General features: G+C 72.0%; 57 protein-coding genes and 1 tRNA gene (1 of these 58 cut by a window edge). 24 read left to right on the forward strand and 34 right to left on the reverse strand.

The annotated features are described in order from the left end of the window. Positions 1-126: 126 nt before the first annotated feature. Positions 127-2,424: a beta-L-arabinofuranosidase domain-containing protein gene (locus AOM02_RS10200; RefSeq protein WP_062299055.1), complete on the forward strand. Its 2,298-nt coding sequence runs from the start codon at positions 127-129 to the stop codon at positions 2,422-2,424. A 182-nt stretch (positions 2,425-2,606) separates the two neighbouring features. On the opposite strand, the gene AOM02_RS10205 is transcribed toward AOM02_RS10200, so the two are convergent. The 4 genes from AOM02_RS10205 to AOM02_RS10220 all read right to left on the reverse strand — a co-directional run bounded on the left by AOM02_RS10205 (position 2,607) and on the right by AOM02_RS10220 (position 6,616). Then, positions 2,607-3,413: an ABC transporter permease gene (locus AOM02_RS10205; protein WP_062299056.1), complete on the reverse strand. Its 807-nt coding sequence runs from the start codon at positions 3,411-3,413 to the stop codon at positions 2,607-2,609. Next, on the reverse strand, positions 3,413-4,279 hold the full coding sequence (locus tag AOM02_RS10210) for an ABC transporter permease (protein WP_062299057.1): 867 nt from the start codon (positions 4,277-4,279) through the stop codon (positions 3,413-3,415). Before AOM02_RS10210 ends, AOM02_RS10205 begins: the two co-directional genes overlap by 1 nt. A 106-nt stretch (positions 4,280-4,385) precedes the next feature. Beyond that, positions 4,386-5,549 (reverse strand): extracellular solute-binding protein, encoded by a 1,164-nt coding sequence (locus tag AOM02_RS10215; protein ID WP_082105026.1) that lies wholly within the window; start codon positions 5,547-5,549, stop codon positions 4,386-4,388. 59 nt (positions 5,550-5,608) lie between these two features. After that, positions 5,609-6,616, reverse strand: a complete 1,008-nt coding sequence (locus AOM02_RS10220) for an ABC transporter ATP-binding protein (protein ID WP_062299058.1) — start codon at positions 6,614-6,616, stop codon at positions 5,609-5,611. A 130-nt stretch (positions 6,617-6,746) separates the two neighbouring features. On the opposite strand from AOM02_RS10220, the gene AOM02_RS10225 reads away from it, so the two are divergent. Continuing rightward, on the forward strand, positions 6,747-7,508 hold the full coding sequence (locus AOM02_RS10225; protein ID WP_062299059.1) for a FadR/GntR family transcriptional regulator: 762 nt from the start codon (positions 6,747-6,749) through the stop codon (positions 7,506-7,508). Then, positions 7,505-8,221 carry a cache domain-containing protein gene (locus AOM02_RS10230; protein WP_062299060.1) on the forward strand — a complete coding sequence of 239 codons (717 nt, stop codon included), beginning with the start codon at positions 7,505-7,507 and terminating at the stop codon, positions 8,219-8,221. The genes AOM02_RS10225 and AOM02_RS10230 overlap by 4 nt, the downstream gene beginning before the upstream one ends. A gap of 3 nt (positions 8,222-8,224) precedes the next feature. Here AOM02_RS10230 and AOM02_RS10235 read toward each other — a convergent pair whose 3' ends face one another. Together AOM02_RS10235 and AOM02_RS10240 are read right to left on the reverse strand one after the other, a co-directional pair. After that, positions 8,225-8,617, reverse strand: coding sequence for a heavy-metal-associated domain-containing protein (locus tag AOM02_RS10235; protein ID WP_062299061.1), 393 nt, complete (start codon positions 8,615-8,617; stop codon positions 8,225-8,227). Positions 8,618-8,651: 34 nt separating this feature from the next. Further along, positions 8,652-9,857: a benzoate/H(+) symporter BenE family transporter gene (locus tag AOM02_RS10240; protein ID WP_062299062.1), complete on the reverse strand. Its 1,206-nt coding sequence runs from the start codon at positions 9,855-9,857 to the stop codon at positions 8,652-8,654. 58 nt (positions 9,858-9,915) lie between these two features. Between AOM02_RS10240 and AOM02_RS10245 the strand changes: the two genes are divergently transcribed. Then, complete coding sequence (locus AOM02_RS10245; RefSeq protein WP_062299063.1) at positions 9,916-10,443, forward strand: helix-turn-helix domain-containing protein; 528 nt, start codon at positions 9,916-9,918, stop codon at positions 10,441-10,443. 51 nt (positions 10,444-10,494) lie between these two features. Here AOM02_RS10245 and AOM02_RS10250 read toward each other — a convergent pair whose 3' ends face one another. After that, positions 10,495-11,436 carry a hypothetical protein gene (locus AOM02_RS10250; protein WP_156156176.1) on the reverse strand — a complete coding sequence of 314 codons (942 nt, stop codon included), beginning with the start codon at positions 11,434-11,436 and terminating at the stop codon, positions 10,495-10,497. 79 nt (positions 11,437-11,515) lie between these two features. Between AOM02_RS10250 and AOM02_RS10255 the strand changes: the two genes are divergently transcribed. Both AOM02_RS10255 and AOM02_RS10260 read left to right on the forward strand, forming a co-directional pair. Beyond that, complete coding sequence (locus tag AOM02_RS10255) at positions 11,516-12,055, forward strand: peptidylprolyl isomerase (protein WP_062299153.1); 540 nt, start codon at positions 11,516-11,518, stop codon at positions 12,053-12,055. Positions 12,056-12,062: 7 nt separating this feature from the next. After that, positions 12,063-12,830 carry a rhomboid family intramembrane serine protease gene (locus AOM02_RS10260; RefSeq protein WP_082099442.1) on the forward strand — a complete coding sequence of 256 codons (768 nt, stop codon included), beginning with the start codon at positions 12,063-12,065 and terminating at the stop codon, positions 12,828-12,830. Positions 12,831-13,348: 518 nt separating this feature from the next. Here the strand turns inward: AOM02_RS10260 and AOM02_RS14510 are convergent. Beyond that, positions 13,349-13,597 carry a cell division protein CrgA gene (locus AOM02_RS14510; protein ID WP_062299066.1) on the reverse strand — a complete coding sequence of 83 codons (249 nt, stop codon included), beginning with the start codon at positions 13,595-13,597 and terminating at the stop codon, positions 13,349-13,351. A 118-nt stretch (positions 13,598-13,715) separates the two neighbouring features. On the opposite strand from AOM02_RS14510, the gene AOM02_RS10270 reads away from it, so the two are divergent. The 3 genes from AOM02_RS10270 to AOM02_RS10275 are packed head-to-tail and all read left to right on the forward strand — an operon-like array spanning position 13,716 to position 15,306. Then, positions 13,716-14,519, forward strand: a complete 804-nt coding sequence (locus AOM02_RS10270; protein ID WP_062299067.1) for a class E sortase — start codon at positions 13,716-13,718, stop codon at positions 14,517-14,519. Next, positions 14,516-14,683, forward strand: coding sequence for a hypothetical protein (locus AOM02_RS14345; protein ID WP_156156178.1), 168 nt, complete (start codon positions 14,516-14,518; stop codon positions 14,681-14,683). The genes AOM02_RS10270 and AOM02_RS14345 overlap by 4 nt, the downstream gene beginning before the upstream one ends. After that, a complete protein-coding gene (locus AOM02_RS10275; RefSeq protein WP_062299068.1) occupies positions 14,680-15,306 on the forward strand; it encodes an aminodeoxychorismate/anthranilate synthase component II in 627 nt (208 codons plus the stop codon). Before AOM02_RS14345 ends, AOM02_RS10275 begins: the two co-directional genes overlap by 4 nt. Positions 15,307-15,441: 135 nt before the next feature. On the opposite strand, the gene AOM02_RS10280 is transcribed toward AOM02_RS10275, so the two are convergent. Continuing rightward, the gene (locus tag AOM02_RS10280; RefSeq protein WP_062299069.1) at positions 15,442-16,698 is read right to left on the reverse strand and encodes a Bcr/CflA family efflux MFS transporter; all 1,257 of its coding nucleotides are present in this window, start codon (positions 16,696-16,698) and stop codon (positions 15,442-15,444) included. Positions 16,699-16,767: 69 nt separating this feature from the next. Between AOM02_RS10280 and AOM02_RS10285 the strand changes: the two genes are divergently transcribed. Beyond that, positions 16,768-17,208 (forward strand): MarR family winged helix-turn-helix transcriptional regulator, encoded by a 441-nt coding sequence (locus tag AOM02_RS10285; protein WP_062299070.1) that lies wholly within the window; start codon positions 16,768-16,770, stop codon positions 17,206-17,208. A 12-nt stretch (positions 17,209-17,220) separates the two neighbouring features. Here AOM02_RS10285 and AOM02_RS10290 read toward each other — a convergent pair whose 3' ends face one another. The 13 genes from AOM02_RS10290 to AOM02_RS10350 all read right to left on the reverse strand — a co-directional run bounded on the left by AOM02_RS10290 (position 17,221) and on the right by AOM02_RS10350 (position 30,783). Beyond that, positions 17,221-18,150: a prenyltransferase gene (locus AOM02_RS10290; RefSeq protein ID WP_082105027.1), complete on the reverse strand. Its 930-nt coding sequence runs from the start codon at positions 18,148-18,150 to the stop codon at positions 17,221-17,223. Beyond that, on the reverse strand, positions 18,143-18,454 hold the full coding sequence (locus AOM02_RS10295; protein WP_062299071.1) for a lycopene cyclase domain-containing protein: 312 nt from the start codon (positions 18,452-18,454) through the stop codon (positions 18,143-18,145). Before AOM02_RS10295 ends, AOM02_RS10290 begins: the two co-directional genes overlap by 8 nt. After that, positions 18,451-18,780, reverse strand: coding sequence for a lycopene cyclase domain-containing protein (locus AOM02_RS10300; RefSeq protein WP_062299072.1), 330 nt, complete (start codon positions 18,778-18,780; stop codon positions 18,451-18,453). Before AOM02_RS10300 ends, AOM02_RS10295 begins: the two co-directional genes overlap by 4 nt. Then, complete coding sequence (crtI, locus tag AOM02_RS10305; RefSeq protein WP_062299073.1) at positions 18,777-20,393, reverse strand: phytoene desaturase family protein; 1,617 nt, start codon at positions 20,391-20,393, stop codon at positions 18,777-18,779. The genes AOM02_RS10300 and crtI overlap by 4 nt, the downstream gene beginning before the upstream one ends. After that, on the reverse strand, positions 20,390-21,280 hold the full coding sequence (locus AOM02_RS10310) for a phytoene/squalene synthase family protein (RefSeq protein ID WP_062299074.1): 891 nt from the start codon (positions 21,278-21,280) through the stop codon (positions 20,390-20,392). Before AOM02_RS10310 ends, crtI begins: the two co-directional genes overlap by 4 nt. Continuing rightward, positions 21,277-22,359 carry a polyprenyl synthetase family protein gene (locus tag AOM02_RS10315; protein ID WP_062299075.1) on the reverse strand — a complete coding sequence of 361 codons (1,083 nt, stop codon included), beginning with the start codon at positions 22,357-22,359 and terminating at the stop codon, positions 21,277-21,279. Before AOM02_RS10315 ends, AOM02_RS10310 begins: the two co-directional genes overlap by 4 nt. Before the next feature lie 67 nt (positions 22,360-22,426). Continuing rightward, positions 22,427-24,550, reverse strand: coding sequence for a Stk1 family PASTA domain-containing Ser/Thr kinase (gene pknB, locus AOM02_RS10320; RefSeq protein WP_062299076.1), 2,124 nt, complete (start codon positions 24,548-24,550; stop codon positions 22,427-22,429). Between the two features lie 44 nt (positions 24,551-24,594). Continuing rightward, complete coding sequence (locus AOM02_RS10325) at positions 24,595-25,551, reverse strand: serine/threonine-protein kinase (RefSeq protein ID WP_062299077.1); 957 nt, start codon at positions 25,549-25,551, stop codon at positions 24,595-24,597. Beyond that, complete coding sequence (locus AOM02_RS10330; protein WP_062299078.1) at positions 25,551-27,014, reverse strand: peptidoglycan D,D-transpeptidase FtsI family protein; 1,464 nt, start codon at positions 27,012-27,014, stop codon at positions 25,551-25,553. The genes AOM02_RS10325 and AOM02_RS10330 overlap by 1 nt, the downstream gene beginning before the upstream one ends. Next, the gene (locus AOM02_RS10335) at positions 27,011-28,354 is read right to left on the reverse strand and encodes an FtsW/RodA/SpoVE family cell cycle protein (protein ID WP_062467450.1); all 1,344 of its coding nucleotides are present in this window, start codon (positions 28,352-28,354) and stop codon (positions 27,011-27,013) included. Before AOM02_RS10335 ends, AOM02_RS10330 begins: the two co-directional genes overlap by 4 nt. After that, a complete protein-coding gene (locus tag AOM02_RS10340) occupies positions 28,354-29,553 on the reverse strand; it encodes a PP2C family protein-serine/threonine phosphatase (RefSeq protein WP_062467449.1) in 1,200 nt (399 codons plus the stop codon). The genes AOM02_RS10335 and AOM02_RS10340 overlap by 1 nt, the downstream gene beginning before the upstream one ends. Beyond that, complete coding sequence (locus tag AOM02_RS10345) at positions 29,553-30,074, reverse strand: FHA domain-containing protein FhaB/FipA (protein WP_062299079.1); 522 nt, start codon at positions 30,072-30,074, stop codon at positions 29,553-29,555. Before AOM02_RS10345 ends, AOM02_RS10340 begins: the two co-directional genes overlap by 1 nt. 1 nt (position 30,075) lies before the next feature. Continuing rightward, entirely contained in the window at positions 30,076-30,783 is a 708-nt protein-coding gene (locus AOM02_RS10350) for an FHA domain-containing protein (RefSeq protein ID WP_062299155.1), read from the reverse strand. Between the two features lie 48 nt (positions 30,784-30,831). On the opposite strand from AOM02_RS10350, the gene AOM02_RS10355 reads away from it, so the two are divergent. Continuing rightward, positions 30,832-30,918: transfer RNA gene (locus AOM02_RS10355), tRNA-Leu, on the forward strand. Between the two features lie 246 nt (positions 30,919-31,164). Here the strand turns inward: AOM02_RS10355 and AOM02_RS10360 are convergent. Both AOM02_RS10360 and AOM02_RS14515 read right to left on the reverse strand, forming a co-directional pair. Next, on the reverse strand, positions 31,165-33,204 hold the full coding sequence (locus tag AOM02_RS10360) for a hypothetical protein (protein ID WP_062299080.1): 2,040 nt from the start codon (positions 33,202-33,204) through the stop codon (positions 31,165-31,167). After that, the gene (locus AOM02_RS14515) at positions 33,201-33,839 is read right to left on the reverse strand and encodes a site-specific integrase (RefSeq protein WP_169746620.1); all 639 of its coding nucleotides are present in this window, start codon (positions 33,837-33,839) and stop codon (positions 33,201-33,203) included. Before AOM02_RS14515 ends, AOM02_RS10360 begins: the two co-directional genes overlap by 4 nt. On the opposite strand from AOM02_RS14515, the gene AOM02_RS14520 reads away from it, so the two are divergent. The 4 genes from AOM02_RS14520 to AOM02_RS10385 all read left to right on the forward strand — a co-directional run bounded on the left by AOM02_RS14520 (position 33,825) and on the right by AOM02_RS10385 (position 35,867). Further along, positions 33,825-34,181 carry an integrase core domain-containing protein gene (locus AOM02_RS14520; protein ID WP_169746621.1) on the forward strand — a complete coding sequence of 119 codons (357 nt, stop codon included), beginning with the start codon at positions 33,825-33,827 and terminating at the stop codon, positions 34,179-34,181. The two genes, AOM02_RS14515 and AOM02_RS14520, sit on opposite strands and share 15 nt — an antisense overlap. Positions 34,182-34,334: 153 nt before the next feature. After that, the gene (locus AOM02_RS14740) at positions 34,335-34,592 is read left to right on the forward strand and encodes a TNT domain-containing protein (RefSeq protein WP_369344762.1); all 258 of its coding nucleotides are present in this window, start codon (positions 34,335-34,337) and stop codon (positions 34,590-34,592) included. Further along, positions 34,589-34,891 carry a hypothetical protein gene (locus tag AOM02_RS10375; protein WP_062299082.1) on the forward strand — a complete coding sequence of 101 codons (303 nt, stop codon included), beginning with the start codon at positions 34,589-34,591 and terminating at the stop codon, positions 34,889-34,891. The genes AOM02_RS14740 and AOM02_RS10375 overlap by 4 nt, the downstream gene beginning before the upstream one ends. A gap of 691 nt (positions 34,892-35,582) precedes the next feature. After that, complete coding sequence (locus AOM02_RS10385; protein WP_156156181.1) at positions 35,583-35,867, forward strand: hypothetical protein; 285 nt, start codon at positions 35,583-35,585, stop codon at positions 35,865-35,867. A 705-nt stretch (positions 35,868-36,572) separates the two neighbouring features. Here the strand turns inward: AOM02_RS10385 and AOM02_RS10390 are convergent. Next, complete coding sequence (locus tag AOM02_RS10390; RefSeq protein WP_062299085.1) at positions 36,573-36,803, reverse strand: hypothetical protein; 231 nt, start codon at positions 36,801-36,803, stop codon at positions 36,573-36,575. Between the two features lie 83 nt (positions 36,804-36,886). Between AOM02_RS10390 and AOM02_RS10395 the strand changes: the two genes are divergently transcribed. Further along, complete coding sequence (locus AOM02_RS10395; RefSeq protein WP_062299086.1) at positions 36,887-37,297, forward strand: hypothetical protein; 411 nt, start codon at positions 36,887-36,889, stop codon at positions 37,295-37,297. A 615-nt stretch (positions 37,298-37,912) separates the two neighbouring features. Here the strand turns inward: AOM02_RS10395 and AOM02_RS10400 are convergent. Then, positions 37,913-38,503, reverse strand: a complete 591-nt coding sequence (locus AOM02_RS10400) for a protein-L-isoaspartate O-methyltransferase family protein (protein ID WP_062299087.1) — start codon at positions 38,501-38,503, stop codon at positions 37,913-37,915. 350 nt (positions 38,504-38,853) lie between these two features. Here AOM02_RS10400 and AOM02_RS10405 point away from each other — a divergent pair, with 350 nt between their 5' ends. Further along, positions 38,854-40,410, forward strand: coding sequence for an NlpC/P60 family protein (locus tag AOM02_RS10405; RefSeq protein WP_062299088.1), 1,557 nt, complete (start codon positions 38,854-38,856; stop codon positions 40,408-40,410). Positions 40,411-40,435: 25 nt separating this feature from the next. On the opposite strand, the gene AOM02_RS10410 is transcribed toward AOM02_RS10405, so the two are convergent. The 6 genes from AOM02_RS10410 to AOM02_RS10435 all read right to left on the reverse strand — a co-directional run bounded on the left by AOM02_RS10410 (position 40,436) and on the right by AOM02_RS10435 (position 44,725). Continuing rightward, positions 40,436-40,987 (reverse strand): GNAT family N-acetyltransferase, encoded by a 552-nt coding sequence (locus tag AOM02_RS10410; RefSeq protein ID WP_062299089.1) that lies wholly within the window; start codon positions 40,985-40,987, stop codon positions 40,436-40,438. 7 nt (positions 40,988-40,994) lie between these two features. Next, positions 40,995-41,231 (reverse strand): hypothetical protein, encoded by a 237-nt coding sequence (locus AOM02_RS10415; RefSeq protein WP_062299090.1) that lies wholly within the window; start codon positions 41,229-41,231, stop codon positions 40,995-40,997. Beyond that, positions 41,228-42,454, reverse strand: a complete 1,227-nt coding sequence (locus AOM02_RS10420; RefSeq protein ID WP_082105031.1) for an inorganic phosphate transporter — start codon at positions 42,452-42,454, stop codon at positions 41,228-41,230. The genes AOM02_RS10415 and AOM02_RS10420 overlap by 4 nt, the downstream gene beginning before the upstream one ends. Before the next feature lie 123 nt (positions 42,455-42,577). Continuing rightward, positions 42,578-42,964: a YchJ family protein gene (locus AOM02_RS10425; RefSeq protein ID WP_062299091.1), complete on the reverse strand. Its 387-nt coding sequence runs from the start codon at positions 42,962-42,964 to the stop codon at positions 42,578-42,580. Further along, positions 42,964-44,049 carry a threonine aldolase family protein gene (locus AOM02_RS10430; RefSeq protein WP_062299092.1) on the reverse strand — a complete coding sequence of 362 codons (1,086 nt, stop codon included), beginning with the start codon at positions 44,047-44,049 and terminating at the stop codon, positions 42,964-42,966. The genes AOM02_RS10425 and AOM02_RS10430 overlap by 1 nt, the downstream gene beginning before the upstream one ends. Before the next feature lie 49 nt (positions 44,050-44,098). Continuing rightward, entirely contained in the window at positions 44,099-44,725 is a 627-nt protein-coding gene (locus AOM02_RS10435; RefSeq protein WP_062299093.1) for a hypothetical protein, read from the reverse strand. Between the two features lie 56 nt (positions 44,726-44,781). On the opposite strand from AOM02_RS10435, the gene AOM02_RS10440 reads away from it, so the two are divergent. The 3 genes from AOM02_RS10440 to AOM02_RS10450 are packed head-to-tail and all read left to right on the forward strand — an operon-like array spanning position 44,782 to position 47,264. Further along, positions 44,782-45,156, forward strand: coding sequence for an RNA-binding S4 domain-containing protein (locus tag AOM02_RS10440; RefSeq protein ID WP_062299094.1), 375 nt, complete (start codon positions 44,782-44,784; stop codon positions 45,154-45,156). Positions 45,157-45,205: 49 nt separating this feature from the next. Further along, positions 45,206-46,753, forward strand: a complete 1,548-nt coding sequence (locus tag AOM02_RS10445) for a CYTH and CHAD domain-containing protein (protein WP_062299095.1) — start codon at positions 45,206-45,208, stop codon at positions 46,751-46,753. A 7-nt stretch (positions 46,754-46,760) separates the two neighbouring features. Further along, positions 46,761-47,264, forward strand: coding sequence for a low molecular weight protein-tyrosine-phosphatase (locus AOM02_RS10450; RefSeq protein ID WP_062299096.1), 504 nt, complete (start codon positions 46,761-46,763; stop codon positions 47,262-47,264). A 179-nt stretch (positions 47,265-47,443) separates the two neighbouring features. On the opposite strand, the gene AOM02_RS10455 is transcribed toward AOM02_RS10450, so the two are convergent. After that, complete coding sequence (locus tag AOM02_RS10455) at positions 47,444-49,882, reverse strand: glycogen/starch/alpha-glucan phosphorylase (RefSeq protein WP_156156187.1); 2,439 nt, start codon at positions 49,880-49,882, stop codon at positions 47,444-47,446. Positions 49,883-50,067: 185 nt separating this feature from the next. Here AOM02_RS10455 and rfbA point away from each other — a divergent pair, with 185 nt between their 5' ends. Further along, positions 50,068-50,958, forward strand: coding sequence for a glucose-1-phosphate thymidylyltransferase RfbA (gene rfbA, locus AOM02_RS10460; RefSeq protein ID WP_062299098.1), 891 nt, complete (start codon positions 50,068-50,070; stop codon positions 50,956-50,958). Next, positions 50,955-51,947: a dTDP-glucose 4,6-dehydratase gene (rfbB, locus tag AOM02_RS10465; RefSeq protein WP_062299099.1), complete on the forward strand. Its 993-nt coding sequence runs from the start codon at positions 50,955-50,957 to the stop codon at positions 51,945-51,947. Before rfbA ends, rfbB begins: the two co-directional genes overlap by 4 nt. Before the next feature lie 6 nt (positions 51,948-51,953). Here rfbB and AOM02_RS10470 read toward each other — a convergent pair whose 3' ends face one another. Then, positions 51,954-53,135, reverse strand: a complete 1,182-nt coding sequence (locus tag AOM02_RS10470; RefSeq protein WP_062299100.1) for a glycosyltransferase — start codon at positions 53,133-53,135, stop codon at positions 51,954-51,956. Between the two features lie 33 nt (positions 53,136-53,168). Here AOM02_RS10470 and AOM02_RS10475 point away from each other — a divergent pair, with 33 nt between their 5' ends. Then, positions 53,169-54,035, forward strand: a complete 867-nt coding sequence (locus tag AOM02_RS10475; RefSeq protein ID WP_169746623.1) for an NAD-dependent epimerase/dehydratase family protein — start codon at positions 53,169-53,171, stop codon at positions 54,033-54,035. Further along, positions 54,035-54,355: the 5' portion of a lysylphosphatidylglycerol synthase domain-containing protein gene (locus tag AOM02_RS10480; RefSeq protein ID WP_062299102.1), read on the forward strand. Its footprint extends 606 nt past the window's final position; the window shows 321 of its 927 coding nt (coding positions 1-321); the start codon lies at positions 54,035-54,037; its stop codon lies beyond the right edge, outside the window. Before AOM02_RS10475 ends, AOM02_RS10480 begins: the two co-directional genes overlap by 1 nt.

The following is a 54,355-nucleotide window of genomic DNA, read 5'->3' on the forward strand; positions in this document are numbered from 1 at the left end:
GCGGTGCGAGCGCATGCGTATCAACGGGGCGCGCGAGGAGCGCCGCGCCAGGCCGAGAACCACAGGACGATGCGCGCGGCCCGACGGCCCGCATCGTCCCGCCGCGGTCCGGGATACCATCGTGGGATGGGTGATTTCCAACGTTGTAACGAGCCCGCGCCGCGCTCCTTCCCGCAGGGCGCCATCACGCTGACCGGGGGTCCGCTCCTGGACGCCCTCGAGCGCTCCGTCGCGACCGCGCTCGCTCACGACCCCGACCGTCTGCTCGCGCCCTACCGCCGCGAGGCCGGCCTGACCGCCGTCGCCGAGTCCTACGGCGACTGGGAGTCGCGCGGCCTCGACGGCCACATCGGCGGCCACTACCTGTCCGCGCTCTCCCACCTCTACGCCGCCACGGGCCGCGACGACATCCACGCCCGCCTGCGCGCGATGCTCGACGGGCTGCGGGAGTGCCAGGACGCCGTGGGCACCGGCTACCTCGGAGGCACGCCCCGCGGCGTCGAGCTCGGCGAGGAGCTGCGCGCCGGCCACATCGACGCCGAGCCCTTCGCCCTCAACGGCCGCTGGGTGCCGATGTACAACCTCCACAAGGTCCTCAACGGGCTCATCGACGCGTACGAGGCGGCGGGCCAGGACGACGCGCTCGCCATGGCGGTCGCGTGGGCCGACTGGTGGATGGGGATCAGCGCCCGCCTCTCGGACGCGCAGATCGAGACGATCCTCACCGCCGAGTTCGGCGGCATGAACGACGCGTTCTTCCGCCTCGCCGCGCTCACCGGGCGCGACGACCTCGCTGCCGAGGGCCGCCGTTGGTCCCACCACCTCCTGCTCGACCCGCTGCTCGCGGGCGAGGACCGCCTCACGGGCCTGCACGCCAATACGCAGGTGCCCAAGGCCGTCGGCTACGCGCGGTCCGGCGCGGAGGACCTCACGCGCGCCGCCCACCAGTTCTGGGACGAGGTGGTCCACGACCGCACGGTGTCGATCGGCGGGCACGGCGTCCGCGAGCACTTCCACCCCGCGGACGACTTCCGCGCCATGGTCCTCGAGGCGCTCGGCCCCGAGTCCTGCAACACGTTCGGCATGCTCCAGCTCACCGACCTGTTCCGCCAGGAGAGCGACGACCTCGAGCTGGTCGACTTCGCCGAGCGCGCGATCCTCAACCACGCGCTCACGGTCCAGCACCCGGGCCACGGCGGCTTCGTCTACTTCTCCCCGCTGCGCCCCGCGCACTATCGCGTGTACTCGAGCCACGGCGAGTCGATGTGGTGCTGCGTCGGCTCCGGCCTCGAGAGCCACTGCCGCTACGACCGCTTCCTGTTCTCGCGCGACGGCGACAGCCCGCGCGTCGAGATCTACGAGCCCGCGATTCTCGACTGGGACGGCATCCGCATCGAGGTCCGCGCGGACCTGAAGGAGTCGTGGCGCGTTGAGATCGATGTGACGGCCGAGGTCCCCCACGAGCGCACCGTCCGGCTGCGCATCCCCGAGTGGTCGGAGGGCGCCGAGGTGGCGCTCGACGGCGAGACGGCGGCGGTCGTGCCCGACGCCGGCGAGGTCGCCCTGCAGAACCGCTGGGAGGGGACGATGCGCATCGTCCTCGACCTCCAGCCGCGCCTCGCGCTCGAGGGGCTGCCCGACGGGTCGCCGTGGGCGTCGTTCCGCTACGGCCCGTTCGTGCTCGCGCATCGCGACGGGGACGATGCGCTCGAGGGCGCGATCGCGACCGGCAAGGACGCGCCGCACGTCGCCATCGGGCCCAAGCGCCGCATGATCGACACCCCCGCCGTCCTGGCGGAGGGCGAGGAGGGCGCGCTCGAGATCAGCGTCGAGGGCGCCGCCGCGACCCTGGCCGCGTGGCGCCTCGACGGCGACCGGCCGGAGCGGGTCGAGCTCGCCCTCGAGCCGTACAACGGGATCCACGACGAGCGCTGCACCGTCTACCTGCCGATCGGCACCTCGGCCGACGAGGTCCGCGAGATGCTCCTCGAGCTCGACCGCGACGAGCTGGAGGACGCGGACGTGGTCGACGTCGTCGCGCCCGGCGAGCAGCAGTCCGAGATGGACCACGGCTACGTCTCGCACGCGTCCCGCATCGAGTGGACCAACGCGCGCAGCTGGCGCATGGCCGAGGACTGGTTCTCGTACCGGCTCAAGCCCAAGGCGGCCGGCCCGCACCTGGTGCGGATCCGTTCGCTCGTGGGCCTGCCCGCGGGCGGGGACGATGCGGTGGTGCGCCTGGCCGGCGAGGTCGCCGTCCCCGCGTCGAGCACCGTGCGCAACGTGCCGCTCTACGGCGACGTGGTCGAGGCCGTCTACGAGGTCGACGTCCCCGAGGACGGCATCGAGGTGCGTTTCGAGGCGGGCACGGGCGGCGCGACCGCCGGCATCGCCGCGGTCGCGCTCATGACGCCGCCCGCGTAGCGCCGGAGCCCCGCCCGCCCCGACCGCCCCGCCCGCCCCGACCGCCGCAAGTCACACATCCGGCGACACGTGATCCGCGCCCGCCGCACGGATGCGGACGCACCGGTCGTCAGCGGTGTGACTTACGAAACGGGCGGGCCGGGGCGGGGCGGGGCGGGCCGGAACGGGTTCGGGCCGGACGCTCAGCGGGCCACCGCCTCCGCATCCTTCGCGGTGAGCCGCTGCGCGATCGCGAGCGGGATCACCGACAGCACCGCGAGGATCACGGCGATCACCGCGACCACGGGCGCCTGCGACGGGCGGAACATGTTCTGCAGGATCCACAGCGGCAGCGTCGTGACGCCGGAGCCGGCGGTGAACGTGGTGACGATGATCTCGTCGAAGCTCAGCGCGAACGCCAGCAGGCCGCCTGCCATCAGCGAGGACTTGAGGTACGGGAAGGTCACCAGCCGGAAGGTGGTGAAGAGGCCCGCGCCGAGGTCCATCGACGCCTCCTCGAGGCGCGTGCCGGAGGCGTTGAGCCGCGCGAACGCGTTGTTGTAGACGGTCACGATGCAGAACGTGGCGTGCGCGACCACGAGCGTCCACATCGCGAGGTCCACGCCCATGAGGGTGCGGAACGCGTTGTTGAGCGCGATGCCGGTGACGATGCCGGGCAGCGCGATCGGCAGCACGATGAGGAGGTTGACCGTCTCCTTGCCGAAGAACCGGTAGCGGGACAGCGCCATCGCCGCGAGCGTCCCGAGCACGAGGGCGATCGTGGACGCGATGAGCGCCACCACCACGGACGTGCCGAGGGCCTCGAGCGCGCCGGTGCTCTCGAGCGCGCGGCCCCACCACTCGAGCGTGAACCCCGGCGGCGGCCATGACAGGCTCTCCGACGTGCTGATCGAGTTGAGGAACACCACGCCCAGGGGCAGGTAAATGAGCGCGAGCACCACCACCGTGATGGTGGCGAGGACGATGCGGGCGACGCGACCGAGCTGCATCAGAGGCTCCTGAGGGCACCGGTCCGGCGGACCGCGGCGAGGTAGACGAGGATGATCCCGATCGGGATGAGGGAGATCGCGGCGGCGAGCGGCAGGTTGTTCGCCGCGCCCACGTTCGTGTACACGAGCGTGCCGATCATCTGCGTCGAGCCGCCCACGATCCGGGTGGTGATGTAGTCGCCGAGGCTGAGCGAGAACGCGAAGATCGAGCCCGCGATGATGGCCGGCCAGATGGTGGGCAGCACCACCGACACGAGCGTGCGCCAGCCCTTCGCGCCCAGGTCGGCCGAGGCCTCCAGCAGGCGGTCGGGGACGCGGTCGAAGCCCGCGTAGATGGGCATGATCACGTACGGCAGCCACAGGTACGACAGCGTGAGCACGATGCCGACGATGCCGTAGCCGGGCGTCGAGCCGCCGAACGGGGAGACCGCCCACTCGATGAGCCCGTCCGACGACAGCAGCGCGCGCCACGCGTACACCTTCACCAGGTAGGACGCCCACAGCGGCGCCAGCACGGCGATGACCAGCAGGTGGCGCAGCCGGGCACTCGCGACCTTCGCCATGAAGAACGCGACCGGCACCGCGACGATGATGTCGACCACGGTGACCAGCAGCGCGATGCCCAGCGTGCGCAGCGTCACGGTGCGGTAGAGCGCCTCGGTGAGGACCTCGACGACGTTCTCGGTGGTCCACTCGATCTGCACCTGGCCGGTGAGCTCGTTCACGGTCCAGAACGCCGTGACGAGCAGCGCGGCCAGCGCGACGACGTAGACGAGGCCCAGCCACAGCACGGGCGCGGTCAGCAGGCTCGCGAGCCGGAGGCGCCGGCGGGGGGCCAGGTAGGCGGAGAGGCGGTGCGTGGTCATGCTTCCTTCGCGGGGACGATGCGGGGGGAGGGGGTGCGCCGGGCCCCAAGGGGGCCGGGGCCCGGCGCGGCCGCGGGGACGATGCGCATCGTCCCCGCGACGGGCGTCAGCCCTTGATCTCCTGCCAGGCCTTGGTCCACTCGGAGTAGTCGACGCACTCGACGTCGTCACGACCGTCGACGCAGTCGCTCACCGGGGTGGTCCAGTACCAGATCTGGGCCGCGTACTCCTCGTCGCCCGCGTGGTACGCCTCGCAGTCGTCGCGGAAGTCGCAGGCCGCCGACGATGACGGGGCCTCGCCGAAGTAGGCGGTCGCCTGGGCGTTGACCTCGGGGCTCGCGATGTAGTCGAGCCACGCGTACGCGCAGTTCGGCGCCTCGGACTCGGACGCGATCATCCAGGTGTCGGACCAGCCGGTCGCGCCCTCCTCGGGCAGCACCACGTCGGTGTTGCCGGTCGAGATGGAGTTCTGGATGACCTGCCACGTGGTGCCGACGACGGAGTCGCCGGACTCGAAGGCCTGGATCTCGAGCAGGTAGTCCGACCAGTACTCGCCGATGCTCTCCTGCTGGGTCTTGAGGAGCTCGACCGCCGCGTCGAACTGGTCCTGGTCCAGCGCGTAGGGGTTCTCGATGCCGAGCTCCGGGTTGTGGGTCATGAGGTAGACCGCGGCGTCCGCGATGTAGATCGGCGAGTCGTACGCGGTGACCTTGCCCGCGTAGTCCGAGGCCTTGTCGAAGACGACGTCCCAGCTGGTCGGGGCCGGGGTGACCTCGTCCGTGTTGTACATGAGGAGGTTCGCGCCGTAGCCGTGCGGGACGCCGTAGGCGACGCCGTCGACGGAGTTCCACTCCTTGTCCTTGAGGAAGTCGAAGATGCCGTCGTAGCTCTCGAGCAGGTCGGTGTTCACCGGGGCGACCAGGTCGCCGGCGATGAGGCGCAGGGTGAGGTCGCCGGACGCGGCGACCACGTCGTAGCCGCCGCTCTGCATGAGCTGGTAGGCCTCGTCGGAGGTGCCGTACGTCTTGGCGTCGACCATGCAGCCGGTCGCCTCCTCGAAGCCGGACACCCAGTCGACGGAGGCGTCGTTGCTGCCGTCCTCGACGTAGCCGGGCCACGCGAGGATCGACACCGCGCCCTCGGTGTCGCCGAGCTCGGTGGCGGCCGCGGAGCCTCCATCCGAGCTGGAGGTGCCGCAGGCGGCGAGAGAGACGACCGCGACAGACGCGAGGCCGGCCCGGAGGGCCGTGCGGGACAGGGACTTCGACACGGGGACTTCCTTTCCTTGGTGGGGTGCTGCGGGTGCTGCGGGTGGTGCGGGTGGTGCGGTCAGGCGGCCTCGGGCTCGAGCGGCGCCGCGGCGGCGGGCTCGATCGTGACCATGACGCGGTCGCCGCGCTCGCGGCGGTGGTGCGCGCCGATGTTCGGCTCGAGGGCGGTGATGCGGGCGTCGAGCCCGTCGAGGTCGACGACGATGCGGTGCTCGGGGCCCGTGTAGATGACCTCGGCGATCGTGCCGGGCACGCCCGGCCCGGACTCGGCCAGGGTCACCCGCTCCGGGCGGACGGCCATGGGCGTGCGGGCCAGGCCGAGGGCCGCCGCGACGTCGGGCTCGAGGAGCGTCGACGAGCCCACGAACGACGCGATGAAGCGGTTGCGCGGGTGGTCGTAGACCTCGCGCGGCGTGCCGAGCTGCACGACCTCGCCCGCGTCGAAGACGGCCACGCGGTCGGAGAGGGTAAGCGCCTCGTCCTGGTCGTGGGTGACGAACACGAAGGTGATGCCGAGCGAGCGCTGGAGCTCCTTGAGCTCGACCTGCATCTGCTCACGCAGCTTGAGGTCGAGCGCGCCTAGCGGTTCGTCGAGCAGCAGCGCCTGGGGGCGCAGCACGATGGCGCGGGCGAGGGCGACGCGCTGGCGCTGGCCACCCGAGAGCTCGTGCGGGCGACGGTCCTCGAGGCCCGCGAGGCGCACCGCGCCCAGGGCCTCCTCGGCCTGCGCGCGGCGCTCCTTGCGCCCCACGCCGGCGACCCGGAGGCCGTACTCGACGTTCGCGATGACGCTGAGGTGCGGGAACAGTGCGTAGTCCTGGAAGACGGTGTTCACGGGACGGGTGAACGGCGGGAGCGACGTCACGTCGGTGCCGAACAACGAGACCGTGCCGCGGGTCGGCTGCTCGAAGCCGGCGATGATGCGCAGCACCGTGGTCTTGCCCGAGCCCGAGGGGCCGAGCATCGAGAAGAACTCGCCCGGCTCGATGTCGAGGTCAAGGTCGGCGACCGCGATCGTGTCGCCGAAGCTCTTGTGCAGGCCTCGTAGGCGGATGGCTGACTCCATGCGGGCTATTCATCTAGTTCCAGATGTCTAATGCAAGGGTCTGCGTGTAACAACTCGATTAAATCTCTGGACCCAGACCTTTGCGCCGGCGCCCGCGGGGGCGACAATGGCGGCCGGAGAAGGGAGCCGCATGGGCATGTCGTGGGGGCCGGGGGCCGCGGCCGCGAGGTCGGCGACGCACGCGGCGATCTTCGCCCCGCTCGCTCCCGTGGGCCGCGCGGAGGCCGTCGCGCAGCGCCTCGCCGACGCGATCCAGCTCGGCCTGCTCGAGCAGGGTGAGAGGCTCCCCACCGAGCAGGAGCTCGGCCGGCAGTTCGGCGTCGCGACCGTCACGGCGCGCGAGGCGCTCGAGTCGCTGCGCTCCGGCGGGCTCATCGAGACGCGCCGCGGGCGCGCGGGCGGCAGCTTCGTGTGCGGCAGCGGGGACGATGCGCGGTCCGCGCTGATCTCGCGGCTCACCGACATGTCCCGGGTCGAGCTGCGCGACATGGGCCTGGTCTACGGCCTCATCGCCGGCGGTGCCGCGGAGCGTGCGGCGCTGTTCTCGACCCCCGACGAGGTCGACTCGCTCGCGCTCCTCGTCGAAGGAGGCGCGTCCGCGAGCGGCGCCGCCGCGCGGCGCGCCGAGAACGGCATCCGCCTCGAGGTGGCCGCGCTGTCGCGCTCCGCGAGGCTCGTGTCGGAGCAGGTCCGCCTGCAGGCCGAGTTCGGCCCGCTGCTGTGGATCGCGCTTCAGGAGCACGCGGTGGTGACCGGCAACGCGGCGCGCCACCGGCGGCTGATCGCGGCGATCGCCGAGGAGAGCCCCGAGCACGCTCGTGCCGTCGTCGTCGAGCAGGTCGGCTGGCTGGTCGACCGGCTGCTCGCGATCCGTGAGGCGGCGGAGCGATGATCACCGCCGCGATCCTCGAGATGGCCGACGTGCTCGGCGCCTCGCTCGCGCCCCTGTTCGCAGAGGTCTCGGACTGGCGCGACCGGCTCGAGGCGGTCCTGTCCGGGGGCGGCGCATCGTCCACCGATGTCGACGAGGCGGTCGAATGGCTGGTGGCCCCGTCGCTCGCGGACGCACGCCCCACCCTGGGGGCGGGCTTCGTCGCGGCGCCGGGCTTCCTCGAGGACGCGCCCTGGCACCTCGCGTGGTGGGCGAGCGCGGCCAACGGGGTCGGGCTCGGCGGCCGTCCGGGCACGCTGCGCCGCCTCGTCTCGATCGAGGACCCGCTCGACGAGTCGTTCCACGACTACACGCGGCTCGAGTGGTGGCGCGGCGCGGTCGAGGGCCGCGGCGCCTACCTCGCGGGGCCGTACATCGACTACCTGTGCACCGACGAGCTCACCCTCACGCTGACGATGCCCGTCGAGGTCGACGGCCGCCTGGCCGGAGTGGTGGGCGCGGACCTGTCCGTCGCGCGGCTCGAACGGCTCACGGACGGAGTCATCGGCGCGGCCGCGGTGCCGGCCGTGCTGGGGACCGCCGCCGGGCGCGTGATCGCCGCGACCGATGCGGGGGTGGAGCCGGGCACGCCGGCGCGGCGTCTCGGCTGGGCATGCGAGTGGCACCCCGTCCCGGGGTGCGGCGGCACGCTCGCGGTGTCGCGCGCCGCCTGAGCCTCAGCAGCAGCCGTCGGAGCCGCCGCCGCAGCAGCCGGCCTCGTTCGCGACGACGGGCTCCGGGGCCTTCGCCTCGCCGCCGCAGCCGCACGCGCCGCCACCGCCGCAGCCGCCACCGCCCGAGCGCGGCGCGCGCTCGGCGCGGGCCTGCGCCCCCTCGAGCGTGTAGCCGGCGTCGTGGATCGCGGCGTCCGCGTCGAACGCGAAGTCCTCGGCGCTCGTGTCGGCCGCCAGCAGGACCACGGCGCGGCCGCTCGCGTGGTCGACGGAGGCCGAGCGCACGCCGGCCAGGCCGGTCAGCGCCTTCTCGACGGGGGACGAGCAGCCATCGCAGGTCATGCCGGAGACGGCGAGCTCGACGACGGTCCCGGGCACGTGGGTCATGATCTCCATGGTCCGACCGTATTCCTTCCACCCCGGGGCAAGGTCAAGACCGAGGTCCCGTATCCGCACCCACCGGGGCCGGCACCGGGACCCGCGTCCGCCGGGGCGCGGCGCGGAGGATGGCCCGCACCGCGAGCCCGCCGACGAGTGCCCAGAACGCGGAGCCGACCCCCGCGAGGGTCGTGCCGCTCGCGGCCAGCACGAAGGCGGCCGCGGCGGGGAGCCGGTCGTCCGCGTGCGCGAAGGCGCCGGCGAGCGACGAGGCGAGGGTCGGGAGGAGCGCGAGGCCGGCGACCACCGCGAGGATCGCGGTCGTGCTCGCGTGCGACAGCCCGACGAGCGTCGCGCCCGCCCCCGCGAGCACGAGGTACGAGACCCCGGCGGTGAACGCCGCGATCCAGCGGCGGCCGGGCTCGGGATCGGCGTCCGGCGACGCGGGCAGCGCGGCGGTGATCGCGGCCAGGTTGATCGCGTGCCCGCCCGCCGTCGCGCCCAGCACGGTGCCCGCCCCCGTGACGAGCATCGTCTCCCGCCACGGTGCGCGGAAGCCCGCGCTCGCGAGCACCGCGACGCCGGGGACGTTCTGCGAGGCCATCGTGACCACGGTCAGCGGCACGGCGATGCCGACGGCGGCCGCCCAGCTGAGCGCGGGCGCGGTGACGACGAGGCTCGGCGCGGCGATCGCGTCGACCACGCCCGTGCCCGCCTCCAGCGCGATCGCCGCCAGGGCCGCGGCGAAGGCCGCCGGCGTCGCCCAGCGCGGGGCGAGGCGCTGCAGCGCGAGCCACACGCCGATGACCGGCGCGACGAGCCACGGCGAGGCGGCGAGCTCCGTGACGGGACGCAGGCACAGGGGCACGAGCACGCCGGCGAGCATGGCCTGCGCGAGCGGTGCGGGGATCGCGGCGACGAGCCGGCCCAGGCGGGGCCACAGGCCCACCGCCGCGATGAGCGCGCCGGTCACGAGGAACGCCCCGACCGCGGCCGGCCAGCCGAGGGAGGCCTGGGTCGCGAGCAGCGCGGCGCCGGGGGTGGACCACGCGAGCGAGAGCGGGATCCGGAAGCGCCAGGACAGCAGCATCGTGCCGAGGCCGACCGTGACGCACAGCGCCGTCAGCCCCGAGGAGGCCTGCTCCGGCGTGGCGCCGACGGCCGTGAGACCCGCGATGAGCACGGCGACGGAGCTCGTGAAGCCCACGAGCGCGGTCGTCACGCCGACCGATGCGGGGCGCAGCCACGAGTGTTCCATGAACAGAACGCTAGCACCGGTGTTCCGTTCATGGAACGGGCTTCCGTATGCTCGAGCCATGGACACGGCGGAGCTGGCGCGCGCGATCGGCGAGCGGGTGCGCGAGGCGCGCGCGGAGCGCGGGATGAGCCTCGGGGCGCTCGCTCGCGCCGCGGGGATCGGCAAGGGATCGTTGTCCGAGATCGAGCACGGATCGCGCAACCCGAACCTGTCCACGCTGTACGCGCTCACGGCCGCGCTCGGGATGCCGCTCGCGGCGCTGCTCGCGGAGACCGCCGGCGCCGAGGTGTCCGCGGACGGGATCGTCGCGCGGCTGCTCGACGTCGACGCCGGACCGGACACGGTCGTGGAGGTCTACCGGCTCGAGCTGGGCGGGGGCGTCGAGCATCGTTCCGGGGCGCACGGCGCCGGCGTGGTCGAGCGCCTGCTGGTGATCCGCGGCGCCGTGACCGCCGGGCCGGTGGGCGCCCAGCGGCGCGCGGAGGCCGGCGAGCTCCTCACCTGGGTGAGCGACGTCGACCACGCCTACCGGGCGGACGAGCCCGGCGCGAGCGCGCTCCTCACCGTCACCACCCCGCACGCCTGACACGGCGAGGGGGGCCCGGCCATTAGGCCGGGCCCCGCTCGCGATGTCCGACTACTTCTCGTCGGGCTTGGCCTCCTCGACCACGTCCTCCCACACGTCCTCGGCGTCGTCGATGGTCGAGACGACCTCCTCGGCCGCGCGGGCGCGGGCCTCGTCGGCGGCCTCCTTGACCTTCTTGGCCTCGGTGATCGCGGTGTCCTTGACCTTGGTGAAGGCCGGGCCGGCCACATCGGCGACCTTCTTGGCCTCGGTGACGGCGGTGTCGCGGATCTGCTCGGCGGCGGGGCCGGCGGCCTCGCGGACCTTCTCGTACGTGGGTCCGGCCTTGTCGTTGATGACCTCGGCGGCGGCGTTCGCCGCGGCGGTCGCGGCGTCCGCGGCCTTCTTCGCGGCGTCGGCGGCGGCGTCGACGGCCTTGTTCACGTTGCGGCGCAGGTTGTCCTTGAAGTCGCCCTCGGCGGCGAACTCCCACTCCTCGTCCTCGCCGGCCCACGGGTCGCGGTCGCGGTCCTTGCGGGCCCACACGACGATGGCGGCGCCGGCCGCCGCGGCGAGCGCGATCGGCACGAGCACCCGACCCCACGAGCGGCCGCCCTTCTCGTCGTCGGTCGTCGCCGCATCGTCCACCGCGGCCAGGACCGCGGGGATGGCGGCGCCCACGATCGCGGCGTGCGCGACGTCGACCCAGTGCTCGGTGGCGTCGCCGGCCTTGTGCACGTAGGGCGAGGCCTTCGCGGCGCCCTTGTGGTAGGCCTCCTTGGCGCGCGGCGTGGCCCACTCCTTGGCGCTCTCGTACTGCGGCTCGGCCCACTCCTTCGCGCGCTTCGCGGCCTTGCGTGCGGCATCGGACGCCTCGCGCGCCGCCACCCGCGCCTGCTTCGCCGCGTCGGCCGCCTGATCGCGCGCCTTGTCGGCGTCGAAGCTCTGGAAAGAAACCTTGCCCATGTTGCGCTCCTCCTGGTCCGTGCCTTGTTGTCCGGTCTCATCGGACAACCCGCACCCGTCCTCAACCCTTCCGTCCATCGTGCCACTTGAGGCGCGTGGTGGCGAGGGCCATGGAACAATGGCGGGCATGATCGCAACACTTCAGACCACCGCAGGGGACATCCGCATCGAGCTGTACCCCGACCACGCGCCCGTGACCGTCAAGAACTTCGTGGGCCTCGCCACCGGCGAGAAGGAGTGGAAGAACCCGGCGACTGGCGAGAAGTCGAACGACCCGTTCTACGACGGCCTCGTCTTCCACCGCGTCATCTCCGGCTTCATGATCCAGGGCGGCTGCCCGCTCGGCACCGGCACCGGCGGCCCCGGCTACAACTTCGACGACGAGATCCACCCGGAGCTCCGCTTCGACGAGCCCTACCTGCTCGCGATGGCGAACGCCGGCCAGCGCCTCAACCCGATCACCGGCCGTCCGGGCGGCACCAACGGCTCGCAGTTCTTCATCACCGTGGACAAGCCGAGCTGGCTCAACGGTAAGCACACGATCTTCGGCAAGGTCGCGGACGACGAGTCCAGGGCCGTCGTCGACGCGATCGCGGCCGCTCCCACCGATGGCCGTGACCGTCCCCTCGAGGACGTCATGATCACCGGCGTCACGATCTCCGAGTAAGACTCGTATGACCCAGGATCCGGGTGCCGCTGCGCCCACGTGCCCGCGGCATCCGGACCGGGTGTCCTACGTCCGCTGCCAGCGCTGCGGACGGCCCGCCTGCCCCGAGTGCCAGCGCCCGGCCGCGGTAGGCATCCAGTGCGTCGACTGCGTGCGCGAGGCGAAGGCCTCCGCCCGGCCGATGGTCAACCGGCTCGGCTTCGCCACCGCCCACGGCACGCCCTACGTGACGGTCAGCCTCATCGTCGCGAACGTCGCGGCCTTCGTGTACGGGTACATGGTGCTCGGCAAGCAGCTGTGGTGGGCCCGCTGGGCCCTCCTGCCCGCGGCCGGCGACGCCACGATGGGCATCGGCGACGAGTGGTACCGCTGGATCAGCTCCGGCTTCGTCCACTTCTCGATCTGGCACATCGGCATGAACATGCTGGTGCTGTGGCAGTTCGGGTCCCAGCTCGAGCCCATCCTCGGACGGCTCCGCTTCGGCCTGCTCTACGGCGCGTCGCTGATCGGCAGCTCCGCCGCGGTCGAGCTCCTCGCCGACGGCGGCGCGCACGGCGGCGCCTCGGGCGCGATCTTCGGCATCATCGCGGCGTACGCGGTCGTGCTGCTGAAGCTGCGGCTCGACTACCGGGCGCTCGTCACGACGGCCGGGCTCTGGCTCGTGCTCGGCTTCGTCATCCCGGGCATCTCGTGGCAGGGCCACCTGGGCGGCGCGGTCGTCGGCGCGCTCACGATGCTCGCGATGCTCCACTGGGTGGACCGCAAGAAGGCGTAGCGCCTCACGCGCTGACACGGCCCCGTCGCTGCCGCGGCGGGGCCGTCGTCGTCTCCGGGCGCATCGTCCACCGCCGCCCGTCGTCGCCCGCTGCGCTCGTCGTCGCTCCAGCGGTACCGCTGGTGGTGCGGATCGCGCCCTCTCGGAGCCTTCCCGTACCGCTCATGGGGCGCGGCGCCTCGGCCCCGGGTGCGGCTGCACGCTCAGCGGTACGGGGAGCACCTCAACAGCCCTGGAACGCACCCTGAGCGGTACGGCTGGCGCCGGGTGACGCGGCGCCCCACGTGGGCCGGCGGGTCCGGTGTGGACACCGCCTCCCCAGGCACGGCCCCTTTTTCTCCACAGGACGGGCCTGTGGACAAGTACGGGCTCATCCCCCGGTTTCCCCACACTCATCCACAGGTGTGAATGACATCCGTGTAGTTATCCCCACCGTTCTGCACAGTCGGGGGATAACTACACCCGTGTGGTTTCTCCACCGCTGTGGACGGCGATGGGGATAACTACAGCCGTGTGATTCACTTCCAGCGGGTGAGCAGGACCATGCCCGCCGCCATGAAGACGAAGCCGAAGCCGAGGTTCCAGTCGCCGATGCCCGGGATGGGGAACTGCGCCTTCGAGACGTAGTAGACGACGATCCAGGCCGGGCCCAGCACCAGCAGCGTCAATGCCGTGGGCAGGAGCCACTTCGGGTTGTCGCTCTGGGGCTTGCCCAGGTTGCGGGGGGCCTTGTAGACCTTCTGGTCGCGCTTCTTCGAGACTGCCACTGTCAACTCCGTGGGTTCTGCGCCCGCGCAGGCGCGCGGGGATGGGTCCCAGGGTACCGAGAGAGGGTCCCGAAGCGGGATTCCCGCTGGTGCGGGGCTCCCGTAGGCTGGTCGCATCATGACGGCATCGGTCGAGGTCCCCACCGAGCCCGACGCCCCGCGGCGCCGGCGCGCCGGACTCGGCACGCGCCTCGTCTCGCTCGTGGGCGAGCTGCTCATCATCGCGGGCGCCGTCATCGGCCTGTACGTCGTGTGGCAGCTGTTCTACACCGACGTCATCGCCGGCAAGGAGCAGGAGCACGTTCTCGAGACGCTCGACTGGGCCTACACCGACCCGATCGTCGCGCAGGCGCAGGACGAGGACCACGGCCCCGAGGTCATCCCCGTCGGCGCGCGCATGCCCCCGGAGACGGCGCCGGTCATGGAGGAGCCCGCGTTCACCACCACCTTCGCGACGTTCTACGTCCCGCGGTGGGGCACGGACTACGTCAAGCCGATCTCGGAGGGCGTGACCCGCACCGAGGTGCTCGACGTGCTGGGCATCGGCCACTACCCCGGCACCGGCATGCCGGGCGCGTACGGCAACTTCGCGATCTCGGCGCACCGCACCACGTACGCCAAGCCGTTCAACCGCATCGCCGAGCTCGAGAAGGACGATGCGCTCGTCGTGCAGACGGAGGAGGCCTGGTACGTCTACCGGGTCACCGACCACCTCATCGTCTACCCGACGCAGGTCGAGGTCATCGCCCCGAAGCCGGGCGACCTGGACGCGGCGCCCGACGGCTACTACATCACGCTCACGACGTGCCACCCGATGTACTCGGCGGCCGAGCGGTACGTCGTCCACGGCGAGCTCGAGTACTGGGCCCCGACCGGCATCGGCGTGCCCCCCGAGATCCTCGAGGAGATCCCGCAGCCATGATCTTCCCGTTCGTCTGGCGCATCCTGCCGGGCCCGGCCTGGCTCCGGGTGCTCCTGATCATCGTCCTCATCGCCGCGATCGTCGCGGTGCTCTTCCAGTGGGTGTACCCGTGGTTCTCGGTCACCTTCGACATCCAGGACCAGAATGTGGAGGCCGTGCCATGACGCGCATCCTCGTCGTCGACAACTACGACTCGTTCGTCTACACGATCGTCGGCTACCTGCGTCAGATGGGCGCCGAGACGGTCGTCGTGAGGAACGATGCGGTGGCCCAGGCGGGCGAGGTGACCGACTACGACGGCGTCCTCATCTCCCCCGGCCCCGGCACCCCCGCCGAGGCGGGCTCCTCGATTGACGTCATCCGCCGCTGCGCGGAGACGGGCACGCCGATGCTCGGCATCTGCCTCGGCCACCAGGCGCTCGCCGAGGTGTACGGCGGCGTCGTCTCGCACGCGCCCGAGCTCATGCACGGCAAGACCTCGGACGTGAGCCACGAGGGCGCCTCCGTGATGGACGGACTGCCGTCGCCGTTCACCGCGACGCGCTACCACTCGCTCGCCGTCGAGAACCCGACGGTGCCCGACGAGCTCCAGGTCACCGCGTCCACCGCGAACGGCATCATCATGGGGCTCCAGCACAAGGAGCTGCCGCTGCACGGGGTGCAGTTCCACCCCGAATCGGTGCTGACCGAGGGCGGCCACCGGCTGCTCGCGAACTGGCTCGAGGTGTGCGGGATGCCGGACCCCGAGGGACGCTCGGCCGGGCTCAGCCCGCTCGTCCGCCGATAGCCCCCCGGTCTGCACGTCGCATCGATCAGGCGATCATGCGACAAGCGGGACCGCGCGGGCTCCGAAGTCGCACCGATCGCGGTCCCGTGCGACATCCGGGACGGTGCGCTGCGCAGCCCGGACGCGACCGGCTAGCTAGACGCCGGCGCGCACCCGCGCGCCCACGGTCCGCCAGCCCAGCGCGGAGACGAGCGCGAACGCGGCGATCACGGCGCACGTCACCATCACCGCGGCGAGCGGGACGGCGGTGGCGCCGCCGATGCTGACGAGCGGGGAGACCAGCGCCGCGAGGCCGAACTGCAGGGCGCCCAGCACCGCGGAGGCGGCGCCGGCGGCGGCAGGGGGCACGGCGTCGAGCGCCAGCGCGGTCGCGTTGCCGAACACGAGGCCCATGCTGCCGACCGCGGTGAACAGCGGCAGGGCGAGCCAGCCGGCGGGCAGGCCGAGCACCACCATCAGCCCGAGGACCAGGGTGGACGCGAGGACGAGCAGCACGCCGAGCACGAGCAGCAGCCGCACGTCGCGGGACTGCGCGGCCTTGGCCGAGAGGGCGCTCACGACCATGAGGGCGAGCGCGTTCACGCCGAAGGCCAGCCCGTACCCGGTCGAGTCGAGGCCCATCATGTCCTGGTAGAGGAACGGCGAGGCGGAGATGTACGCCATCATCACGGCGAACGCGAAGGCGAAGGCCGCGGCGTAGCCGAGGAACTCCCGCGAGCGGAGCGCGCGCAGCGGCGAGCCCGAGGCGATGCGCTCGGCGCGGTCCGCGAGGCGGCGCTCGGCGGGGTACGACTCGCGCACCACGGCGACGACGGCGACGAGCATCACGACGGACAGGCCGAGCACGATCCCGAGGATCCCGCGCCAGCCCAGGGGCTCGACCAGGAAGCCGCCCACCACCGGGGCGATCACGGGCGCGACGCCGCCGACGATCATCATGAGGCTGAAGGCGCGCGCCGCGGCCTTGCCGGTCGCGAGGTCGGCGATGATCGCGCGGCCGATCACCATCCCGGCCGCGCCGCCCAGGCCCTGCGCGAGGCGCGCGAGCACGAGCACCCCGACCGAGGGGGCGAGCACGGTCGCGACGCCGCCGGCCACCATCAGCACGGCGCCCGCGAGCAGCGGGGGCACGCGGCCGAAGCGGTCCGAGAGCGGGCCGAACACCAGCTGGCCGGCGGTCACGCCGAGCAGGAACGCGGTGAGCGTGAGCTGCACCGTGGTCGCGCCCGTGCCGAGCTCCTCGGCCATCTGCGGGAAGGCGGGCAGGTAGAGGTCGGTCGCGAACGGCGCGATCGCGGACAGCAGCCCGAGGACCGCGAGCAGCGCGGCCGTGATGGCGGCGCCGGCGGCCGCGGGCGCGGCGGTACGAGTGGTGCTCGGGGCAGCGGTCATCGACGGTTCCTCTCCGGGGTGATGATGAAATCATAACTAAATTCATCGCGGAGCGGTAGCCTCTGTCGCATGGTTGAGGACGACCCCACCGACGGCCGGCTCGCGGAGCTCGCCGACGTGGTCATGCGGATCGCGCGCGATCTCGATCCCCAGGCGGGCGGGCTCGACCTCGTCCCGCTCACGGGCACGGAGACCGCGGTCCTGCGATGGGTGCACCGCCACCCGGGGACCTCGCCCAGCGCGGCGGCCGACGGCACGGGCCTGCGCCGCCCCAACCTCTCGGCCGCGCTGCGCAGCCTCGAGGACAAGGGGCTGGTCCGGCGCTCCCCGGATGCGTCGGACCACCGCCAGCAGCGGCTCGATCCCACCGCGCTCGCGGACGAGAGCCTCGACCGGATCCGCGCGTACTGGGCGGCACGCGTGCGCGCGGCGCTCGGCGACGCCGTCGACGAGGCCTGCGCGACGGTCGACCTGCTGGAACGCCTCGAGTCGGGGCTCCGCGCGCGCTGAGGCGGCCGGCGGCTAGCCCCAGCCCTTCCAGATCGCGATCACGAGCATCGTCACCGCGAAGCCCACCGGTTGGTTCAGCCACAGGAACGTGCGCCACCCGCGGTTGGCGTCCTCGCAGGTCTCGTCGGTCACGCCGGTGAACCGCGCCACGGACGCGACGTACGCGAGCGGGAGCAGGGCGGCGAGCGTCGCGGGCCACGGCAGGGCGAGCAGCACGAGGGACGATGCGCCGTACAGCCCGATCGCGAACCACACCGTGGCGCGGGCGCCGATCACGGTCGCGACCGAGCCGATCCCGCCCTCGCGGTCCGCGCGCACGTCCTGGACCGCGCCGAACGCGTGGCTCGCCATGCCCCACAGGATGAACGCGACCCACACCGGCCACGCGCCGTCGTCGAGGAGCGGCACGTCGGCGACCACCAGCGCGTAGAGGAGCGGCCCGCAGAAGTGCAGCGCGGAGGTGAGCGAGTCGAGGAACGGCCGCTCCTTGAACCGTAGCCCCGGCGCCGAGTAGGCGACCACGCCGAACAGCACCAGCGTGAGCGTCACCCCCGCCGCGATCGAGCCCTGCAGCAGCAGCCACACGAAGGGCGGCAGCACCGTGACGACGCACGCCCACAGGATCGCGCGGTGCACCCGCCGCGCGTAGGCGCGGTCGCGGACCACGTCGCCCTCGATTCCGCCCTTGCGCGGGTTGGCGAGGTCCGACTCGTAGTCGAAGACGTCGTTGATGCCGTACATCAGCAGGTTGTACGGGATCAGGAAGAACAGCGTGCCGACCACGAGCACAGCGTCGATCTCGCGGGTCACGAGCAGGTACGCCGCCGCGAACGGGAAGGCGGTGTTGATCCAGGACACCGGCCGCGACGCGCGCACCAGGGAGGCGAGCAGGCCGGGCGTGGAGGCGCCGGCGGTGCGCGACGGGTCGTGCTCCTCAAGCATCGCGGCCTTCCTCGGACGGGGTCGGACGGTCGAGCCACGTCCACAGCGCCGGCACGAGCATCACGGCACCCAGCGTGTACGAGAAGTCCTCCACCGGCGCGGAGCCCACGCGGATGCCGGAGATGAGCGCGTCGTCGTAGGCGACGATCCCGAGCCCGACGATGACGTTGTCGAAGACCGCGGTGAGCACGATCAGCGCGAGCCCGGTGAGCAGGAGGGGACGATGCGGGAGGCGCCGCAGCGTGGGGACCGTCACCGCGGCGATGAGGGCGAGCACCGCCACGGACAGCAGCACGTAGGTCATGCCGCCTCCCGCGGCGCGCGGTGGCGCCGGTCGAGCCAGCGCCACAGCAGCAGCGTCTGGTACGAGAGCAGGATCAGGAAGAACAGCTCCTCGAGCGGCACCTCGGGTGCGAGCAGCACGCCCGACAGGTACGGCGCGTCGCCGATGAAGAAGATCCCGAGGCCCACGCCCGCGGCGTCCCACGCGAGGAACGCCACGACGGCGATCGCGATCGTGAGCAGGGCCTGCCGCGGGCGGTCGAAGACCGCGACCCGGTACCGGGCGTCGATCGCGGTGAGGCCCGCGAGCGAGACGAGCAGCGCGCCCAGGTAGGCGAGCGACGTCACGAGCCCGCCCGCCGCGCGAGGTTGCCGAGCACGCCCCCGTCGCGCGAGCGCCCGAGGAAGCCGCGCGGCGCGGGCGCGGGCAGCGGGCCGACGTCGACCGCGCCGAGCAGGCGCTTGGCGACCAGCTCCGCCGAGATGAGGCACAGGGGCACCCCGATGCCGGGCACGGTCGACGCCCCGGCGTAGAGCAGGTTCGGCACCTTCGAGGACACGTTCGCGGGGCGGAAGACCGCGGACTGCAGCAGCGTGTGCTCGAGGCCGAGCGCCCCGCCCTGCCACGCGCCGAGCCCGTCCGCGAAGTCGGCGGGCGTGGTGACGCGCAGGACGGTGGACCGCTCGGGCAGGTCGGGCACCCCGGCCCACGTGCCGACCTGGGCGAGGTAGCGGCGTCCCAGCGCCATGAGGTCCGCGCGCGACTCCGGCGTGGAGCCGAGCCCCGGGTCCGCCGGGAACGGCACCAGCATGAACAGCGAGTCCTTGCCGTCGGGCGAGACGGCCGGGTCGGTCGCGCCCACGCGGGAGACGTAGACCGACGCGGGCACCGGCGGGAGCTCGCGGGCCAGGATCGCGTCGAAGTTGGCGTCCCAGTCGCGCGTGAAGAACAGGTTGTGATGCGCCAGCTCGGGCACGTCGCCGTCCACCTCGGCCATCACGAGCAGCGCGCTCACGCCGGGCTTGCGGCGTCGCCATGCCCGCTCGGGGTGCGCGCGCCACGGCTCGGGCACCAGGGCCGTCTCGAGGTGGTGGAGGTCCGCCGCCCCGACCACCGCATCGGCCCGCACGACCTCACCCGACTCGAGCTCGACGCCGGTCGCGAAGCCCTGGTCGTCGACGAGGATCCGGGCGACGGGTGCGGAGGTGCGCAGCTCCGCTCCCTCCTCGCGGGCGGCCCGCGCGATCGCCTCGGTGAGGGCGTACATGCCGCCGCGCGGGTAGCGGACGCCGTCCGTGAGGTCGAGGTGGCTCATGAGGGAGAACAGGCCCGGGGTGCGCTCCGGCGACGAGCCGAGGAAGACCGCGTGGAAGCCGAGGATCTGCCGCAGGCGCGGATCCTTGACGCGCGCCGCGATGCGCGCGCCGAGCGAGCGGCTGAGCAGGCCCGCGAGCAGGGGGAGGCGACGGATGACGTCGCCGTTGATCGCCGCCTGGGGGCGGGCGAAGGTCGTGTAGAGGAAGCGTTCGAGCGCGAAGCGGTACAGCAGCCCCGCCTCCTCCGCGTAGCCGCGCATCGCCTCGCCCTCGCCGGGGCTGAGCGCGTCGAAGCGGCGCCAGTTCTCCTCGGGGTCCGCGGACACGTCGAGCGTCTCGGCGGCGCCCCACGCGTCGTCGCCCTCGAAGAACACGCGGTAGCGCGGGTCCAGGTCGACGAGGTCGAGCTCCTCCTCCACGTCCCGGCCCATGAGCGCGAACCATTGGGCGAACGCCTCGGGCATGAGGTACCAGGACGGACCCGAGTCGAACGTGTGGCCCGCGACCTCGACGCGGCCCATGCGGCCGCCCAGGGACGCATGCCGCTCGAGCAGCACCACGTCCGCGCCGCCGCGCGCGAGCAGCCCCGCCGTGGCGAGCCCCGCGACGCCGCCGCCGATCACCGCGATCCGGGGCCCGCTCATGCGGGCCTTCTGCGCGCCGCGACCAGGTTGCGCGCCGCGAGCGTCGCCTTGACCGGGTTGGGGACGCGGACCCTGCGGGTGACGAGGCGCCGGGCAGGCGTCGCCGCGATCTGGTCGAGCAGGCGGCCGTAGATGTCGATGGTCGTGCCGACCGCGGCGCGCGCCCGCGGCGGCAGCGCGCCCAGGGTCTCCTCGGCCGCGGCGATGTCCGCCCGGCAGTCCGCGACGAGCGCGGCGAGCCGCGCATCGTCCAGTGTGGCCGCCGTGACGCCGGGGAAGTACGAGCGGCCCAGGTCGCCGTCGTCGGTCGCCAGGTCCCGCAGGAAGTTGACCTTCTGGTACGCCGCGCCCAGCCGTCGCGCCCCGGCGCGCACGTCCGGCGCGAGCGGGCGCGGGCCGTGGCCGGTGTTGACGAAGACCGCGAGGCACATCTCCCCCACCACCTCGGCGGAGCCGAAGATGTAGCGGGCGAGCGACTCGTCGTCGTGGGCGGTCGCGGTGAGATCCATGCGCATCGAGGCGAAGAACGGGTCCGTCTGCTCGCGCGTGATGCCGACCTCGCGCGCGGTGAGCGCGAACGCGTGCGCGACGAGGTCCGAGCTGAAGCCGGCCTCCATGGCGTGATGCACCTCGGCCTCGAAGCGCGCGAGCTGGTCCGCCGCATCGTCCCCGCGGTACGTGTCGACGATCTCGTCGGCGACCCGCACCATCGCGTAGACCGCGCGGATGTGCGCGCGCTCGGCGCGGGGCAGGATGCGCGTGCCGAGGCCGAACGAGGTCGAGTAGCGCGCGATCACGCGGGAGGCGGCGTCGCGCGCGGTCGCGTCGTAGAGGGCGAGCGTGGCCGTCTCGTCGTCGTGTTGGCGACGTCGGGAGCGGCGGCTCACGACGGCCGGTCCTCGAGGCTGTCGATGAGGTCGACCAGGTAGCCCGACAGCGGCGCGGGGATCCGCTCGGACGCGACGCGTCGCGCGATGCGCGCGTGCTGGCGCGCGACCCGCAGCGCCCGCTCGCGCGCGCCCGACTCGATGAGCACCTCCCGCACGCGCGCCGCCCACGTCTCGTCGAGGTCGGGGTTGCCGACCGCGGCGGCGAGCAGCGCCCGACCCGCATCGTCCGCCTGCTGGAAGCCCAGGCGCAGCAGCTCGGTGCGTTTGCCCGCGCGCAGGTCGGACAGCACCGACTTGCCGGTGACCTCCGGGTCGCCGAACACGCCGAGGTCGTCGTCGACGAGCTGGAAGCTGAGCCCGAGCGAGGCGCCGAGCTTCTCGAGGTGGCCGACCATGGTCGGGTCGGCTCCCGCGAGCTGCGCGCCCGCGAGCAGGGGCACGATGCACGAGTAGGTCGCGGTCTTGAGCTCCGCCACCAGCAGCGAGTTGGCCTCCTCGGGCGCGACCATGTCGCCGTACATGTCGAGCAGCTCGCCGGCGATCGTGGTGCGGATCGCGCGGGTGACGAGGTCGAGGCACGCGATGCGGTGGTGCGCCGGAAGCTTCGCGCGCGAGATGAGGTCGTAGGACGAGGCGAGGGCGAGGTCGCCGCCGAGCAGCGCCGCCGACAGCACGTGGGACTCCACCTGGTCCGGGGTGAGACGGCTGCCCGCGAGCTCGCGGCGGCGGGTGCCGGCGACGTTCGGACGGCCACGGCGAACCTCGTCGCCGTCGAGGATGTCGTCGTGCACCAGCATCGCGGTGTGGAGCATCTCCATCGCCGCGGCCACGGGCACGACGGCCTCGGGGTCCTCGCCGCCCAGGCCCGCGTACGCCGCGAGCGTGAGGGAGGGGCGCAGGTTCTTGCCGCCCAGGTACTGGTCCCCGAGGGAGGCCCACAGGTTGCGGTAGTCCGTGCCGGCGGCGGGCAGCTCCGCCATCGCCTGGGTCACATGGTCGTCGAGGGTCGCGCGCACGGCGTCGAGGGTGGATTCGACGAAGGCGCGCACCCCGTCGACAGTCCCCAGCGGCGTCATCACGTCAGCATAGACAGCGGCGCCCCCAGGGGTATTCCCCGGGGGCGCCGTCGTTATCGAAGCGGTATCAGCGGCACTCGTACTGCTGCTCGGTGACGTCGGGCTGACCCGGGTCGGGAGTGACGAGCACGGCGCGCACGTCGCACCACATCACCAGGTCGACCGCGGTGCCGGGCGCCACCTGGGTGCCGGCGTTCGGGTTGGTCGACTTCACGGTGCCCGCCATGTTCGGGTCGGCCGCGCTCGTGTCGACCGTGACGTTGCCCACGGCGAGCCCGTCGCCCTCGAGGTCGTTCCGCGCGGCGTTCTCGGACTTGCCGGTGACGTCGGGCACGGCGACCGTGGACGGCGCCTCGGACACGACGAGCGAGACGGTCGAGCCGCGCTCGACGCGGCCTGCGCCCGGGTCCTGCGACATGACCGTGTTCGGGTCGACGTCGCTCGTCTCCTGGTACGTCTCGGACGGCACGAGGTTGAGCTTGCCGAGCTTCTGGCGCGCCTTCTCGAGGGTCTGCCCCGTGAGGTCGGGCAGCTCGACAAGGCCGGTCGCGAGGTACAGCGTCACGGCCTCGCCGTTGGCGACCTCGGAGCCCGCCTTGGGATCGGTCTTGGAGGCGCGGCCCTCGTCGAGCGACGGGTCGTCGACCGTGTCCTTCGCGACCACGCGGAGGCCGGCGTCCTCGAGGCGCTGGATCGCGTCCTCCTCGGTGTAGCCCTTGACGTCGGGCACCGTGACCACGTCCGGCCCGCTCGAGAGGAACACCGTGACGGTGCTGCCCTCCTCGACGTTCTTGCCCGCCTTCGGGTTGGTACGCGTGACGAGGTCCTTCTCGATCTCGTCGGAGGCCTCGGTCTTGAACTCCGCGTCGAGGCCGCGGGAGGCGAGCTCCGCCTTCGCATCGGCCCTGGTGAAGCCCTCGAGGTCGGGGATGTCGATGCTCGCGACGGACGGGCTGGGCTCGACCGACGGGGCATCGCGGGTCATCATGAACAGCGCGGCGATGAGCAGCGCCGCGGCGACGATGGCCGCGCCGAGGATCGACCACTGGATGATGCGGCGGCGGCGGACCGCGGCGGGGTCCTCCTCCTCCTCGATCGTGTCGACGGCGGCGGTCGCGGGGGCGCCGGACGTCGGCTGGCCGTCGGCCGCCCACGCGCCGCCGGGCATCACGGCGGTCTGGCCGGCCTGCGTCGGCTGGGGCATGATCTCGGTCGCGCCGGACTCCGGTGCCGCCTCGTCGCCGCCCGCCATCGCGGCGGCGGCCACGCCCGCGGCCCCCGCGCCGAGCGCGGCGGAGCCGAGCGCGATCGCGCCCGTGGACGGCGACACGCCGTCGCCGGCCATCACGCTGCGGAGGTCCGCGAGGAACTCCTGCGCGCTGGCGTAGCGCTCGTCGCGGTTCTTCGACAGGGCGCGCATGACGACCTGGTCCAGCTCCGGCGGCACGTCCGACGCGAACTGCGACGGCTTGGGCGCGGGCTCACGCACGTGCTGGTACGCCACGGACACGGGCGAGTCGCCCACGAACGGCGGCCGGCCGGTGAGCAGCTCGAAGAGCACGCAGCCGGTGGAGTAGAGGTCCGAGCGCGCGTCGACGTTCTCGCCGCGCGCCTGCTCGGGCGACAGGTACTGGGCGGTGCCCACGACGGCCTGGGTCTGGGTCATCGTCTGCCCGGCGTCCGCGAGGGCGCGCGCGATGCCGAAGTCCATGACCTTCACCGCGCCCGTCGGCGTCAGCATGATGTTCGCGGGCTTGATGTCGCGGTGGACCAGCCCGGCGTGGTGCGAGTAGTCGAGCGCGGCGAGCACGCCCGCGGTGATCTCGACGGCCTCGTCGATGGGCGCGGCGACGTCGCCCTTGAGGATCTCGCGGACCGTGTGGCCCTCGACGTACTCCATCACGATGAACGGCACCGCCTGCGGGTTGCCGTCCGGGTTCACGATGGTGTCCTCGCCGGTGTCGTACACGGCGACGATGCTCGGGTGGTTGAGGCCGGCGGCGGCCTGGGCCTCGCGGCGGAAGCGGGTCTGGAAGGACGGGTCCCGTGCGAGATCCGCACGGAGGATCTTGATGGCGACCGTGCGTCCGAGGCGCGTGTCGTAGCCGACATGCACCTCGGCCATCCCGCCCCGGCCGATGAGGTCGCCGACCTCATACCGTCCGGCGAGGATCTTCGGTTCGTCGTTCATTCACTGTGTCCTTCGTGGTCCGTGTTCGGGGGCCATTGTCGCATCTAGCGCGGTCCGGGCCGGCGGCGCTCGACGTCCGGGCGTGGCCGGTACTCGCGCGGCGCGATGCTCGGCGGCATGGCGCGTCGGGGCGCAGCGGCCGGCGCCGACGCCTCGACGGGGACGCGCTGACCGGTGCCCGGCTCGACCAGCGACAGGCCCGCGAGGATGCGGTCCAGCTCGAGCGCGGAGGCGGGCCGGCGCCGCGGGTTCTTCTCGAGCAGCTGCTCGATGAGGGTCGCCAGCTCGGGCGAGACACCCTTGGGGATCGGCGGCACCGGGTCGTTCACCTGCGAGATGGCGATGTCGACCGCGCTCGCGGCCGTGAAGGGACGCTTCCCCGCGACGGCCTCGAACGCGATGATGCCGAGCGCGTAGAGGTCCGAGGCCGCGGTCGCGGGCTTGCCGAGCGCGAGCTCCGGCGCGAGGTACTGCGCGGTGCCCATCACCATGCCGGTCGCGGTGAGCGTCGTCTGGTCGGTGCCGCGGCTCACGCCGAAGTCGGTGATCTTGACGTGGTCGCCCTCCTGCACGAGCAGGTTGCCGGGCTTGATGTCGCGGTGCATGATCCCGGCCGCGTGGGCGGCCTCGAGCCCGCGGCACGTGTGCCGCATGATCGTGACGAGCCGTGCCTCGTCGAGCGTGCGCTCGCGCTCGAGGATGGTCGACAGCGGCTCGCCCTCGACGAGCTCCATCACGATGTACGGCGTGCCGTCGTGGTCGCCGTAGTCGAAGACCTGGGCGATGTTGGCGTGCAGCAGCCCGGCGGCGTTCTTGGCCTCGTTGCGGAAGCGCCGCAGGAACGTCTCGTTCTCAGCGGCGCCCTCCTTGAGCACCTTGACGGCGACCTCGCGGTCGAGGTCGGTGTCGGTGCCGCGCCACACCTCTCCCATGCCGCCGACGGCGAGGAGCGAGCGCAGCACGTAGCGCCCGCCGAGCGTGGTTCCTGCATGGATCGACATCAGCTGCCTCCCCGGGATGCGAGCGCGGCCTCCATGACGGCGCGCGCGATGGGAGCGGCCACGCGGCCGCCGGTGACCTCGCCCTGCGTGGATCCGCCGTTCTCGACCAGCACCGCGACGGCGACGACCGGGTTGTCGGCGGGGGCGAAGCCGACGAACCAGGTGTGGGGACGCTCGTCCGTGCCGGTCTCCGCGGTGCCCGTCTTGCCCGCGACCTCGACGCCGGGGATCTGGGCCGCGGTGCCGGTGCCGGACGTCACCACGCCGACCATCATGTCGGTGAGCTCGTTCGCGTCGGAGCGCGTCATCGGCTGCGACATCTCCTCCGGCTCGGTCTCCTCGATCACACGGAGGTCCGCATCGCGCACGTTGTCCACGAGGTAGGGGCGCATGAGCACGCCGTCGTTGGCGATGCCGGCCGCGACCATCGCCATCTGCAGCGGGGTGGCGCGGTCGTCGTACTGGCCGATCGACGCCATCGCGGTCTGCGCCTCGTCCGGGTTCGACGGCAGGCGGGACGGGGTCACGGCGAGCGGGATCGACAGCTGCTCGCCCCACCCGAACTCCTCGGCCTTGCGCTCGACGACGCCCCAGCCGAGCTGCATGCCCAGGTTCGCGAATGAGGTGTTGCAGCTCATCTCGAGGGATTCGGCGAGCGTCTGGCGCTCGTTGGCCGAGCACGACTCGCCGCCGTAGTTGCCGAGCGTCCGCGAGGTGTTCGGCAGCTCGAGCTGGTCGGGCGCGTACAGCTCGGAGTCGGCGTCGTAGCCGGCCTCGAGCGCCGCCGCCGAGACGATCAGCTTGAACGTGGAGCCGGGCGGGTACGTGTCGCCGGCGATGGCGCGGTTGACGAGCGGACCGTCCTCCTGCGCCAGCAGCTCCTGGTAGTTCTTGTTCACCGTCGCCGAGTCGTGGCCGGCGAGGGTGGCGGGGTCGTACGTGGGGCTCGTCACCATCGCGAGCACCTCGCCCGTGGACGGGTCGAGCGCGACCACGGCGCCCGCGCTGTCGCCGAGCGACTCGGCCGCCGCCTGCTGGACGGCCGCGTCGAGCGTGAGCTCGACGCTCGCCCCGCGCTGCGTCTCGCCCGACACGAGGTTGCTGAGGCGGGTCCAGAACAGCGAGTCGGCGGTGCCGGAGAGCAGGTCGTTCTCGGTCTGCTCGATCGCGGTGCGCCCGAAGACGATGCTGTAGTAGCCCGTCGCCGCCGCGTACAGCGGGCCGTCGGCGTAGGTGCGCTGGTAGTTGAACGGGTCATCGACCGCCTTGGACCAGACCACCGACTCGCCGTCGACCACGATGGGCCCGCGGAACGTGCCGTACTCCCGGTAGAGGGTGCGGACGTTGCGCGCATCGGCGTTGAGGTCGCCCGCGGCGATCACCTGGATGTAGGAGGCGGCCACCATGAGCGTGAGGATCATGGCCAGGACCACGATCGAGAGGCGGCGGATCGGCTCGTTCACGGCGTCACCACCTCGGGCCGTCGCGCCTGGTCGGAGATGCGCAGCAGCAGCCCCACGATGATCCAGTTCGCGAGCATCGACGACCCGCCGTACGCGAGGAACGGCGTGGTGAGGCCGGTGAGCGGGATCACGCGGGTGACGCCGCCGACGACGATGAACACCTGCAACGCGATCGCGAAGCCGAGGCCCGCGGCGAGCAGCTTGCCGAAGCCGTGGCGGACGCCGATCGCGGTGCGCATCGCGCGCTGGACGATGATGACGTACAGCGTGAGGATCGCCATGAGGCCGGTGAGGCCCAGCTCCTCGCCGAGCGACGCGACGATGAAGTCGGACTCGGCGTACGGGACGAGATCGGGGCGGCCCTCGCCCAGGCCGGTGCCGAACAGCCCGCCCGAGGCCATCCCGAACAGGCCGCGCACCAGCTGCTCGCTCGCGCCCGAGCTGTACACCGACGAGTCGAGCGCGTGCAGCCACGCGGTGTAGCGGGAGCCGACGTGGCTGAACAGGGTGCCCGCGAGGACGGCGCCGACGGCGAACATGCCGAGGCCGAGCACGACCCAGCTCAGCCTCTCCGTGGCGACGTAGAGCATCGCGACGAAGATGCCGAACAGCAGCAGCGAGGTGCCGAGGTCCCGCTCGTAGATCTGGACGAGCATCGCGGCGACCCACACGAGCGCGAGGGGTCCCATGTCGCGCGGGCGCGGGAACCGCATCCCGAGGATCTTGGGGCCGGCGAGGGCGAGCGTGTCGCGGTTGGACACGAGGTAGCCGGCGAAGAACACGACGAAGGCGATCTTGGCGAACTCGCCCGGCTGGAGCGACTTGCCGAAGACGTTGATCCAGATGCGGGCGCCGTTGATCTGGGTGCCGATCACCGGCATGAGGGGCAGCAGCAGGCCGATGAGGCCCACGAGGCCCGCGGTGTAGGTGAAGCGGCGCAGCAGCCGGTAGTCGCGGATCAGCAGGATCACGAGCAGCGCGAGGCCGATGCCGAGCAGGGTCCAGACGATCTGGACCTCGCCGAAGTCGGTGTCGCGGCCGCGCGAGGCGTACGCGAAGTCGATGCGGCGGATCATCGCGAGACCGATGCCGTTGAGCGCGAGCACCGCCGGCACCAGCACGGGGTCCGCGTAGGAGGCCCAGCGCCGGATCGCGAGGTGGATGACGCCCGCGACCACGATCCAGCCCGCGGCGTAGATCGCGAGCTCGTCGAGCTCGAGGTAGTCCGCGTGATAGTCGACCAGGCCGCGCGCGAGCACGGCGACGGCGACGGCGAGGCCCAGGAGGCCCAGCTCGCCGCGGCGCCCGGTGCGGACCATGACGTCGGAGACGGTGGCCACTAGTCGCCCGCCTCCAGCGAGGCCACGACCCCGGCCGCCTGGTCGAGGTTGCGCACGCGGATCGCGTCGGTCACGCGCTCACGCTGGTACGGCGCCAGCTCGTCGACGAGGATCTCGGTCTTCTCGACCACGTGCGACATGCCGATGCTGCCGAGCGACTCGGGGATGCCGCGATAGATCGCGACGAAGCCCTCGTCCTCGCCGACGTAGTACTGCTGCTGGGACCACCAGTAGCCGCCCCAGGCGGCGCCCACGAGGACCAGCAGCGTGATGATCGGGAGCAGCCAGGGCCGGATGCGCTGCCAGCCCTCTCGGGAAGGCTCCTCGTCGTCGTCGGGCTCGTCGCGCGCGGCGAGGCGCGCGGCCTTGCCCGCGGGCGAGTCGCCGCCGGCGGAGGGCTTGCGGCGGTCGCGGGCCGCCGAGCCGACGATCTGCGAGGACGTCGCGGGACCGATGCCGTCGGGGGAGGCGTCGATGTCGACGATGTCGCCGATCACGCACGTGACGTTGTCGGGCGCGCCCGCGGCGAGCGCGAGGCCCACCAGGGCGTCGGCGCAGTCGCCGGGGTCCTCGACCTCGAGCATCGTCTTGCGCATCGTGTCCTTCGACACGACGCCCGACAGGCCGTCCGAGCACAGCAGCCAGCGGTCGCCGTCGCGGGTCTCGCGCACCGAGATGTCGACGGGCACGTCCGCGTCGATGTCGCCCAGGACGCGCAGCAGCATCGAGCGCTTGGGGTGGTGCTCGGCGTCCGCGACCGAGAGCCGACCGGTGTCGACGAGGTGCTGCACGAAGCTGTGGTCCGTGGTGATCTGCTCGAGGTCGCCGTCGCGCAGCAGGTACGCGCGCGAGTCGCCGATGTGCGCCATCGACAGCGTCGAGCCGGAGCGCAGCAGCGCGGTCACGGTGGTGCCGAGGCCCGAGAGCTCCGGGTCGTTGCGGGCACGCTCGACGATCTGCGCGTGCGCGTCGGAGATCGCCTCCTTGAGCTCGTCGAGCGCATCGTCCGGGCCGTGCGCCTCGCCCTCGAGCGCCGCGAGGCGGGCGATCGCGATCGACGAGGCGATGTCGCCGCCGGCGGCGCCGCCCATGCCGTCCGCGACGGCGAGCAGGTGCGGGCCGGCGAAGCCGGAGTCCTGGTTGTTCGCGCGCACGAGGCCGACGTCGGAGCGCGCGGCGAAGTGGATCCCCAGATACATCAGCCGCGCAGCTCCAGGGCGGTGGCGCCGATGCGGATGACGTCGCCCTCGCGGAACGGCACGGGGTCCGTGACCTTCTGGTTGCCGAGGTAGGTGCCGTTCGTGGAGCCGAGGTCCTCGACCATCCAGCGGTCTCCTTCGGGGTAGATGCGGCAGTGACGTGCCGAGCAGTAGTCGTCGTCGATGACGAGCGTGCACGTGCTCGCGCGGCCCACGAGGACCGGCGCGGCGCCGAGCGGGATGGTGGTGCCCTTGAGCGGGCCGCCGGTGACGGCGATGTGCCCGGCCGAGGGGTCCTTGGTGGAGATCGAGCCGGTGCGGATGCCCGTCGCCGCCCGGCTGGGCGACGCGGTCTTCTCCGCCCGCGCATCGTGCTCGCGGCGGGACTCACGCCCGCGCCCGCGCGCGGTCACGCGCGTGCCGTAGAGGTCCGCGCGGAGCACCGCGATGGCGGACAGCACGAGGGTCCAGAGCAGGACCAGGAAGCCCATGCGCAGGAGGGTGATCGAGAGCTGGCTCACGTCAGAAGTCCTCGTCCCCGTCGACGGCGTCCCAGTACATGATCGTGGTGCGGCCGATGGTGACGGCGTTTCCGTCGAGGAGCGTGGCCTCGGAGACCCGCTGATCCTCGACGAAGGTGCCGTTGGTCGAGCCCAGGTCCGTGAGGATCGTGCCGTGGTCGGTGACCTCGAGGCGGACGTGCTTGCGGCTCACGCCCGTGTCGTCCACCACGATGTCCGACTCGGAGCCGCGGCCGATCGTGGTCGAGTCGCCCGTGAGGTAGTAGCGCGTGCCGTCGATGTCGAGCAGCGGGTACCGCGAGCTGGGGTTGGTGCCGGTCACCGGGGCGACCGGGCCGCGCGTGGTGCGCGACACGACGGCGTAGCGGCCCGTCGCGAGAGTGTCGTCGACGTCGAAGGCGACATCGACCGCGCCCACGAAGGAGTAGCGCTGGCGCTCGGCGTGGGCGCGCAGGGACTCGACGAGCTCGTGCACCATCGCGTCCGCGCCCCACTGCTCGACGGTCTCCATGTCCGCGGGCGACAGCGCGACGCCGTACTCGTTCGGCACCACGGTCCGGCCCCGGTCCACCACGGCCGCGCGGGCGTCGCACTCGCGCTTGAGCGCGGCCGCCAGCTCGACGGGCTTGACCCCCGACTTGAACGTGCGCGCGAACGCGTTCTGCATGACGTTCTCCACGCCGCGCTCGAAGCGATCCAGCACACCCATGCGGGCCATCGTATAGGCCTCCAGAAACGTGCTAAAGTAACTCGGCGCGCGCGAGTGGCGGAATAGGCAGACGCGCACGGTTCAGGTCCGTGTGCCCGAAAGGGCGTGGGGGTTCAACTCCCCCCTCGCGCACCAACGGGTGGTTCGGTCAACGAGCCCCCGCGGTTGGGAATAAGACCGTCAGGATGGTCCGGAAGGGCCGTCCTGACCGTCATCCAACGCAAGAAGGCCGCCTCCGACTGATTTCGGGGGCGGCCTTCTGCTTTGTGCGCCGATGTAGAGGTGTCTGAGGGCTGTCTCGGCTGTTTTCGGGCATGCTTGCGCCTCCGGCCCTGGTCGGGCCGGAGGCGGTCGGTGCTGTTCTGTTCCGGAGGCCGCCGCTTACGCGGCGAGCTGGTCGGGCGGCGAGAGGTCCTCGTCCAGCTCGATGTTCTGGATGCCGGGCGTGGTGGGAGGTGTCGGCTCGGGGTCGACCGTGGGCTGTGATGCGCGGAAGTGTCCGGTGAGGAACTCGCGGATCCGGCGTACGTTCGTAGCGAACGCGTGCTGCGCCGTTGAGAGCGCCTGCTTGGCGTAGCCGCGGTAGGGGCGCCGGGCTCCGTCGCCGAGGCCGTCCTTCTTGATGGCCTTGTTGTAGCCTTCGACGTCGTTGCGGTTGCCCATCATGGTGCGCCACTCAGGCGACCCGAGGACGTAGTCCATGGCGTACTTGCCGGTGGTGTCGGTGTGGTGCATCGAGAGCGCGGCCTGGTGGGATGTGCAGATCTCGCCTGGCATAGCGGGCGGGTTGGTGACCTGGGTCCGCGTCTTGTTGTCGGGGAACAGGGCGCGCAGGGGGCAGTCGACGCCGCCGCCGGCGGTGGTGGCGGGGCACGCGACGCGCGTGCGGCCGTTCTTGTTGGTCGGTTCCTTGACGGTGAGTTCGAAGTTCGCCAGGCGCGCTCGTTGCGCGTCGTAGGTCTTGTCGGGCTCGAAGTCCCTCAGGTCCTCGGGGGCCACGCCTGCCTTGGCGGCGGCGCGCTCGTTGCGGGTGCGCAGGTTGCGTGCGGCATTCGCCATGGCGTCGGGCGTTCCGGGGCAGTACAGGCGTCCCTGGATCTGCTTGATGCCGTGGGGTGCGTCGTACTTGCCCAGCTGGTCCTTGCGGAAGTCGTGGCAGAACTTGAAGCCCATCTTGCGTGCGGGCTGCTTGAACTTGTCGTACTGCGCGCCAGGGAGCACTGCCCTGTCGGCGACGATGGTGCCCGGTGAGACATGGTTCTCGTTCATGACGACGAACGCTGACTCGAGCGCCGTGAATGAGTTCTCGCCGATGCGTCCGGCGGGGATGTCGAACGACATGCCCAGGGCGATGCGGGGGATGGGGCGCTGGTGGTGCTCGTCGCCGCACATGACCGCGAAGTGGGCCTCGTAGGCCCAGTCGGCCTTCTTGAGCTGGTCCGGCGACACAGGCGTCTTGCCGTCGTCCTCGAAGCCGGCGTGGTTGCCCGTGCGGATGTGCCACCCTGCCATCGCTTCGGGGTGGTGCAGCCAGTCGGGGTTCTTCTTCTTGTTCTCCTTCGACAGGCCGCCCCAGCCTTTGGGGCAGTTCAGCGGCACCGCAGTTCCGTCGATCGCGAGCGATCCGCCCCAGTTCTTGAGGATGAACCGGCGCTCCTCGCGGGAGTAGCGGTGGAGGGATGCGCGTAGGAGTGCGTTGAGGAGCCAAGACAGGCGTTCCTTCCGCATCGCCACGCCTTCGGCGTCGAGCGCGTCGATGAGCGCCTTGACGTCCGACCACTTGCGCGCCGAGCGCGACGCGGCGCCCGGGTAGGGCTCTACGAGATCGCTCAGGCGTTCGTATGCCGAGTGGACGCGCTCGTAGATCGCTTCGGCGCTCTTCGTGAACGCGACCGTCCGCTCCTCATCGGTGCCCTTCACGTCCCAGAACGTCCGCCCATCGGCGAGTTCGTAGAAGTCGGGGTGGATGTCGAGGATCTTGGCGGCGTGCTTGCTCAGGCGGAACCGGATCGCGTGCGCGACGCTGGCGATGTACCCGGGCTCGCCGAGTTCCGTCAGAGCGGTCTGGACGACGAGGAACGTCCGCGGGTCGAGCGACTCGGGACGGCCCTTGACGCGTGCGCGTGCGGCGTCCCTTTCGGCCTTCTCCTTCGCCTCAGTGTCGGTGTCGGCGTCGGTCGCGCTGTTGGTGTCGGAGTCGTCGCCGCCATCGTCGATCCTCTCCAGGATCGTCTTGACGTCGTCATAGCCGTGGTGCCAGATCTTGATCTGGGACAGGACGCCCTCGCGCGCGAAGGCGCGAATCAGCGATGTGAGCTGGCGATCCTTCAGGTCGCCTCGGTCATCGGGTGCGACCGCGATGAGCTTCCTGGACGGACGCGGCTTCTCCTGACGCTTCCGGCGTGCTCGACGGCCGCTCATCGGATGGCCTCCGTCTCGGCGCGCAGGCGGGCGCGGAAGTCCGCGGGGTCGAGGTCGGGCACGTGCTTGAGGAATCGGGCGATGGCGGAGAAGTCCTGGACGCCCATCGCGGCCATGAGGCCCTGGATGGGCACCCCGGCACGCAGCCTGTTGACCACCCAGGTCACCCTGAGTCGCTGGGTGGACACCGTCAGACCCTTCGGGACGTACTTGTAGATGAACAGCGAGGTGGTGCTCTTGGTGGTCGCGGCGCGGCCCGTGCGGAACACGAAGGCGTCCCCGTCGAGACCGGCGACTGCGTCGATGAAGATCTGCTCGGCGCTGGCGAGCACGGGCGCGACGCGGGGCCGGGCGCCGCTGACGTGGAGGACGACACCCTTGTCGTCGATCTCCACGTCACGCACCCGCAGGTCGGCGACCTCCCGTGCCGTGAGTCCCGCGCCGACGCATCCACCGACGAGGACGACGGCGTCGCGGGCGTTGCGAGCGTTCGCCATCCCGTAGGCCCACACCCAGATCTTGTGGAGCTCGGCCTCGGTGTACGGGGCGACGCCGGCCGACGGCGGCAGGGCGACCATCCGCGGCCGGGCGGCGCCGGGGTGCGCAAGCTCCTTGAGCGGGTGTTCACCGAGCATGGTCGACCCGAGGTGATCCGGTCGGACAACGGACGGGAGTTCATCGCCACGTCGCTGCTGGGATGGCTGCGTGAGCAGGGGGTGAGGCCGGTGCAGGTGGCGAAGGCTAGCCCGCAGCAGAACGGCTTCATCGAGCGGTTCAACGGGTCGATGCGGGACGAGCTGCTGCATCGGGAGGTGCTGCACTCGCTGACGGAGGCCCGGGTCCTGATCGGGCAGTGGGTACGGCACTACAACACCGAGCGACCCCATTCGGGCCTGCAGATGCGGACCCCGGCGGCGTTCGCGCGCTACTGTGCCGAGCAGGCAGCTACGACACCCGTGTCACGGCAGCCTGTCTGACGTGAGAGGGGGTGGCTGAGAGTGACTACCAACACACTGGCTGGACCAGTCCAGATCGCCCTCGAGGGCCCCGGAATCACGACCCACTCGCAGTCGACGTGGACCAAATCATCGGGGCAGGTCAGATTCTTTGGCGGCTTCGAGAAGGACACCGTGCTTCAGCCTGGGACTCGGCTCGACCGGTACGGATCGAACCGAGGCAGTTTCGTATCTCCAGCAGGGACGCCCTTCGAGAACCGAGGGCTCCTGAGCTCGCGCGCTAGTGATCCGTACTCGTTGTTCACGGTGCAGAAGCCCATTACGGTCCGAGGTGGCATCGCGGCCCCCTGGATGGACTCCCCAGGTGGCGGGGTCCAGTACCTGTTGCCCAGGTCCGTCCAAGAACTCTTGGAAGGAGGGTTCCTGGGATGACCGCTGACGCTAGTCTGCTTGCCGAGGCTCGCGCCGCCTTGGAGTCCACCACGCTGCCCGAAAGGTACTGGGCCATCGGCGAACTGAAGGATGACCGGCTGTGCCTTCTCCGTGACGGGGGTCGATGGGTTGCGGGCTACTTCGAGCGTGGGAATTTCGATCCCGAGTTCACGGAGGACGACACCGGATCGGCCATCACGCGTTTCATCGGGCTCGTCCAAGGGGTAGTCGGCTCGACCGAGAGATCGGCCGCCGCAACGGAGGAGTGGTTGAGAGCGCACGGTCAGGAGCGTCCGTGAGGCGTCTAATCCTATTTTTGCTGACCGTTCTTGGCTGCTGGCTCGGGTCGGGCTTGGCAGGGCTGGCACACGCCGAGCCAGCGAGCTCTGTCAGCACCAACACCTACGACTTACCCGCTGACCTCAGCATGGTGGCCGAAGTAGCCGCGAATCGCCGCCCGCCGTCCTCCACTTATGGGTACGGCACCTATGACGCCGTCGACCGCTGGTCGCACGGCGCGCAGGTACGCCCCGAGACGGTGCTGAGCTCGTCGACTACCACCCATGCCCACACCGGAGCGCTCACGCGGGCCGTGCGGGCTACGACTACGGCGGGTGCGCAAGGTGGGTCGACTCACGGGGATCTCTCGTCGCCTCATCGGTCCGGTGTTGCCGCAAACAGCGGTAGCAGGGTGTTCTGGTCGGGTGGTGCTGTCGCGGAGAAGGCCGCCTTGGACTACGCGAAGGCCAACGGTGCCAAGACGCTGGAGATGACTCTCACCGGCCGAGCGTTGACTAATCTGCCTCAAGGTATGGTCCCCAGGAAGGCATGGGATCTCGCATCGGCTCGGTTCGCGCGCGGAGCCGTCGGAGACGCTCACGTCTTCTTCGGGCCGGGCGCTCCGTGGCCGACGTCTACCTTCGTGCGGAAGGAACTCCCGATACTCCTCGAGCGGGGGAACCCGATCATGCAGCACTTCTTGGATCTCCCATGACCGAGGCATTCAAGAGATCTTGGCTAACCGGCTGGACTAGGTCTAGCGCTGGATACTCCGTACGCGTGGGCAGCCGCACCGGGATCGACTACCGAGATGAGGACGGGGCGATCCGCATCGACTCGGAGGCAATGTCCGGTCCAGACTTGGAAGTCGTGGTCTACGTTCGGTCCATACCTGACGACGCGAAGCGCCCGAGGGCCGAGGTCCTTGCACGTCTCCGCCGGGTCTTCGAGTTCAGGGGATGGACGCTCACCGAGGAAGACGCATGGTTCGACTGACCCGAGGTCTTGTCGTCCTAGTACTCAACCTGTTGACGCTACTCGTAGTACCGACGGCGACGTGGGCGGAGTGAATCGGCCTGACTTTCGTTCCGCTCAGTCTTCCTGTCCGGCTGGTGCCGGCGGGATGGTTCGAGGTCGGTGCGGTCGGCAGCCTCGGTCTGCAGCGGGTGTGCATCCCGAGCCCGCCGGGCAGGCGCTGGCTACCCGGCCGCCGTACGCACTCGGGGTGGCGGGCTCGACCTGCCTGAGGTTCCGCCACCGGCTGCGCTGACCGATCGGACCGATGGTCACGGCGGTTGCTGTCGCCGAGGTCGCCCGCCGCGTCGAAGACGTCGCGTTCCTGGTAGATCGCAGTGCGGCGGTCGAACCGTGGGAAATCGCGTCGCACGTCGTGGGAAACGGACATCCGACCCCGGGTGTCACCCCAGGTACCAGGATTCTCCGAACCACCCACCAACGGCTGGTTCGGTAAACGAGCCAGTTCTGTTGGGGAAAGTCCCTCAGGCAGGGCCCGCAAGGGTCGCCTGGGGCCCCCAGCAAGGCGAGAAGGCCGCCTCCGACTGATGTCGGGGGCGGCCTTTTGCTTTGTGCGGCTATGTATAGGTGTCTAGGGCCTGTTTCGGCTGTTTCCGGGCATGCTTGTGCCTCCGGCCCTTGCGGGTCCGGAGGCGATCGGTGCTGTTCGGTTCCGGTGGCCGCCGCTTACGCGGCGATCTCGTCTGGTGGTGAGAGGTCCTCGTCGCCGACGGCGATGCTGTGGCCGCGGTGACGGCGGCCGGAGGGTCCGGAGTCCGTGGGGCTGGTCTGCTGGTTGGCGCGCTGGACGGCGAGGAACGCGTTGATGCGCTTGACGTTGGTGGCGGCGGCGAACATGGCGGCGAGGATGCCCTGCTTGGCGAAGCCGCGGACGCGGCGGCGCTTGGTGTCATTCATGCGGTACGGTCCGACCGGTCATCGCACTACCCGATAGACACCCGAACCGCGGGAAGCGCGATTTCTTCGAAAGGTCCACACTCATGAGCCAGGCAACCGCAGTCATCGTCCTGGTGGCGACGCTGCTGATGTTCGCGGGTTGGTGCTACGCGGTTGTCGTCGTTGCGCGACGGTGGAACGACTCTCGCTATTGGGCGGGTTACCGGGAACGGCTGCTGAAGGAACACGACGAGCGTTCGGTTGCGCGAATGTCACGGGCGTTCCCACAGGGAGTGTTCACGCTCGCGACTCCGGTGCTCGGCGCGGCTGGCGCAAGCTCGCCGTTGGTTCTCGGCTACGCCCGCGGGGTCGCCGATCCTACGGTGCCAGATGCCGTTCTCGTCGTGGTCGTCGTGTGTATTGGGCTCAGTCTCGTCAACCTTGTCCTGATGGCGGCCCTTTGGTTCTTCGGGAGGCCACGGCGCCTCGTGCCTCCGGCGCTGCGCGACCAGTGAATCGGCTGCAAGCCTTCGAGCGGCCGGCCCGGGGCGGCTGGCAGGGTGGGTGTCGGCGATCCCGTCCGGGCGTGACTCGTGAATTGGCTGGCCGCCGCCGGCGTGCTCGGCGTTGACCGGGTCCGTATGCCCGGCCGGCCGTGCAGGCGCTGGTAGTTCCCCCATCCGACGTGCTCGGGGATGGCGGGCTTGCCTGCTTGAGGCTTCGCCGGCGGCCGCGCTGAAGGCTCAGTCCCGTGGTCTCTGCGGTCTCCGTCGGCGAGGCCGCGCGCCGAGTCGAGGGCATCACGTGCCTAGCGGATCGTGGCGCGGCGGCCGTACCGTGGGAAATCGCTCCTTCAGCCGTGGGAACCGGACATCGGCGCGTTGGGACGGGGAGCACGTACCAGGGACGACCGAGTTTTCCGAACCACCCACCAACAGAAAGGCCCCCGGGGTATCCCCGGGGGCCTTCTTCTTCGTCTCGCGCCGAGGGTGTGCCGTGTCGCTCTGCGCCGGTCGCCCATCCCGCCTGTCGGATCGCACCGCGATCAGTCCGTCAGGCGTGCTGGTGCCGACCCGGATGGCGGACCGGTCCGCCATCGATCCGCCCCACGGGTCGGGGCGCGAGCGCCGTCAGCCGCCCAGTAGCGGCACGAACCGGTATTCGCCGTGCTCGGTGACCTCGGCTTCGGCCACAGCGTCCACGGGAGGGACGCCGCGCACCACCCGCAGCATCGTCCCGTCGACCGGCACGACCATCACCCCACCCGGTGACAGCTGTTCCACCAGCTCGCGCGGCAGCCCGTGCGCCATCGCCGACACGAGGATCCGGTCGAACGGCGCCTCGTCGGGCGCCCCGAGGGCCCGTGGCACGGCGGACACGAGCCGCGCCCACGGCACCCCGGCCCCGGCCACGTTCCCGGCCCCGAACTCCACCAGCTCCGGCACGATCTCCGTGCCCAGCACCGACCCCTCGGGCCCCGTGAGCTCCGCCAGCAGAGCCGTGGTCCAGCCCGAGCCTGCGCCGACGTCGAGCACGCGCATGCCGCGGCGCACGTCGAGGAGCATCAGCATGTCGTGGACCGTGCGCGGCTGGCTGTTGGTCTGGCCGTAGCCGATCTGAAGCGGCGCATCGACGTCCGCCGCGTAGCGGGCACCCTCGGGTAGGAAGCGCGTGCGGGGCTGAGCCGCGAAGGCGGCGTCCACGCGGTCCCGGACCGTCATCTCTCCAGCCAACCACCGCCGCGCCGCGAGGGCGCCTCGAGCGACCCGCCGCGCCTCGCTCGGCGGCTCCGCGGCCATAACGATGCACGCAGATCGGGCCCGCCAAGGTCCGCTAGATTGCTCCCCGGCACGCGGATCCTCCGAGGTAACCGCCTCGCTTCGGCGCAGGCGCGGGGCTCGTCGAGTATCCGCGTGGGACGTGCCCGCCTGAGATCGATCAGCGCGGTCGTGGCGCGTCTCGCCCGGTGGAACGGGAGGCGCCGATGAGGGCTGGGGGGAGCCGGATGATGAGTGTGCTGCGCGCTGTGCCGTTCGAGCGGAGGGGGCGGGCGACGACGAACGGGCGGACGATGCGCATCGTCGCGGCGTCCGTCGGTGTGGTTCTCGCGATCGCTTCGGTACCGGTCGGCGCCTCAGGCGCGAGCGCCGCCGAGGCCACCGCGGAGCCGAGCATCGAGCCGAGCATCGAGCCGGGCGTGGAGGCGAGCATCGAGTCGACGGCCACTCCTACGAATCCCGGCGAAGCGCCCTTCGTCGTCGATCGGGGGTCCGTCTCCCTCAAGGTGACCGCGACGTCGGCGTCGTACCTGCGGGTCGTCGGGACGGCCGAGTTCACCTCCACCGGCGATCTCGCACTGCTACCGGATGGCGGACTCGTCGCCACCATCGTCTTCGCCTCCGACGGTGGCGCGCGGCACACGGTGACCGCGGAGCCGGTCCTCGTCTCCGACGAGCACGGCGCGCAGACGTGGACCGTCGCGCTCGAACGGACGTTGGCGACGAGCGGCCGCGTGTCCGTCACGCTTGGCGGCACGGTCGCCAGCGCTCGCTACGACAAGCGGATCACCAGGACGAGCGGGTGGGCCGCCTCGGGGCACCTTTCCCGGACCGCGGGGGACACCTGGAGCCGCAGCATCACCGTGAGCCCGGCGCAGGGTCGCAAGGTCCGGCTCGAGACCCTTCGTGACGGCCGTTGGGTCACCGTCGCGACCGCGCGGACCCGCGACGTCGCGCGCGACACCGTGACCTTCACGTTCAAGGGTGCCGACACGCGCTGGTATGCCACCGGCCGCGGCAAGTACCGCTACCGCGTGGTGGTCCCGGCCACGGCGGCCCTCCAGGCCGCCGGCTCCCGCGAGGTGATCGTGCGGCCGCGCATGGCCTACCGTGCGGCGAGCGGCTTCACCCAGCCGGTGCTCGCGATCGCGCCCCGTCCGGGCGGCTACTCGGTCGGGCCCGGTCGCAACGGCAACAAGGTCAAGGCGATCCAGCGGGCGGTCGGTCTCGGCAGCCGCTGGGAGACCATGGACGCCACCACGGTGGATGCGGTGAGGCGCTTCCAGCGACGCCACGGCCTATCCGCGACCGGGGTGGTCGACAAGCGCACGTGGCTCGCCATGGGCCTGAGCTCCGCGGCCTGGTACGACCTCGGCGGGTACACGCACCCGGTGGTGGCCGATCGCTCCGCGACGCGTGCCGAGCGGATCGAGATCATGATCGCGACGGCCAGGACCTACATCGGCTCGGAGTACGTGTGGGGCGGGTCGGGCAGGCCGAAGGACGGCGCCGACTGCTCGGGCCTCGTGATGCAGGCGATGTACGCGGCCGGCATGCCGACGAGCGGCACGGACGTGGTGCGGCACACCGACCCCGGCTTCCGCACCACGCGCGCGCTGTTCGGCGCCAACTACCAGCACGTCGCGCTGTCGCGGGCCAAGCGCGGCGACCTGATCTTCTTCACGTCGAACGGCGGCACGCCCGCCGGCATCATCCACATGGGCATCTACCTCGGTGGAGGGCAGATGATCGACATGTCGACCACCAGCAACACCACGCAGGTGCGCTCGATCCACGCCCTCGACCGCTACACCGACATCGTCCCCGAGGTGGTGCGGGTCTTCTCGTAGGACCCGCACCGCTGCAGCGGTCCGTTCAGGCGCGCAGCATCACCACGTCGGAGTGGTCCTGGTCGCCCACGCGGTACGTCCGCCCACCGACGACCTCGAAGCCGTGCCGTGCGTAGAACGCCTGCGCGCGGGCGTTGGCGACGTTCGTGCCGAGCCACATCGGCAGGTCGCCGTGCGCGGACGATGCGGCGGTCGCCGCCGCGTCGAGCAGCGCGCTCGCCGCGCCCCCGCCCTGGGCGGAGGCGCGCACGTAGATCTTGGACAGCTCGTGCACGTGCGCGATGTCGACCCCGACGCCGGCGAGGGTCTCCGCGGCGTCCTCGTCGACGCATCGTCCCGTGAGGACGAGCGCGTAGCCCTGCAGGGCCGCGCCGTCGTCGGCGACCACCAGCGTCGCCGCCGGGTCCGCGACCCAGGCCGCGAACGCGTCGGCGTTCAACCGGTCGCGGAGGTGGAGACGGATCGCCCCCGGGTCGGTGCCCGGCGGGCATGCGAGGGGGAAGGTCTCGGCCGCGACCGCGACGAGCGCGGCGACGTCCTCGGCGGACGCCTCACGCACGGTGAGCGTCGTCGTCACGGACGGCTCAGTGGCCGCCGGCGGCGATGTACGCGACGGCGCCGACCACGGCCAGCACCACGGCGCCGAAGCACGCGTACGCGACGACCTTGCGGCCGAGCGACACCTGGCCGTCCTCACCGCGCGCGCCCGGGCCCGCGAGGGACCGCACGCCGAGCGCGAACAGCGTCGGCAGCCCGGCGCCCACGATGAGGCCGAACAGGAGCACGTTGCCCAGGGCCTGCCACTCGATGAACTCGCTCATCGCTGCTCTCCTCGTGCGTCGTGCTCGCGGTCCGCGGGGACCGTCAGGAGCTCCATGTCGTGGTCGACGACGGACTCGGCCACGATCGACTCGTTGTCGGCCTCCGGCTCCCACTCGTCGTTGACGTTGTGGTGGCCCACGGGCTCGCGGCGCGAATACAGCCAGATGCCGAGCGAGACCGCCACGAGCACGGCGAACACGACGTACGAGCCGGCGGTGCCGCCCACCAGTACGTCGAGGCCGTAGGCCGCGGCGCCGACGAGGCCGGCGGCGGGGACGGTGATGAGCCAGGCCATGAACATCCGGCCGGCCACGGACCAGCGGACCGCGGCGCCCTTCTTGCCGACGCCCGAGCCCAGGATCGAGCCGGTCGCGACGTGGGTGGTGGACAGCGAGTAGCCGAAGTGGCTCGACAGCAGGATGACTGCGGCGGACGAGGTCTCGGCGGCCATGCCCTGGCGGGACTCGAGCTCCACGAGGCCCTTGCCGAGCGTACGGATCACGCGCCAGCCGCCGAGGTACGTGCCGAGCGCCATCGCGAGGGCGCAGGACAGGATCACCCAGAACGGGACGCCGGAGTCCTCGGGGACCGCGTCCGCGGCGATGAGCGCCAGCAGGATGATGCCCATCGACTTCTGCGCGTCGTTGGTGCCGTGCGCGAGCGAAACGAGGGAGGCGGAGCCGATCTGGCCCCAGCGGAACATCCGGTCGTTCTGGTCCTCCGGCACGTCGCGCGTGAAGTGCATGACCAGGCGCGTGCCGACCGAGCCGACGAAGATCGCGACCAGCGGGGCGATGAGCGCGGGGATGAGCACCTTCGCGGCGAGGCCGGACCACAGCACGCCCGAGGTGCCCGCCGCAGCGAGGGCCGCGCCGACCACGCCTCCGATCAGCGCATGGGACGAGCTCGACGGTATGCCGAACAGCCAGGTCACGAGGTTCCAGACGATGCCGCCGACGAGTCCGGCGAGGACCACGTCGAGCGTGATGATGCCGGCGTCGACGATGCCCTTGGCGATGGTCGCCGCGACGGTCAGCGACAGGAACGCGCCCACGAGGTTCAGCGACGCGGAGAGGAGCACGGCCTGCTTGGGCTTGAGCGCTCGCGTGGCGATCGAGGTCGCCATGGCGTTGCCGGTGTCGTGGAACCCGTTGGTGAAGTCGAAGGCGAGCGCGGTCAGCACCACGACCGCGAGGAGCAGGGGTTCGGTCACGGGCTCCATTGTGAGGGAAGTTCAGGGGTGATGCGTGGGCACATCGTCACAGGGTGCCCCCGGGGGCACCTCCGATCTGTCCCAAATGGCCACGGTGGCGGCTCTCACCAGGGACGATGCGGCACGTGTGATCTACGTGACGTCCCCGTCGACGTAGAGCCAGCGGCCGTCCTCGCGCACGAACCTGCTGGTCTCGCGCAGCGCGTCCATCGCCAGCACGCCGGTCGCGTGGTGCGCGACGAAGGTGACGGTGCCCGCATCGTCCCCCTCGAGGCCCCGCTCGGTGGCGAGGACCTCGAGCCCTCGCCACTCGACCTCGTCGAGACCGGCGCCCAGGTCGAGCGGCCGGGTCGAGGGGTGCCAGGTGCGCGCCAGGTAGCCGGCGTCGCGGCGAACATAGGCGGTGTAGCGGGAGCGCATGAGCGCCTCCGCGGTGGGTGCCTCGGCCTGCCCCCGCAGGTACGGGCGGCAGCAGTCGGCGAACGATGCGCCGGAGCCGCAGGGGCAGGCCGCGGCCATCAGCGCGCCGTCTCGAGCGCCTCGGTGATCGCCCGGGCGAAGCCGTCGACGTCCTCGGCGGTCGTGTCCCACGCGCACATCCAGCGCGCCTCGACCGTGCCGGGCGTCGCGCCCGCCTGCCAGTCGTAGAAGCGGAAGGCCGCGCGGACGGCGTCCGCGGCGGTGCGGGGCAGCTCGACGAAGACCGCGTTGGACTCGGTCGGCTGGGTGAAGCGGAGCACGCCCGCCTGCGCGAGCGGGGCGAGCGCCTCGCGCAGCCGCGCGGCCATCGCGTTCGCGTGGCGTGCGTTGCGCAGCCACAGCGGGTCGCCCGCGAGGTCGGTCGAGGTGAGCAGCGCGCTCAGCTGCGCGGAGACGTAGCGCATCTTCGACCCGAGCTGCATGGTCGCCTTGCGCAGGTACGGCAGGTCGTGAGCGAGGCTCGAGCGGAGGTCCTCCGCGAGCACCACCACGGCCTCGCCGAGCATTGCGCCGTTCTTGGTCCCGCCGAAGGACAGCACGTCGGCGCCGGCGGTGGCCTCGCGCAGGCTCACGCCGAGCGCGGCGGCCGCGTTGGCGATGCGGGCGCCGTCCATGTGGACGCGCATGCCGAGCTCGTGCGCGGCGTACGTGAGGTCCGCCATCGCCTCGAGCGAGTAGACGGTGCCGAGCTCGGTCGACTGGGTGACGGACAGCACGACGGGCTGCGCGCGGTGCTCGTCGCCGAGGTCGCCGGCGTAGCGTGCGAGCTGGTCGGGGTGCAGCCGGCCGTCGACGGACGGCAGCTGCAGGATCTTGAGGCCGCCGACGCGCTCGGGGGCGCCGTTCTCGTCGACGTTGATGTGCGCGTGCTCGGACGCGACGATGCCGCCCCAGCGCGGGCTCAGGGCCATAAGCGACACGATGTTCGCGCCGGTGCCGTTGAAGACGGGGAAGCCGAGCGCCTGCTCGCCGAAGGTGGAGGCGATGGCCGCGTCGAAGGCCGCGGTGGCGGCGTCGGCGCCGTACGCGACGTCGTGGCCCTCGTTGGCGGCGGCCATGGCGGCCATGACCTCGGGGTGGACGGCGGCGTAGTTGTCGGATGCGAAGTGGACGGTGCGGTTCACCTCAGAAGTCTGTCACGCCCGCGACGCCGCGCTGGCAACCTCAGGGCGGCTACAGCTCCCGCACCCAGCGGGTGCCCTCCGTGCGGAACCCCACCTTCCGGATGTACTCCCGGTCGAGCGCCTCGTGCGTGTCGATCTCGACGCGTCGGAAGCCGGCCGCCGTGAGCGCGCCCGAGTCGCGGTAGACGAACTCGCCCGGCGTGAAGTCGCGGAAGCGCGGCTTCACCCAGTCGAGCTCGACGAGCCCGGTGCCGCCGCCCTCGTCGCGCACCGCGACCACGCCGACCGCCTCGTCGCCACGGGTCACCAGGAACGTCGCGCGCCGCTGCGCGCCGAGCGCCTTGGCCGTGAAGTCGGGCTGGTGCGTCGCGATGTCCTTCGCGTGCACCGCGAGGACGTGCTGCAGGAACGGGTCCTCGGGATCCATGGGGATCACCTTGTAGACGCCGGGGTCGTGGCGCTCGCGGTTGAGCCGGATGATCCAGTACGTGTTGATGATGCTGATCGCCAGGTTCATCGCGAAGAACGGCCAGATCCCGATCACGCCGTTGTAGATCGTCGCCAGCAGCGAGCCGATGAGGTTCATCCAGCGGAAGCGCATCACGCGCGACTGCGTGAGCGACAGCACGACCAGGATGGTGCCGATCCAGCCGATCACCTCGAGCACGGTGTCCATGACCCTCAGCGTAGGCGCGGTGCAGGGACGATGCGCCCCGGGCGTACCCTCGACGGATGGCGGATGCGGTGCGGGTGGATGCGTGGGTGTGGGCGGTGCGCCTGTACAAGACGCGCTCGCAGGCGACCGCGGCGTGCCGCGCCGGCCACGTCCGCATCGACGGCGAGCGCGCGAAGCCCGCCCAGAAGGTCGGCGTCGGCAGCACCGTCGAGGTGCGCGGCGGCGAGCGCCTGCGCATCGTCGAGGTGCGCCAGCTGCTCGCGAAGCGGGTGGGCGCGCCCGTCGCCCAGGCCGCGTACCTGGACCACAGCCCGCCGCCCCCGCCCAAGGAGCTCGCCTCGCCGTTCGGCCAGCGCGACCGCGGCGCGGGCCGGCCCACCAAGCGCGAGCGGCGCGAGATCGACCGCCTCCGCGGACGCACCTCCCGCTGATCCGGCGCCCCGCCGCACGCCCGCCCGTCACGCCTGCTAGACCGGAGGGATGAGCGAGCATCGGGAGCTCGAGGTGAAGCTCGACGCGCCCGCCGGCTGGGACCTCCCCGACCTGGCCGGCAACGCGGACCTGCGCGCCGCCGGGGTCGCGTCCGCCGCGGACCTGCCGCCGCTCGAGCTCGACGCCCTCTACCTCGACACCGCCGACCTGCGCCTCGCGCGCCGCGGCGTGACGCTGCGCCGCCGCACCGGGGACGACGAGCCGGGCTGGCACCTCAAGCTCCCCGCCGCCGACGGCTCACGCACCGAGCTCCAGCGTCCGCTCGCCGCGGGCGACGAGCCTCCGCCCGCCCTCGCGTCGCTGGTGACCGGCCTCGCGCGCGGCGCGCCGCTGGTGCCCGTGGCGCGGCTCGTGACCCGGCGGCGCGTCACCGAGCTGCGGGACGATGCGGGCGAGGCCCTGGTCGCGATCGCGCGCGACGACGTGACGGCGACGCCGCCGGACGGGTCGCGCGCCGCGCGCGAGTGGGCGGAGATCGAGGCGGAGGCCGTCCGTGGGGACGATGCGCTGCTCGCCCGGGTGGTCGAGGCCCTGGTGGAGGCGGGGACCGCCGCCGCATCGTCCCGCCCCAAGCTGGCCCGCGCGCTCGACGTCGAGGAGCGCGCAGCACCGGCCCTGCCCGACCGCCCGACCGCGGGCGACGTCGTCGTCGCCTACCTGCGGACGCAGGTCGACGCGCTCGCCATGAGCGACGCCGGCATCCGGCGGGACCGGCCGGACGCGGTCCACCAGGCGCGGGTGGCGACGCGACGGCTGCGCGCGACGCTCGCGACCTTCGCGCCGCTGCTCGACACGGACGTCACCGAGCCGCTGCGCGACGAGCTGCGATGGTGGGGTCGGGTGCTCGGGGTGGCCCGCGACGCCGAGGTCCGGCGCGCCCGGCTCGAGGCCGCGATCGACGACCTCCCCGGCGGACAGGTCGTGGGACCGGCGCGGGAGGGCCTCGTCGGCGGCGCCGCGACCGGCTACCGCGAGGCGTGGCGGCTCGCGGTCGAGAAGATGAGCGGCGCGCGGTACCTCGCGCTGCTCGACGCCCTCGAGGCGCTGGCGGAGGACCCGCCCCTCACCGCCCGGGCGCAGCGGCCCGCGGACCGCGAGCTGCCCCGCCACGTAAGGCGGGCGTGGAGGCGGGTGCGCCGGAGGCACGACGCCGCGGCGGCCGCTCCCGCCGCGCACCGCGGCGAGCTCCTGCACGACGAGCGCAAGGCCGCCAAGCGGGCGCGCTACGCGGCGGAGGCGGCGGCGCCGGTGCTCGGCCACCGGGCGACGCGGCTCGCGCGCCGCCTCGACCGGGTGCAGGACACGCTCGGCACGCATCACGACGCGACCGCGCTCGCGGACCTCCTGCGCCGGGAGGCCGCGGTCGCCCACGACGCCCACGCGCCGACCTTCACCCACGGCGTGCTGGCCGCCGGCGAGCTCGCTCGCGCCGACCACGCCCTCGACGCGCATCGGGACGCGTGGGAGCGCGCCTCGCGGCCGCGCGTGCACGGCTGGCTGCGGCAGGGGAAGGGGCGCGGGTCGCGCACGGGATGATGGGGGCATGGCGTCCCCGTTCCGCATCATGACCGTCTGCACCGGCAACATCTGCCGCTCCCCGATGGCCGAGGTCGTGCTCAAGGCGCGGCTCGCCGAGGCGGGGCTGGGTGACGCGGTCGAGGTGTGGTCGACCGGTGTGAGCTCCGAGGAGCACGGCAACCCCATCGACCGGCGCGCGTCCGCAGTGCTGCGCGAGGCGGGCTACACCGTGCCGCGCCGCTCCGCGCGGCGGGTGACCGCCGCGGACCTCGGGTCGGCCGACCTGGTGCTCGCGATGACGGCGGGCCACGCGCGCCGCCTACGGGACCTCACGGACCGGCCGGTGGTGCACCTGTACCGCGAGTTCGACCCGGCGGCGCCGGCGGTCGACGGCCTCGACGAGCACCTGCTCGACATCGACGACCCCTGGTACGGCGGCATGGACGACTTCCGCACCACGCTCGCGCAGGTCGAGGCCGGCGCGGGCGGCGTGGTCGCCGCGGCCCGCGAGGCCCTCGCCCGCCGCTGACCGCGGGCGGCCGCCGCATCGTCCCCGCGTCCCACCCGGCCCCGCCGGCCTGGAGGTCGGAGGCATCGCCCGATGGTCCGTCATACAGGTCGGTTGCGACCTGCATGACGGACCGTTGCGACGTCGATCCGTCGCAGAGGCTGGGGCGGTCGACGCGTCCAGCCAGGGACGATGCGCGCTCAGGCCTGCTCGACGGGGTGCGCGCCCCAGATCCGGTCGAGGTAGTCGCGGATCGAGCGGTCCGACGAGAAGAAGCCGCTGCGTGCCACGTTGAGGACCGCGGAGCGGCTCCACGCCTCGTGGTCCGCGTACGCCTCCTCGACGCGCGCCTGCGCGTCCATGTACGAGCGGAAGTCGGCGAGCGCCATGAAGCGGTCCCGCTCCGTGAGGCTCGAGAAGATCGAGCCCGCGGCGCCGTCGCGGTCGCCGCCCGTGAAGGCGCCAGAGGCGATCATGTCGAGCGCCGCCTTCAGCTCCGGGTCGGACTCGTAGTACTCGCCCGGCTCGTAGCCCTTCGACTGCAGCGCGGCGGCCTCGGGCTCGGTCATGCCGAACAGGAAGAAGTTGTCGTCGCCCACGAGCTGGCGGATCTCGACGTTCGCGCCGTCGTCCGTGCCGATGGTGAGCGCGCCGTTGAGCGCGAACTTCATGTTGCCCGTGCCGGACGCCTCCTTGCCGGCGAGCGAGATCTGCTCGGACAGGTCGGCGGCCGGGATCAGGCGCTCGGCGAGCGTGACGTTGTAGTTGGGCGGGAACACCACCTTGAGGCGACCCTGCAGGGCCTCGTCCTCGTTGATGGTGCGGCCCACCGCGTTGATGAGCTCGATCGTCTCCTTGGCGCGGACGTAGCCGGGCGCCGCCTTCGCGCCGAACACGAACGTGCGCGGGGTGACGGACTCGAGCGGCACGCGGCCGGACGTGATGCCCTCGTACAGCGACACGATGTGCAGCAGCTTGAGCGACTGGCGCTTGTACTCGTGGAGGCGCTTGACCATGGCGTCGACCATCGCGTCGCCGGCCAGCTCGAGGCCGTCGCGCACCCACAGCGTCTCCGCGAGCTGGCGCTTGTTGAGGGCCTTGACCTCGCGGAAGCGGCGCCGGAACTCGGCGTCCTCCGCGAGCGGCTCGAGCCCGCGCAGCTGCTCGAGGTCCGTGATCCAGCCGTCGCCGATCGCCTCGGTGATGAGGCCCGACAGGCTCGGGTTCGCGAGGCGCACGAAGCGGCGGGGCGTGACGCCGTTGGTGACGTTGGTGAACTTCTGCGGCCACATCTCCGCGAAGTCGTGCAGCACCTTGTCCGCGAGCAGCTGCGAGTGCAGCTCCGCGACGCCGTTCACCTTGGAGCCGGCGACGGTCGCGAGGTGCGCCATGCGGATCGCCCGCTCGGGCTGCTCCGCGACGATCGACATGCGGCGCACGCGCAGCTCGTCGCCCGGGAACGCCTCGCGGACCTGCTCGAGGAACTCCTCGTTGATCCGGTAGATGATCTCGAGGTGGCGCGGCAGCAGGCGGCCGAGGAGGTCGACCGACCACACCTCGAGCGCCTCGGGCAGCAGCGTGTGGCACGTGTAGTCGAAGACCTGCTGGGTGACGGCCCAGGCCTCGTCCCAGTCCCAGCCGCGCTCGTCGACGAGCAGGCGCATGAGCTCAGGCACGGCGATGACGGGGTGGGTGTCGTTGAGCTGGAAGACGATGCGCTCGGGCAGCCGGTGCAGGTCGAAGTCCTCCGGCAGCACCGTCTCGATGAAGTCGCGCAGCGAGCAGGCCACGAAGAAGTACTGCTGCTGGAGGCGCAGCTCCTTGCCCTGCGGCGTCGAGTCCTCCGGGTAGAGCACCTTGGAGATGTTCTCCGCGAACGTCTGCGCGCGCACCGCCTGGGCGTAGTCGCCGGCGTTGAAGATCTTGAGGTCGAAGGCCTTGGTCGCCTCCGCGCTCCACAGGCGCAGCGTGTTGACGCGGCCGTTGAGGTAGCCGGGCACCATGTAGTTGTAGGGCACGCCCAGGACAGACCAGGCGGGCACCCAGCGGCGGCCCTCGCCCTCCTCCTCGACGTGGCCGCCGAAGCTCACCTCGACCGCGTTCTCCGGGTGGACGATCTCCCACGGCGAGCCCATCGCGAGCCAGTTGTCCGGCTTCTCGACCTGCTTGCCGTCGACGAACGTCTGACGGAAGATGCCGTACTCGTAGCGGATGCCGTAGCCCACCGAGGGCACGTTGAGCGTGGCGAGCGAGTCGATGAAGCACGCGGCCAGGCGTCCGAGGCCGCCGTTGCCGAGGCCCGGCTCGACCTCGATGCCGCGCAGCTCCTCGATGTCGATGCCGAGGTTCGCGAGCGACTGCGCCGCGATGTCCTCGAGACCCGCCGCGAGCAGGTTGTTCTCGAGCTGCGGGCCCAGCAGGAACTCGGCTGAGAGGTAGGCGACGGACTTGGACTGCGTCTCGTACTGGTGGCGCAGGTTCACGAGCCAGCGGGCCGCCAGGTAGTGGCGCACGGTCCGCGCGAGCGCGAGGTACTTGTCGTTCGCCGAGGCGCGGTACAGGTCGGTGCCCTGTCCGAAGTTGATCTCGTGGAGGAAGTGCCAGGTGAAGGCCTCGACGGTGTGGTCGGGCGCGGCCATGGGGGGCGGGAAGTCGTTCACACTGGCCAATGTAAGCGTTATCCGGGGCCCACGCCCAGGACGTCTCGCACATTTAACATTCGTCCCGCGCGCGGGCGTGGGCAGGGACGATGCGCGCCGGCACGGGCGCGTCGCGCCCGCGGGCCGGTAGCGGCGCATCGTCCCGGCACGGCAGACTGGCGCCCATGCGCGGCATCATCCTCGCGGGCGGCTCAGGGACGCGCCTGCACCCGATCACCCAGGGCGTCTCGAAGCAGCTGCTGCCGGTCTACGACAAGCCGCTGGTCTACTACCCGCTGTCGACCCTGCTGCTCGCGGGCATCCGCGAGGTGCTCGTCATCTCCACGCCGCACGACCTGCCGCAGTTCCGGCGCCTGCTGGGCGACGGCTCGCAGTTCGGCATCCGCCTCGAGTACGCCGAGCAGCCCCGCCCGGAGGGGCTCGCGCAGGCCTTCACGATCGGCGCGGACTTCATCGGCGACGAGCCCGTCGCGCTCGTGCTCGGCGACAACGTCTTCTACGGGCCGGGCCTCGGCCTGCACCTGCAGCGCTTCGAGCGCATCGAGGGCGGCGCGATCTTCGCCTACCGCGTCGCGGACCCGCGCGCGTACGGCGTGGTCGAGTTCGACCCCGACGGTCGCGCGCTGTCGCTCGAGGAGAAGCCCGAGCACCCGAGGTCCGAGTTCGCCGTGCCGGGGCTGTACTTCTACGACAACGAGGTGGTCGAGATCGCGCGGTCGATCCGGCCGTCGCCGCGCGGCGAGTACGAGATCACCGACGTCAACCGCGAGTACCTGTCGCGGGGCCGGCTGCACGTCGAGGTGCTGCCGCGCGGCACCGCGTGGCTGGACACCGGCACCTTCGACTCGCTGCTCGAGGCGAGCCAGTTCGTGCAGGCGGTGGAGCGCCGCCAGGGTCTCAAGATCGGCGCGCCCGAGGAGATCGCGTGGCGCCGCGGCTTCCTCACCGACGACGAGCTGCGCGCCCGCGCCGAGGGGCTCGTGAAGTCCGGCTACGGCCAGTACCTCCTCGACCTGCTCGCGCGCGAGCGGGCCGCCGCGGGGGCCGTCCGATGAGGCTGCTGGTCACCGGCGGTGCCGGGTTCATCGGCGCGAACTTCGTGCGGCTGACGCTGGAGCTGCGTCCCGAGGTGACGGTGACCGTGCTGGACCTGCTCACGTACGCGGGGAACTCGGCGTCGCTGCCGGACGACCCCCGGGTGACGCTCGTCAAGGGCGACATCGCCGATCCGGAGATGGTCGACACGCTCGTGGCGGAGGCGGACGCGGTGGTGCACTTCGCCGCGGAGTCGCACAACGACAACTCGCTGGACGACCCGTGGCCGTTCGTGCACACCAACCTGGTGGGCACGTTCCAGCTGCTCGAGGCGGCCCGTCGTCACGGCGTGCGCTTCCACCACGTGTCCACGGACGAGGTCTACGGCGACCTGCCGCTCAAGGGCGGGGAGCGCTTCACGCCGGACACGCCGTACCACCCGTCGTCGCCGTACTCCTCGACCAAGGCCGGCTCGGACCTCATGGTCCGCGCCTGGGTGCGCTCGTTCGGGCTGCAGGCGACCATCTCGAACTGCTCCAACAACTACGGGCCCCTCCAGCACGTGGAGAAGTTCATCCCGCGCCAGATCACCAACCTGCTGGACGGCGTCAGGCCCAAGCTGTACGGCGCGGGCCTGAACGTGCGGGACTGGATCCACGTCGACGACCACAACCGGGCCGTGTGGACCATCCTCGAGCATGGTCGGATCGGCGAGACGTACCTCATCGGCGCCGACGGCGAGGTCGACAACAAGACCGTCATCGAGACCATCCTCGAGCTCATGGGCCACGAGCCCACCGACTACGAGCACGTCGCCGACCGGCCCGGCCACGACCTGCGCTACGCGATCGACGCGACCAAGCTGCGCGAGGAGCTGGGCTGGGAGCCCGTCTACGGCGACTTCCGCGCGGGCCTCGCCGCGACCATCGCCTGGTACCGGGCGAACGAGTCGTGGTGGCGCCCCCAGAAGCTCGAGACCGAGCTCAGGTACCAGCGCCTCGGACGCTAGGCCGCCTCAGCCGAGCACGCGGCGGAAGAGCGCCCGGTAGTCCTCGCCCACGGCCTCGACGGAGTACTGGCGCGAACGCACGCGTGCGGCGGCGCCGAGCGCGGCGCGCAGCTCCTGGTCCTCGGCGAGCACCTCGAGGCTGCGCGCGAGGGCGTCCGCGTCGCCCTCGGGCACCAGCACCCCGGAGCGGCCGGGCTCGATCGCCTCGTTGAGGCCCGGCAGGTCGGACGCGATGACGGCGCAGCCGGCGCCCATCGCCTCGAGCATCGCGACGGGCAGCCCGTCCTGGTCGCCCGATGCGGCACGGCGGGACGGGAACACCGCGATGCCGGCGCGCGCGAGCACCGCGTCCAGGTCCTCGCGGCCCAGCTGCCCGCGGAACGTCACCGGCAGCCCCTCGGCGAGCGCCTCGAGCCGCGCGCGCTCGGGGCCGTCGCCCACGATCGTGAGGTCGATGCGCGCCCGCGAGCGGCGCATCGCCTCGAGCAGCACGTCGAAGCCCTTCTTCTCCACCAGGCGGCCCACCGCCAGCAGGTGGACCGGATGCTTCCAGGTCGCCGGCTTCGACACCTGTCGGTCGTCGTGGTCGACCTGCACGAAGCGCGCGCCCATGGGGATGACGTGCGTCGTGGCCGGGTCCGCGCCCAGCGCGAGCACGCGCTCGCGCATGTCGGCGTTCATCACCGTGACCGCCGCCGCGTCCCGCACCACGCGCGACTTCTCCGCGCGGGCGGGGCCGTTGTCGAGCGCGTAGAGGTCGCCGCCGAGCGTCGTCACGACCGTCGGCACGGAGCGCGCGACGCGGTGCGCGACGATGCCCTGCGGGATGATCCAGAACGCATGGACCGCATCCGGCCGGAAGTCGCGCATCTCGCGGCGGACCGCGGCGGCCATGCCTCCCAGCAGGAACGGCACCTGCGCCAGCCGCGACCGGCGGGTGCGCACGTTCTCGAGGATCGCGCCGTCCGCGAGGTCCTCCCAGCGCGACGGGAAGTAGCGGTAGCGGACCACCTCGACGGAGTCGCCGAGGCGCTCGCGCGCGGCGCCGCCCGGGACCGCGGGGGCGAGCACGCGCACGTCGAACTCCCGGCCCAGCTCGCGCGACAGGTCCGCCACGAAGGCGGGCGTCCCGTCGCCGATCCTTGCGGGCAGCGTCGACGTCAGGACGAGCACGCGAGGCGCGGCCATAGGATGACATCCGATACGTCGAGGGGCGGGTGGGTGAGCACAGTGTATGACGTCGCCGTGGTCGGCTCCGGCGGCTTCCTCGGCTCGGCGATCCGTGCGGGCCTTGCCGCGCGCGGCGCCCGCGTCACCGGTTTCACCAGGCAGGATCCTGTCCTCGTGGACGATGCGCTGGCCCCGCGGGCCGCGGACGTGCCCGTGATCGTGTGGGCCGCGGGAGGCGTCACGCCGACCGTCGCGGCGGAGGAGCCGGACGTCGTCGCGGCCGAGCTGGACGGCTTCCGGGCCTTCGCGGCGGTCGCCGCCGCGCGCCCGGCCCCGCCGCGCATCGTGCTGCTGTCGTCGGGCGGGGCGGTCTACGGGCGGCCCGCCGTGCCGCCGTACGCGGAGTCCGACGCCCCCGCGCCGCCGAACGCGTACGGCGCGTACAAGCTCACGCAGGAGCGCATCCTCGCGGAGGCGGGCCTCGAGTCCACCGCGGTCCGCATCGCGAACGCGTACGGCCCGGGCCAGCGCGGCGCGCACGGCCAGGGTGTGCTCGCGATCTGGATGCGCGCCGTCCGCGCGGGCGAGGCCATCACGCTGCTCGGCGACGGTGCCGTCGCGCGGGACTACGTCCACGTCGACGATGTGGTGGACGCCGTCGCGCGCATCGTCGGGGCGTCCGCGCCGCCGTCGGTCGTGAACGTCGGGTCGGGCGTGCCGACCTCGCTCGCCGCGCTCCTCGACCTGCTGGGCGAGGCCGTCGGCCGCGACCGCATGCGGGTCGACCGGCGGCCCTCGCGGGGCGTGGACCCGGACTCGACCTGGCTCGACGTGACGCTCGCGCGCGACGCCCTCGGCTGGGAGCCGCGGGTCGCGCTCGCGGCCGGCATCGCCGACATGTGGGAGCGGCAGCTGTGATGAGGCGCGCGCTGCGGTGGGGCTTCCTCGCGGTCGCGGTCGGCCTGCTCGGCTGGGCCGTGGTGTCGAACTGGGACCAGGTGTCCGCCGCGCTGCGCGAGCTCACGTGGGGCGCCATCGCGGGATCGCTCGTCGCGTGCATGGTCGCGCTCGGGGTCAACGCGATGTCGTGGCGCGCGGTGATGCGCGCGATCGGCCTCGACACGACCGTCGCGGAGGCCATGCGGGTGTTCCTGCTGTCGCAGGTCGGCAAGTACGTGCCCGGCTCGGTGTGGCCTGTGATCGCGCAGGCGGAGTTCGCGCGCGACCACGGCGTCAGC

Source organism: Demequina maris (genome assembly GCF_000971155.1).
In the GTDB taxonomy this organism is placed as follows: domain Bacteria; phylum Actinomycetota; class Actinomycetes; order Actinomycetales; family Demequinaceae; genus Demequina; species Demequina maris.

Coding starts and splice junctions, on each gene's coding strand:
- AOM02_RS10200 (WP_062299055.1), top strand. CDS start 127: ATGGGTGATTTCCAACGTTGTAACGAGCCCGCGCCGCGCTCCTTCCCG.
- AOM02_RS10205 (WP_062299056.1), bottom strand. CDS start 3,413: ATGCAGCTCGGTCGCGTCGCCCGCATCGTCCTCGCCACCATCACGGTG.
- AOM02_RS10210 (WP_062299057.1), bottom strand. CDS start 4,279: ATGACCACGCACCGCCTCTCCGCCTACCTGGCCCCCCGCCGGCGCCTC.
- AOM02_RS10220 (WP_062299058.1), bottom strand. CDS start 6,616: ATGGAGTCAGCCATCCGCCTACGAGGCCTGCACAAGAGCTTCGGCGAC.
- AOM02_RS10225 (WP_062299059.1), top strand. CDS start 6,747: ATGGGCATGTCGTGGGGGCCGGGGGCCGCGGCCGCGAGGTCGGCGACG.
- AOM02_RS10230 (WP_062299060.1), top strand. CDS start 7,505: ATGATCACCGCCGCGATCCTCGAGATGGCCGACGTGCTCGGCGCCTCG.
- AOM02_RS10235 (WP_062299061.1), bottom strand. CDS start 8,617: ATGGAGATCATGACCCACGTGCCCGGGACCGTCGTCGAGCTCGCCGTC.
- AOM02_RS10240 (WP_062299062.1), bottom strand. CDS start 9,857: ATGGAACACTCGTGGCTGCGCCCCGCATCGGTCGGCGTGACGACCGCG.
- AOM02_RS10245 (WP_062299063.1), top strand. CDS start 9,916: ATGGACACGGCGGAGCTGGCGCGCGCGATCGGCGAGCGGGTGCGCGAG.
- AOM02_RS10255 (WP_062299153.1), top strand. CDS start 11,516: ATGATCGCAACACTTCAGACCACCGCAGGGGACATCCGCATCGAGCTG.
- AOM02_RS10260 (WP_082099442.1), top strand. CDS start 12,063: ATGACCCAGGATCCGGGTGCCGCTGCGCCCACGTGCCCGCGGCATCCG.
- AOM02_RS10270 (WP_062299067.1), top strand. CDS start 13,716: ATGACGGCATCGGTCGAGGTCCCCACCGAGCCCGACGCCCCGCGGCGC.
- AOM02_RS14345 (WP_156156178.1), top strand. CDS start 14,516: ATGATCTTCCCGTTCGTCTGGCGCATCCTGCCGGGCCCGGCCTGGCTC.
- AOM02_RS10275 (WP_062299068.1), top strand. CDS start 14,680: ATGACGCGCATCCTCGTCGTCGACAACTACGACTCGTTCGTCTACACG.
- AOM02_RS10280 (WP_062299069.1), bottom strand. CDS start 16,698: ATGACCGCTGCCCCGAGCACCACTCGTACCGCCGCGCCCGCGGCCGCC.
- AOM02_RS10285 (WP_062299070.1), top strand. CDS start 16,768: ATGGTTGAGGACGACCCCACCGACGGCCGGCTCGCGGAGCTCGCCGAC.
- AOM02_RS10290 (WP_082105027.1), bottom strand. CDS start 18,150: ATGCTTGAGGAGCACGACCCGTCGCGCACCGCCGGCGCCTCCACGCCC.
- AOM02_RS10295 (WP_062299071.1), bottom strand. CDS start 18,454: ATGACCTACGTGCTGCTGTCCGTGGCGGTGCTCGCCCTCATCGCCGCG.
- crtI (WP_062299073.1), bottom strand. CDS start 20,393: ATGAGCGGGCCCCGGATCGCGGTGATCGGCGGCGGCGTCGCGGGGCTC.
- AOM02_RS10315 (WP_062299075.1), bottom strand. CDS start 22,359: ATGACGCCGCTGGGGACTGTCGACGGGGTGCGCGCCTTCGTCGAATCC.
- pknB (WP_062299076.1), bottom strand. CDS start 24,550: ATGAACGACGAACCGAAGATCCTCGCCGGACGGTATGAGGTCGGCGAC.
- AOM02_RS10325 (WP_062299077.1), bottom strand. CDS start 25,551: ATGTCGATCCATGCAGGAACCACGCTCGGCGGGCGCTACGTGCTGCGC.
- AOM02_RS10340 (WP_062467449.1), bottom strand. CDS start 29,553: ATGTATCTGGGGATCCACTTCGCCGCGCGCTCCGACGTCGGCCTCGTG.
- AOM02_RS10350 (WP_062299155.1), bottom strand. CDS start 30,783: ATGGGTGTGCTGGATCGCTTCGAGCGCGGCGTGGAGAACGTCATGCAG.
- AOM02_RS10360 (WP_062299080.1), bottom strand. CDS start 33,204: ATGAGCGGCCGTCGAGCACGCCGGAAGCGTCAGGAGAAGCCGCGTCCG.
- AOM02_RS14515 (WP_169746620.1), bottom strand. CDS start 33,839: ATGCTCGGTGAACACCCGCTCAAGGAGCTTGCGCACCCCGGCGCCGCC.
- AOM02_RS10375 (WP_062299082.1), top strand. CDS start 34,589: ATGACCGCTGACGCTAGTCTGCTTGCCGAGGCTCGCGCCGCCTTGGAG.
- AOM02_RS10385 (WP_156156181.1), top strand. CDS start 35,583: ATGACCGAGGCATTCAAGAGATCTTGGCTAACCGGCTGGACTAGGTCT.
- AOM02_RS10390 (WP_062299085.1), bottom strand. CDS start 36,803: ATGAATGACACCAAGCGCCGCCGCGTCCGCGGCTTCGCCAAGCAGGGC.
- AOM02_RS10395 (WP_062299086.1), top strand. CDS start 36,887: ATGAGCCAGGCAACCGCAGTCATCGTCCTGGTGGCGACGCTGCTGATG.
- AOM02_RS10400 (WP_062299087.1), bottom strand. CDS start 38,503: ATGACGGTCCGGGACCGCGTGGACGCCGCCTTCGCGGCTCAGCCCCGC.
- AOM02_RS10405 (WP_062299088.1), top strand. CDS start 38,854: ATGCGCATCGTCGCGGCGTCCGTCGGTGTGGTTCTCGCGATCGCTTCG.
- AOM02_RS10415 (WP_062299090.1), bottom strand. CDS start 41,231: ATGAGCGAGTTCATCGAGTGGCAGGCCCTGGGCAACGTGCTCCTGTTC.
- AOM02_RS10420 (WP_082105031.1), bottom strand. CDS start 42,454: ATGGAGCCCGTGACCGAACCCCTGCTCCTCGCGGTCGTGGTGCTGACC.
- AOM02_RS10425 (WP_062299091.1), bottom strand. CDS start 42,964: ATGGCCGCGGCCTGCCCCTGCGGCTCCGGCGCATCGTTCGCCGACTGC.
- AOM02_RS10435 (WP_062299093.1), bottom strand. CDS start 44,725: ATGGACACCGTGCTCGAGGTGATCGGCTGGATCGGCACCATCCTGGTC.
- AOM02_RS10440 (WP_062299094.1), top strand. CDS start 44,782: ATGGCGGATGCGGTGCGGGTGGATGCGTGGGTGTGGGCGGTGCGCCTG.
- AOM02_RS10445 (WP_062299095.1), top strand. CDS start 45,206: ATGAGCGAGCATCGGGAGCTCGAGGTGAAGCTCGACGCGCCCGCCGGC.
- AOM02_RS10450 (WP_062299096.1), top strand. CDS start 46,761: ATGGCGTCCCCGTTCCGCATCATGACCGTCTGCACCGGCAACATCTGC.
- AOM02_RS10455 (WP_156156187.1), bottom strand. CDS start 49,882: ATGGCCGCGCCCGACCACACCGTCGAGGCCTTCACCTGGCACTTCCTC.
- rfbA (WP_062299098.1), top strand. CDS start 50,068: ATGCGCGGCATCATCCTCGCGGGCGGCTCAGGGACGCGCCTGCACCCG.
- rfbB (WP_062299099.1), top strand. CDS start 50,955: ATGAGGCTGCTGGTCACCGGCGGTGCCGGGTTCATCGGCGCGAACTTC.
- AOM02_RS10470 (WP_062299100.1), bottom strand. CDS start 53,135: ATGGCCGCGCCTCGCGTGCTCGTCCTGACGTCGACGCTGCCCGCAAGG.